Origin of the sequence: Planococcus massiliensis (assembly GCF_000821325.1) — a bacterium.
In the GTDB taxonomy this organism is placed as follows: domain Bacteria; phylum Bacillota; class Bacilli; order Bacillales_A; family Planococcaceae; genus Planococcus; species Planococcus ruber.
Genome location: NZ_CCXS01000001.1, coordinates 705,525 through 763,195, shown reverse-complemented (window position 1 = coordinate 763,195; position 57,671 = coordinate 705,525). Strand labels below are relative to the sequence as shown.

The 57,671-nt window shown below is 46.3% G+C and carries 51 protein-coding genes (2 of these 51 cut by a window edge); 18 read left to right on the top strand and 33 right to left on the bottom strand.

What is annotated here, in order from left to right; genetic code table 11:
* Positions 1–814: the 5' portion of an ABC transporter permease subunit gene (locus BN1080_RS17155; protein ID WP_407674774.1), read on the bottom strand. Its footprint begins 50 nt before the window's first position; 814 of the gene's 864 nt are visible here — the first part of the coding sequence; it begins with the start codon at positions 812–814; its stop codon lies beyond the left edge, outside the window.
* Positions 815–952: 138 nt separating this feature from the next.
* Between BN1080_RS17155 and BN1080_RS03825 the strand changes: the two genes are divergently transcribed.
* From BN1080_RS03825 to BN1080_RS03815, 3 genes are all read left to right on the top strand, one after another.
* Positions 953–1,303 (top strand): YojF family protein, encoded by a 351-nt coding sequence (locus BN1080_RS03825; protein WP_052650626.1) that lies wholly within the window; start codon positions 953–955, stop codon positions 1,301–1,303.
* A 13-nt stretch (positions 1,304–1,316) separates the two neighbouring features.
* Positions 1,317–2,006, top strand: a complete 690-nt coding sequence (gene bshB2 / locus BN1080_RS03820) for a bacillithiol biosynthesis deacetylase BshB2 (RefSeq protein ID WP_052650625.1) — start codon at positions 1,317–1,319, stop codon at positions 2,004–2,006.
* 157 nt (positions 2,007–2,163) lie between these two features.
* Positions 2,164–3,528 (top strand): YjiH family protein, encoded by a 1,365-nt coding sequence (locus BN1080_RS03815; RefSeq protein WP_052650624.1) that lies wholly within the window; start codon positions 2,164–2,166, stop codon positions 3,526–3,528.
* Between the two features lie 49 nt (positions 3,529–3,577).
* Here BN1080_RS03815 and BN1080_RS03810 read toward each other — a convergent pair whose 3' ends face one another.
* Positions 3,578–4,522, bottom strand: a complete 945-nt coding sequence (locus tag BN1080_RS03810) for an L-threonine 3-dehydrogenase (protein ID WP_052650623.1) — start codon at positions 4,520–4,522, stop codon at positions 3,578–3,580.
* Between the two features lie 403 nt (positions 4,523–4,925).
* On the opposite strand from BN1080_RS03810, the gene BN1080_RS03805 reads away from it, so the two are divergent.
* The 4 genes from BN1080_RS03805 (at position 4,926) to BN1080_RS03790 (ending at position 8,568) form a co-directional block, all read left to right on the top strand.
* Positions 4,926–5,762: an amino acid ABC transporter substrate-binding protein gene (locus tag BN1080_RS03805; RefSeq protein ID WP_052650622.1), complete on the top strand. Its 837-nt coding sequence runs from the start codon at positions 4,926–4,928 to the stop codon at positions 5,760–5,762.
* Positions 5,749–6,450: an amino acid ABC transporter permease gene (locus BN1080_RS03800; protein WP_052654379.1), complete on the top strand. Its 702-nt coding sequence runs from the start codon at positions 5,749–5,751 to the stop codon at positions 6,448–6,450. The genes BN1080_RS03805 and BN1080_RS03800 overlap by 14 nt, the downstream gene beginning before the upstream one ends.
* Positions 6,451–6,502: 52 nt before the next feature.
* Complete coding sequence (locus BN1080_RS03795) at positions 6,503–7,252, top strand: amino acid ABC transporter ATP-binding protein (protein ID WP_052650621.1); 750 nt, start codon at positions 6,503–6,505, stop codon at positions 7,250–7,252.
* A gap of 122 nt (positions 7,253–7,374) precedes the next feature.
* Entirely contained in the window at positions 7,375–8,568 is a 1,194-nt protein-coding gene (locus BN1080_RS03790) for a M20 metallopeptidase family protein (protein WP_052650620.1), read from the top strand.
* Between the two features lie 137 nt (positions 8,569–8,705).
* Here BN1080_RS03790 and BN1080_RS03785 read toward each other — a convergent pair whose 3' ends face one another.
* The 9 genes from BN1080_RS03785 to BN1080_RS03745 form a co-directional block, all read right to left on the bottom strand.
* A complete protein-coding gene (locus tag BN1080_RS03785; protein ID WP_052650619.1) occupies positions 8,706–9,896 on the bottom strand; it encodes a glycine C-acetyltransferase in 1,191 nt (396 codons plus the stop codon).
* A 114-nt stretch (positions 9,897–10,010) separates the two neighbouring features.
* The gene (locus tag BN1080_RS03780; RefSeq protein WP_052650618.1) at positions 10,011–12,158 is read right to left on the bottom strand and encodes an immune inhibitor A domain-containing protein; all 2,148 of its coding nucleotides are present in this window, start codon (positions 12,156–12,158) and stop codon (positions 10,011–10,013) included.
* A gap of 222 nt (positions 12,159–12,380) precedes the next feature.
* Positions 12,381–13,514 carry a bifunctional cystathionine gamma-lyase/homocysteine desulfhydrase gene (locus BN1080_RS03775; protein ID WP_052650617.1) on the bottom strand — a complete coding sequence of 378 codons (1,134 nt, stop codon included), beginning with the start codon at positions 13,512–13,514 and terminating at the stop codon, positions 12,381–12,383.
* A complete protein-coding gene (locus BN1080_RS03770; protein WP_052650616.1) occupies positions 13,511–14,446 on the bottom strand; it encodes a PLP-dependent cysteine synthase family protein in 936 nt (311 codons plus the stop codon). Before BN1080_RS03770 ends, BN1080_RS03775 begins: the two co-directional genes overlap by 4 nt.
* An 11-nt stretch (positions 14,447–14,457) precedes the next feature.
* A complete protein-coding gene (locus tag BN1080_RS03765; protein WP_052650615.1) occupies positions 14,458–14,931 on the bottom strand; it encodes an S-ribosylhomocysteine lyase in 474 nt (157 codons plus the stop codon).
* Positions 14,932–14,986: 55 nt separating this feature from the next.
* Positions 14,987–15,637: a class I SAM-dependent DNA methyltransferase gene (locus BN1080_RS03760; protein WP_052650614.1), complete on the bottom strand. Its 651-nt coding sequence runs from the start codon at positions 15,635–15,637 to the stop codon at positions 14,987–14,989.
* 101 nt (positions 15,638–15,738) lie between these two features.
* Positions 15,739–16,380 (bottom strand): YczE/YyaS/YitT family protein, encoded by a 642-nt coding sequence (locus tag BN1080_RS03755; RefSeq protein ID WP_052650613.1) that lies wholly within the window; start codon positions 16,378–16,380, stop codon positions 15,739–15,741.
* 64 nt (positions 16,381–16,444) lie between these two features.
* A complete protein-coding gene (gene ybaK / locus BN1080_RS03750; RefSeq protein ID WP_052650612.1) occupies positions 16,445–16,945 on the bottom strand; it encodes a Cys-tRNA(Pro) deacylase in 501 nt (166 codons plus the stop codon).
* A gap of 53 nt (positions 16,946–16,998) precedes the next feature.
* Entirely contained in the window at positions 16,999–19,158 is a 2,160-nt protein-coding gene (locus BN1080_RS03745; RefSeq protein WP_052650611.1) for a DNA topoisomerase III, read from the bottom strand.
* Between the two features lie 255 nt (positions 19,159–19,413).
* On the opposite strand from BN1080_RS03745, the gene BN1080_RS03740 reads away from it, so the two are divergent.
* On the top strand, positions 19,414–20,409 hold the full coding sequence (locus BN1080_RS03740) for a nuclease-related domain-containing protein (protein WP_052650610.1): 996 nt from the start codon (positions 19,414–19,416) through the stop codon (positions 20,407–20,409).
* A 118-nt stretch (positions 20,410–20,527) separates the two neighbouring features.
* Here the strand turns inward: BN1080_RS03740 and BN1080_RS03735 are convergent, their stop codons facing one another.
* Positions 20,528–21,091, bottom strand: a complete 564-nt coding sequence (locus BN1080_RS03735) for an NADPH-dependent FMN reductase (RefSeq protein WP_052650609.1) — start codon at positions 21,089–21,091, stop codon at positions 20,528–20,530.
* 106 nt (positions 21,092–21,197) lie between these two features.
* Positions 21,198–23,060 (bottom strand): cation:proton antiporter, encoded by a 1,863-nt coding sequence (locus BN1080_RS03730; protein WP_234398922.1) that lies wholly within the window; start codon positions 23,058–23,060, stop codon positions 21,198–21,200.
* 146 nt (positions 23,061–23,206) lie between these two features.
* Between BN1080_RS03730 and BN1080_RS03725 the strand changes: the two genes are divergently transcribed.
* Together BN1080_RS03725 and BN1080_RS03720 are read left to right on the top strand one after the other, a co-directional pair.
* Complete coding sequence (locus tag BN1080_RS03725; RefSeq protein ID WP_052650608.1) at positions 23,207–23,389, top strand: SE1832 family protein; 183 nt, start codon at positions 23,207–23,209, stop codon at positions 23,387–23,389.
* A 232-nt stretch (positions 23,390–23,621) separates the two neighbouring features.
* Positions 23,622–25,187 carry an ABC-F family ATP-binding cassette domain-containing protein gene (locus tag BN1080_RS03720; protein ID WP_052650607.1) on the top strand — a complete coding sequence of 522 codons (1,566 nt, stop codon included), beginning with the start codon at positions 23,622–23,624 and terminating at the stop codon, positions 25,185–25,187.
* A gap of 79 nt (positions 25,188–25,266) precedes the next feature.
* Here the strand turns inward: BN1080_RS03720 and BN1080_RS03715 are convergent, their stop codons facing one another.
* The 4 genes from BN1080_RS03715 to BN1080_RS03700 all read right to left on the bottom strand — a co-directional run bounded on the left by BN1080_RS03715 (position 25,267) and on the right by BN1080_RS03700 (position 30,095).
* A complete protein-coding gene (locus BN1080_RS03715) occupies positions 25,267–26,727 on the bottom strand; it encodes a phospholipase D family protein (protein WP_052650606.1) in 1,461 nt (486 codons plus the stop codon).
* Positions 26,728–26,839: 112 nt separating this feature from the next.
* Positions 26,840–27,376, bottom strand: coding sequence for an RNA polymerase sigma factor (locus BN1080_RS03710; protein WP_052650605.1), 537 nt, complete (start codon positions 27,374–27,376; stop codon positions 26,840–26,842).
* Between the two features lie 238 nt (positions 27,377–27,614).
* The gene (locus BN1080_RS03705; RefSeq protein ID WP_052650604.1) at positions 27,615–28,673 is read right to left on the bottom strand and encodes a YkvI family membrane protein; all 1,059 of its coding nucleotides are present in this window, start codon (positions 28,671–28,673) and stop codon (positions 27,615–27,617) included.
* Between the two features lie 177 nt (positions 28,674–28,850).
* On the bottom strand, positions 28,851–30,095 hold the full coding sequence (locus BN1080_RS03700) for a CNNM domain-containing protein (protein ID WP_052650603.1): 1,245 nt from the start codon (positions 30,093–30,095) through the stop codon (positions 28,851–28,853).
* 146 nt (positions 30,096–30,241) lie between these two features.
* On the opposite strand from BN1080_RS03700, the gene BN1080_RS03695 reads away from it, so the two are divergent.
* The 4 genes from BN1080_RS03695 (at position 30,242) to BN1080_RS03680 (ending at position 34,458) form a co-directional block, all read left to right on the top strand.
* Complete coding sequence (locus BN1080_RS03695) at positions 30,242–31,615, top strand: dipeptidase (RefSeq protein WP_052650602.1); 1,374 nt, start codon at positions 30,242–30,244, stop codon at positions 31,613–31,615.
* Between the two features lie 135 nt (positions 31,616–31,750).
* Positions 31,751–32,317 carry a glycerol-3-phosphate acyltransferase gene (locus BN1080_RS03690; RefSeq protein ID WP_052650601.1) on the top strand — a complete coding sequence of 189 codons (567 nt, stop codon included), beginning with the start codon at positions 31,751–31,753 and terminating at the stop codon, positions 32,315–32,317.
* Positions 32,318–32,454: 137 nt separating this feature from the next.
* On the top strand, positions 32,455–33,312 hold the full coding sequence (locus tag BN1080_RS03685) for a DegV family protein (RefSeq protein WP_052650600.1): 858 nt from the start codon (positions 32,455–32,457) through the stop codon (positions 33,310–33,312).
* A 126-nt stretch (positions 33,313–33,438) separates the two neighbouring features.
* On the top strand, positions 33,439–34,458 hold the full coding sequence (locus tag BN1080_RS03680) for a DUF2804 domain-containing protein (protein ID WP_052654375.1): 1,020 nt from the start codon (positions 33,439–33,441) through the stop codon (positions 34,456–34,458).
* Positions 34,459–34,526: 68 nt separating this feature from the next.
* Here the strand turns inward: BN1080_RS03680 and BN1080_RS03675 are convergent, their stop codons facing one another.
* Positions 34,527–35,240 (bottom strand): glycerophosphodiester phosphodiesterase, encoded by a 714-nt coding sequence (locus BN1080_RS03675; RefSeq protein WP_052650599.1) that lies wholly within the window; start codon positions 35,238–35,240, stop codon positions 34,527–34,529.
* Positions 35,241–35,265: 25 nt separating this feature from the next.
* Positions 35,266–36,120, bottom strand: a complete 855-nt coding sequence (kynA, locus tag BN1080_RS03670) for a tryptophan 2,3-dioxygenase (RefSeq protein WP_052650598.1) — start codon at positions 36,118–36,120, stop codon at positions 35,266–35,268.
* Positions 36,121–36,250: 130 nt separating this feature from the next.
* On the opposite strand from kynA, the gene BN1080_RS03665 reads away from it, so the two are divergent.
* Positions 36,251–36,757, top strand: coding sequence for a YusW family protein (locus BN1080_RS03665; RefSeq protein ID WP_052650597.1), 507 nt, complete (start codon positions 36,251–36,253; stop codon positions 36,755–36,757).
* A gap of 76 nt (positions 36,758–36,833) precedes the next feature.
* On the opposite strand, the gene BN1080_RS03660 is transcribed toward BN1080_RS03665, so the two are convergent.
* Positions 36,834–37,679, bottom strand: a complete 846-nt coding sequence (locus tag BN1080_RS03660) for a GNAT family N-acetyltransferase (protein ID WP_052650596.1) — start codon at positions 37,677–37,679, stop codon at positions 36,834–36,836.
* A gap of 195 nt (positions 37,680–37,874) precedes the next feature.
* Here BN1080_RS03660 and BN1080_RS03655 point away from each other — a divergent pair, with 195 nt between their 5' ends.
* A complete protein-coding gene (locus BN1080_RS03655; protein WP_052650595.1) occupies positions 37,875–38,924 on the top strand; it encodes an acyltransferase family protein in 1,050 nt (349 codons plus the stop codon).
* A gap of 39 nt (positions 38,925–38,963) precedes the next feature.
* Here BN1080_RS03655 and BN1080_RS03650 read toward each other — a convergent pair whose 3' ends face one another.
* The 5 genes from BN1080_RS03650 to BN1080_RS03630 all read right to left on the bottom strand — a co-directional run bounded on the left by BN1080_RS03650 (position 38,964) and on the right by BN1080_RS03630 (position 45,259).
* The gene (locus tag BN1080_RS03650; protein WP_110925564.1) at positions 38,964–40,787 is read right to left on the bottom strand and encodes an ABC transporter ATP-binding protein; all 1,824 of its coding nucleotides are present in this window, start codon (positions 40,785–40,787) and stop codon (positions 38,964–38,966) included.
* A complete protein-coding gene (locus BN1080_RS03645) occupies positions 40,780–42,507 on the bottom strand; it encodes an ABC transporter ATP-binding protein (RefSeq protein ID WP_052650593.1) in 1,728 nt (575 codons plus the stop codon). Before BN1080_RS03645 ends, BN1080_RS03650 begins: the two co-directional genes overlap by 8 nt.
* A 147-nt stretch (positions 42,508–42,654) precedes the next feature.
* Positions 42,655–43,560 (bottom strand): DMT family transporter, encoded by a 906-nt coding sequence (locus BN1080_RS03640; protein WP_052650592.1) that lies wholly within the window; start codon positions 43,558–43,560, stop codon positions 42,655–42,657.
* 89 nt (positions 43,561–43,649) lie between these two features.
* A complete protein-coding gene (locus BN1080_RS03635; protein WP_052650591.1) occupies positions 43,650–44,711 on the bottom strand; it encodes a copper resistance D family protein in 1,062 nt (353 codons plus the stop codon).
* Positions 44,708–45,259, bottom strand: a complete 552-nt coding sequence (locus BN1080_RS03630) for a copper resistance CopC family protein (protein ID WP_052650590.1) — start codon at positions 45,257–45,259, stop codon at positions 44,708–44,710. The genes BN1080_RS03635 and BN1080_RS03630 overlap by 4 nt, the downstream gene beginning before the upstream one ends.
* A gap of 175 nt (positions 45,260–45,434) precedes the next feature.
* On the opposite strand from BN1080_RS03630, the gene BN1080_RS03625 reads away from it, so the two are divergent.
* Positions 45,435–47,441 (top strand): EAL domain-containing protein, encoded by a 2,007-nt coding sequence (locus tag BN1080_RS03625; RefSeq protein ID WP_052650589.1) that lies wholly within the window; start codon positions 45,435–45,437, stop codon positions 47,439–47,441.
* Positions 47,442–47,767: 326 nt separating this feature from the next.
* Here BN1080_RS03625 and BN1080_RS03620 read toward each other — a convergent pair whose 3' ends face one another.
* The 5 genes from BN1080_RS03620 to BN1080_RS03600 form a co-directional block, all read right to left on the bottom strand.
* Entirely contained in the window at positions 47,768–48,235 is a 468-nt protein-coding gene (locus tag BN1080_RS03620; RefSeq protein ID WP_052650588.1) for a threonine/serine exporter family protein, read from the bottom strand.
* 12 nt (positions 48,236–48,247) lie between these two features.
* Positions 48,248–49,030 (bottom strand): threonine/serine exporter family protein, encoded by a 783-nt coding sequence (locus BN1080_RS03615; RefSeq protein ID WP_052650587.1) that lies wholly within the window; start codon positions 49,028–49,030, stop codon positions 48,248–48,250.
* A gap of 80 nt (positions 49,031–49,110) precedes the next feature.
* Complete coding sequence (locus tag BN1080_RS03610) at positions 49,111–50,250, bottom strand: zinc-dependent alcohol dehydrogenase (RefSeq protein WP_052650586.1); 1,140 nt, start codon at positions 50,248–50,250, stop codon at positions 49,111–49,113.
* Between the two features lie 99 nt (positions 50,251–50,349).
* Positions 50,350–52,497 carry a beta-propeller domain-containing protein gene (locus BN1080_RS03605; RefSeq protein ID WP_052650585.1) on the bottom strand — a complete coding sequence of 716 codons (2,148 nt, stop codon included), beginning with the start codon at positions 52,495–52,497 and terminating at the stop codon, positions 50,350–50,352.
* Positions 52,498–52,562: 65 nt separating this feature from the next.
* A complete protein-coding gene (locus tag BN1080_RS03600; protein ID WP_052650584.1) occupies positions 52,563–53,747 on the bottom strand; it encodes an alanyl-tRNA editing protein in 1,185 nt (394 codons plus the stop codon).
* Between the two features lie 124 nt (positions 53,748–53,871).
* On the opposite strand from BN1080_RS03600, the gene BN1080_RS03595 reads away from it, so the two are divergent.
* On the top strand, positions 53,872–54,783 hold the full coding sequence (locus tag BN1080_RS03595) for a diacylglycerol/lipid kinase family protein (protein ID WP_052650583.1): 912 nt from the start codon (positions 53,872–53,874) through the stop codon (positions 54,781–54,783).
* Between the two features lie 34 nt (positions 54,784–54,817).
* Here BN1080_RS03595 and BN1080_RS03590 read toward each other — a convergent pair whose 3' ends face one another.
* The 3 genes in view from BN1080_RS03590 to BN1080_RS03580 are tightly spaced (at most 22 nt apart) and all read right to left on the bottom strand, a layout consistent with a single transcriptional unit that may run on beyond the window.
* Positions 54,818–56,011: an acyl-CoA dehydrogenase family protein gene (locus tag BN1080_RS03590; protein ID WP_052650582.1), complete on the bottom strand. Its 1,194-nt coding sequence runs from the start codon at positions 56,009–56,011 to the stop codon at positions 54,818–54,820.
* Positions 56,012–56,033: 22 nt separating this feature from the next.
* On the bottom strand, positions 56,034–57,200 hold the full coding sequence (locus BN1080_RS03585) for a saccharopine dehydrogenase family protein (protein WP_052650581.1): 1,167 nt from the start codon (positions 57,198–57,200) through the stop codon (positions 56,034–56,036).
* 20 nt (positions 57,201–57,220) lie between these two features.
* Positions 57,221–57,671: the 3' portion of an aldehyde dehydrogenase family protein gene (locus BN1080_RS03580; RefSeq protein WP_052650580.1), read on the bottom strand. Its footprint extends 1,031 nt past the window's final position; 451 of the gene's 1,482 nt are visible here — the last part of the coding sequence; the start codon falls outside the window, past its right edge; the stop codon is at positions 57,221–57,223.

Sequence of the window (57,671 nt, the reverse complement as noted above, 5' to 3'; positions counted from 1 at the left end):
CGCTGTAGAGAAGAAACATCGGCAAGAAAAAGCTGAAAATCGCCACGAGGAACACTTCAGGCGACATATTGTCGCGCATGAACAGCATAATACCCGGCATATTGAACATCAATTCTAAGACAAACAGATTCGACAACATAAACCAAATCGTTTTCTTGGATTGGAAAAATACCGAAATGATCGCATTCCGGAACATATGGATCCATACGATGAAAACTTTCGAAAAACCGAGCGACCGTGCAAGTTCAACATACATTTGCCGTTCTTCTTCCTGGAAAGTCAGCATGCACAGCCGGTAAAGCTGGATCATCGGCAATATCGCCAAACAGAGAACCGGAAGCCAATAGATCCGGTCGCCGCCTACTACCGCAATCTTAGAGATTAAGACATCCGTTTTTAAATAGATGAAAATGATGCCGAGCTGAGCTGCCATGATGATGAGCAGATCCGGAAGCGACTCCAGAAAGTACAAAAAGAGCTTTACCCGCTCTCGGGCCTTTTCCGATAACAGCATTGTCAGCACAGTAAATGCGAGAGCAAAAGCTGCCGCTGCCGCAAATGCTAAAAACAAAATTTGCAAAGAATAAAATATGTATTCGGCAATCGTTGGAAATAAGAACATTTCCCGTCCCGTCCGCAGATTCATCACAGAAAACTCCTGCAGCGGCCAAATTTCTTTCAGTACGCCTTGAAGCGACGAAAGATACTCGCTCAATCTCAGTTCGCCTTCCATCAATCCCCCGATAAGTACGGGGAAACCGCTGATTAAAACGATTCCAAGCAGCGAAAACACAAATCTCCATATAGTTCCCAATTCAGCCATCCCTTTTGTTCGAAAATTCTTTCATTCATTATGATAGCATTATTTCGGTTTCCGTAAAGCATCCTAATCGCATTCTTGCCCCTAATTCCCTATACTAAAAGAATACGGAATGTCTGAGGAGTGAAAGAAATGGAATTAGTTGAAGTAAAAAAATTGCAAGTCCACTTGGATGCCTTCGCTAATAGAGATGTCTATTTGCATCTGGAAACGACGAATGGCTCTTATGCGACTCATTTTAATGAAGGGTTTTTCAATGCCGGAGCTTTTATCCGCAATGTCGTCATTAACTACGAACTTGGCAAAGTGGTCGGTGACAGCCCGCACCGAGTCGGATTGAAGCTGCCGCATGGCTGGGTTTACGCCCAAGGCATTACGCACTATGAATTAGACGAGCACGGCCGATTATTGCTGGCTGGCCACGACGGATCAGGAAAATTGGCGGTAGCGCTTGAAATCAGCGAAACACCGTTCAGCTATTAAGGAGGCAGACGAAATGACAATTCCACAAGAACGCCACGTATTGGTGGTTTTCCCTCACCCGGATGATGAAGCCTTCGGCGTTTCCGGGACCATCTCGACCCATATTAAACGCGGCACCCCGGTTACTTATGCTTGCCTGACGCTTGGCGAAATGGGCCGCAATTTAGGCAATCCGCCTTTCGCTACCCGCGAATCGCTGCCGGAAATCCGCAAAAAAGAACTGCAGGCTTCGGCTGACGCGATGGGGTTGACCGATTTACGGATGATGGGGCTTCGGGATAAGACCGTTGAATTTGAAGACGACGAAAAAATGGTCGGCATGATGACCGACTTGATCAACGAACTGAATCCTTCCTTGATCATCACGTTCTATCCGAACCTTTCTGTGCATCCGGACCATGAAGCGACGGCACGTGCGGTTGTGCGTGCCGTACGGCGGATGGAAGACCGTCCGAAACTCCATTGTGTCGCTTTTGCCAATAACACATTGGAAGTTCTCGGCGCTCCGGACGTCCTGCATGATGTATCAGCTGTCCGCGACCAAAAGATGGGCGCGATGAAAGCCCATATTTCGCAGACGGTATGGATGCTTGAAGAAATGGAAAACAAATTGGCGCAAGGCGATCAGGAAACTGAAAACTGGCTCACGAAAGAACGTTTCTATAATTACCGCTGGGACCAGGATTTCGAAGAAACGTTTTAACAAAAATACCCTTATTTTCTTTTTGAAAATAAGGGTATTTTTCTGTGCTGTTTTCAGATAATATAAACATTGATTATACAGCGGTTTCATTGGGGATATTGTTGTATAATTAGTATTAATGTTGTGTTTTCATGCACAGAGAAAAGGGGATTTATTTGTGAAAAAGTTTTCGGCTTCAACTTGGATTTTGTTCCTGCTTCCTTCCTTGTTGGGAATTTTGCTCTTCTTAGTGCCAATTCCAACAAAAGATGGAGACGAAACGGTCTGGATGGTCACCATTGCCGTGTTGGCAAACCTGATGGCTGGTGCCATTGAATCCGTTGTCCCTTGGATTATGATGGGGATTTTGATCATTGCAGCTGTTGGTTCAGTAACAGCGATTGCAAAAAAAGTGAATGAGCATCACTCGGTATCATTTTTCGAAAAATTATTCAATGTAAATTTATTTTGGACAATTGTCCGCATTCTTGGTGCAGTTTTTGCTGTCATGGTCTTGTTCCAAATCGGACCTGAAGCTGTCTGGAGTGAAAATACCGGCGGAATGCTCTTATCCGGTGACGGACTTCTGTCTTTCTTATTTACGATTTTCCTCTTTGCCGGTTTGTTCTTGCCGCTCCTGATGAATTTTGGCCTTCTGGAATTCTTTGGAACCATGATGGTGAAAATTATGCGGCCTCTTTTCCGCCTTCCTGGCCGCTCTTCTATTGATGCATTGGCATCTTGGGTTGGAGATGGAACGATCGGGGTCTTACTGACAAATAATCAGTATATCCAAAACAAATATACGCAGCGTGAAGCAGCAATTATCGGAACGACTTTTTCCGTTGTTTCCATCACGTTCGCTATCGTTGTCATCCAGCAGGTCGGATTAGGCCAATATTTCTTGCCATATTACGGTACAGTTATTTTGGCAGGCATTGTTCTTGCGCTCATCATGCCGCGCATCTATCCGCTTGCCCAAAAGTCGACCAACTTCATGAATGGCGATCCGCAGGAATCTCAATCAGAAGAAGTTCCTGAAGGATACAGCGTTGCTTCTCACGGCGTTGAAAATGCCTTAACGAAAGCATCTGAAAACAAATCCATCAAAGAATTTTTCAAAGATGGCTTTAAAAACGTCTTGGATATGTGGATTGGCGTAGCACCGGTCGTTATGGCATTCGGTACTGTAGCGTTGATCTTAGCAGAGTATACGCCTGTCTTCTCTGTGCTCGGAACACCTTTCGTCCCTTACTTGAACTTGCTCGGCATTCCTGAAGCGGCTGAAGCGGCTCAACTGATGGTCGTCGGTTTTGCAGACATGTTCCTGCCTTCCCTTCTGGCTGAAGGCATTGAATCGGATATGACCCGTTTTGTCGTTGCGACGATGTCCGTGACTCAATTGATCTACATGTCTGAAGTCGGCGGTTTGCTCCTTGGATCGAAAATCCCGGTCAATATCTTCGACTTGGTCGTCATTTTCTTGCTTCGCACGATCATCGCATTGCCGATCGTTGCAGGAATTGCCCATCTATTGTTTTAGAATAAAGAAAATGCCCTTCGCAGCTGCGAAGGGCATTTTCTTTATTCGATTAAGCGTGCATGAATTTTTTTTTCAACTTTTCCAGCATGTCTGCCGTCATGGCATCCAGATCGTACTGGGCTTTAAAGCCCCACTCTTTTTGCGCAACTGAGGCATCAATGCTGTCCGGCCAGCTGTCTGCAATCGCTTGGCGAACCGGGTCGACACGATAAGTCATGTTGAAATCCGGAATGTGCTTTTGGATCGAAGCGGCAATCTGTTCCGGGTCAAAACTCATGGCCGTCACATTGAAAGCATTGCGGTGCTCTAATCTCGAAGCGTCTGCTTCCATCAAATCGACGATTGCTTGAAGCGCATCCGGCATATACATCATGTCCATATACGTTCCTTTTGCAATAAACGATTCGTAGCTCTTCTGCTCGACTGCCTTATAATAGATGTCCACGGCATAGTCGGTCGTGCCGCCGCCTGGAGGAGCTACATAGGAAATCAATCCAGGGAAACGGACGCCGCGTGTATCAAGCCCGAACTTCTGGAAATAATAATCGCATAGAAGCTCTCCTGAAACTTTATTGACCCCGTACATCGTGGTCGGACGCTGCAATGTATCTTGCGGCGTATTTTTTTTCGGCGTTGATGGACCGAATGCACCGATGGAGCTTGGCGTGAAGAATTGCATATCCAATTCGCGCGCCGCTTCCAGCGCATTCACCAGGCCGCCCATATTCAAGTTCCAGGCAAGCAGCGGCTTTTCTTCAGCCGTCGCTGACAGCAAAGCCGCCATGTGCATGATGGTATCCGCCTCAAAGTCTTTTGCCAAATCGTGCATCTTTTGTCCGTCTGTGACATCCAATACGTTAAAAGGGCCGCTCTCATCATTCGTTGCGCGGATATCTGTCGCCAAAACATTGTCTGCTCCGTAAATTGTGCGCAGTTTTGTGGTCAACTCTGAACCAATCTGCCCAAGGGCTCCCGTGATCATTATTCGTTTCATTTTATGTGCTCCTCTCAAATAAAACATTTGTCCTCTGTATAAATACATTAAATTCAATATAAACATTGATTAATTAAGCTTTTCTATCTAGCCATTATAATTTGTTCTCTTTAAAAATACAATGAATTTCACTGGATTTGTGCCGAAATAGGCTAAACAGTTCACTTGTATCTCCTGATTGGCCGATGCTATAATGAGAAAGTTGTTCCAGCCTATTTAAGGCCTGAGCAGAACTTATTAATCGCTTTTTTTTAAGTTTTAAACCAAGTATTCCACTGTGTTTTATTGCGTTAGTTTCCCTCTTCTGGAAGAGGGGTATATTATGCGAAACAGACGGGAATGCCTTTTGTGTGGAATTTGGAAAGGCCGTTAATAAACAGATAAGAATGGAGGCATTTATTTCATGAAAAAATTTAGTTTTGCACTACTATTATTGATTGCCGCACTTGTATTGGCAGCTTGCGGCGGGGGCTCTCCAGAAGAAGACCCGACGACAGACGATGCAGCAGGCTCTGGCGGTTCGAGCAGCTCAGAAGGCGATTTGCTGGCTGAAGTCCAAGAAGAAGGCAAATTGATCGTTGGGACGGAAGGCACATACCCTCCTTTCACGTTCCATGACGACTCCGGCGAATTGACCGGATTTGATGTTGAAATTGCACGCGAAGTCGGAAAGCGCTTAGGCGTTGAAGTCGAATTCCTGGAAACTCAATGGGATGCAATTTTTGCAGGACTTGATGCAAGCCGCTTCGATATGGTAGCGAACCAAGTCGGCATTAACGAAGAGCGCCAGGCAAGCTACGATTTCTCAGATCCTTACATCACTTCTACTGCTGTATTGGTTGTTGCGAAAGGCAATGACGAAATCAAAAGCTTTGAGGATTTGGAAGGAAAACTTTCCGCTCAATCTTTGACAAGCAACTACGCAGAAACTGCGCGTTCTTATGGAGCTGAAATCGAAGGCGTTGAAGGATTCAACCAAGCCATCGAACTATTGAATTCGGGCCGCGTCGAAGCGACGGTAAACGATAATTTGACTGTACTTGATTTTCTGAAACAACGCCCGGATGCGAACATCGAAATTGTTGATGAAGCAGACGATGCAGCGAAAAGTGCCTTATTGTTCCGCAAAGACAGCGGTGCAATTGTAGAAGAAGCAAATAAAGCCCTTGCCGAAATGATTGAAGACGGCACGTATGATGAAATTTCCGAAAGATGGTTCGGCGAAAATGTACTTGAATAGTATTTTTTCTGATCCTGTCCGGATGGAGCGGCTAGTCGACATCTCCCAGACGTCCTGGCTGCCCCTTTTGGAAGGGCTGATCCAGTTTACTGTCCCTTTGTCGATTATTTCTTTTATCATCGGTCTGATATTAGCAGTTTTGACAGCGTTGGCACGTATTTCTACGATCAAAATTCTGCAAGTGATTGCCCGGGTCTACGTATCCATCATCCGCGGCACTCCTTTGCTCGTTCAATTATTCATCTTATTCTATGGCCTCCCGTCGCTCGGGGTGACGATTGATCCGTTCCCGGCTGCGGTCATCGGCTTTTCCTTGAATGTCGGCGCATACGCATCCGAAGTCATCCGCGCATCCATCCTTTCGATTCCGAAAGGCCAATGGGAAGCTGCCGATACAATCGGCATGACATATGTCCAGTCGCTTCGCCGCATTATTTTGCCGCAAGCGGCCCGCGTTTCGGTTCCGCCGCTGTCCAATACGTTCATTAGTCTCGTGAAAGATACTTCGCTGGCATCACTCATTCTCGTAACGGAAATGTTCCGCATTGCCCAGCAAATCGCTGCGACCAACTATGAATTCCTATTACTATACGGCCAAGCCGCCCTGATCTATTGGGTCGTCTGTTTCCTTCTATCTGTCGGACAAGGCCGTCTGGAAAACCGGTTTGACTTCTACGTTTCACGATGATGAATGGTTATGGAGCGAATAATAAAGCACTGGCTGCAGTGAGGAGCGAACTATGATAACGATAAAGAATTTGCATAAGAAGTTTGGCGACCTGGAAGTCTTAAAAGGCATTGACTTGGAAGTGAAAAAAGGCCAGGCCTTTGTGGTCATCGGCCCTTCCGGATCCGGTAAAACGACTTTCCTGCGCTGTTTGAATATTTTAGAAACCCCTTCTGCCGGCGTTATTTCCATCGATGAACAATCGGTCGATTTTGCAAAGCCGGTTCCGAAGAAAAAAGTGAACGCTTTCCGGAAACAATCTGCGATGGTGTTCCAGCACTATAATCTATTCCCTCATATGACGGCGCTTGAAAACGTCATGGAAGGCCCTGTAACGGTACAAGGGCAGGACAAAGCCGCTGCCCGCAAAAAAGCGGAGCAATTGCTTGCGAAAGTCGGCCTCGGGGATAAAGTGAACGAATACCCGTTTCAGTTATCCGGCGGACAGCAGCAGCGTGTCGGCATCGCCCGCGCGCTTGCACTTGAACCAAAAGTGATGCTGTTTGATGAACCGACTTCAGCGCTGGATCCTGAACTTGTGGGCGAAGTGCTGCAAGTTATGAAAGATTTAGCGTCAGAAGGCATGACGATGGTCGTGGTCACCCACGAAATGCGTTTTGCCAAAGGCGTGGCTGATGAAGTCCTCTTCATGGACGGCGGACACATCATTGAACGCGGCAAACCTGAGGATATTTTCGGACATCCAAAAGAAGCCCGTACCCAGCAATTCCTGAACTTGATCCAAAAAACAGATGTTATTTAAACCCGCAGCCGTTATTGGCAGCGGGTTTCTTTTTGTATTATTATTCTATTTTCTTGTTTTTTATTCTCTCTAATGGTTTTATTGTATACTGAAACTATCAGATTTGAAGGAGAGTCGAAAGAATGAAACCATTGATAGAGGAAAAGATTGAGTCACTTTATGCAGAAATGGTGGAAACACGCCGCTATCTGCACATGCATCCAGAGCTTTCCCACCAGGAAGTCCATACGCCGGAATTTATCGCACAGCAATTAGAAAATATAGGGATTGAAGTTCGCCGGAACGTTGGCGGCCGCGGTGTAGTCGGTACCATCCATGGACGCCTGCCCGGCAAAACGATCGCTTTTCGTGCTGATTTCGATGCGTTGCCGATCACTGACCAAAAAGAAGTCGCTTATAAATCGACTGTGCCTGGCGTGATGCACGCCTGCGGCCATGACGGCCATACCGCAGCTTTGCTCGCTTTTGCGAAAGCGATGGTTTCAATCAAAGACCAATTGCCTGGCACGATTGTGCTGATCCATCAATTCGGTGAAGAAGTGGCGCCGGGCGGAGCGCAAGCAATGATTGCAGACGGCTGCCTGGAGGGAGTCGATGCGATTTACGGCGCCCATCTTCAAAGCAAGATGGAAAGCGGCAACGTTTTTGTGCGCGATGGCTTTTTACAGGCTTCTGAAGATACCTTGAAAATCGTTGTTCGCGGCTATGGAACCCACGGTGCAGAACCGCATACCGGTGTAGACCCGATTCTTGCAGCCAGCCACATTATGATTGCTCTGCAATCGATCGTCAGCCGGAATGCCGATCCGCTGAAAGAATTGGTGGTGTCAATCGGAAAATTCCATGCAGGCGATGCCGATAACGCCATTCCAAGCGAAGCGGTGCTTGAAGGGACAATTCGTGTATTCGATCCCGAACTGCGGAAGTTGGCAACCGAGCGGGTCCAAGCGATTGCTGAAAATGTGGCGCGGGCAATGGGTGCCGAAGCGGAAGTGACGATTGAAGCCGGCTATATTTCCTTATGGAATCATCCGGAGGCGGTTGAAGTGGTACGCCGAGCTGCTACCCAAGCCATTGGCGAAGAACGGGTGGTCGAAACGGAACCCATCATGCCAGTGGAAGATTTCGCTTATTTCACGCAAGAACGTCCAGGTGCTTACTTTTTCGTCGGAGCGAAAATGGCCGATGAACGTTTAAGCTACCCGCATCATCATGAAAAATTCGATTTCGATGAGCGTGCGATGCTTGTTGCGGCAAAAATGTTTGCGGCCCTTTATTTTGAGGAGCAAAATATGAGGACGGAAAGTATTTCTTGATTCAAAGGGAGTAAATGGCTTGCTTGGGAAAGTATTTCGCTTGGCACGGAAAGTATTTGAGCCTTCAAGGAAAGTAAATCCTTAATCTGGAAAATAAAACACGCCCAGCTGCTATTGGCTGAGCGTGTTTTCGTGTGTTATTGGATAACGCCAAGTTCTTTTCCGACGCGCGCGTATACTTCGATCGCTTCGTCGAGCATTTCTTTTGTATGGGCCGCTGTCGGCATGTTGCGGACGCGTCCTGTGCCTTTAGGAACCGTTGGGAAGACGATAGATTTCGCATAGACGCCTTCTTCAAACAAGCGCTTCGAGAACTGTTGTGTAAGCTTCTCGTCGCCGATGATGCAAGGTGTGATCGGCGTTTCCGAATCTCCGATATTGAAGCCAAGCTCTTTCAAGCCTTTTTTCAAGTAATCGCCGTTGTCCCATAGTTTGTCGTGCAGTTCGGTCGAATCGATGATCATCTGCAAGGCCGAAATGATCGCCGCTACGTCCCCCGGTGTTACCGCGGTCGAGAACAAGAACGGGCGTGAACGGACTCTCAGCCAGTCGATCAGGTTTTTCTTGCCGGCTACATAGCCGCCGACTACGCCGACTGCTTTAGACAAGGTGCCCATTTGCATGTCGATCTCTTTTTCAAGGCCGAAATGCTTCACGGTCCCTTTCCCTTTGCCGGTAACGCCCGAACCGTGCGCATCGTCAACGTATGTAATCAAATCAAATTCTTTTGCGATTTCCACAATCTCTGGAAGCTTCGCGATATCGCCGTCCATGGAGAATACGCCGTCTGTAATGACCATGACTTTATTGTACAAGCCGGACTCGGTCGCTTCTTTCGCTTTCGCCCGAAGGTCTTCCATATCCGAATGTTTGAAGGCGATGATTTTCGCTTTTGACAAGCGGCAGCCATCAATGATGGACGCGTGGTTCAGCTGATCGGAAAGAATGGCATCATTCTTGTCCATCACGGCAGAAATCGCTGCCATGTTGCAGTTGAATCCGGATTGGTAGGAAATGGCCGCCTCTGTTCCCTTGAACTCCGCAAGCTTTTCTTCCAATTTCACATGGATGTCCAATGTTCCGTTGATTGTGCGGACTGCACCAGCACCGACGCCGTATTTATCGATCGCATCTTTCGCCACTTGCTTCAAATCTTCGTTTGTCGCAAGCCCCAAATAGTTGTTTGAAGATAAGTTGATCAAATCTTTGCCGCGGACTTTGATGATTGCCCCGTTCGGCCCTTCCACTGGATCGATTTCATTATATAAGCCCTGCTCTTTTAATTCGCCAAGGTTTTGATCTAAAAATGCATCTAGTTTTTTTGACAATGTCCTCTTCCTTTCGCAAACGTTTTCACTTTCCATCTTACCATAACGGCAATCTTCTCCAAACTGAAAAGAAAACCGGCCAAAAGAAAAAGCGGACCGAGGTCCGCTTCCCGCTTATTTATTGCCATTGCCTTTTCCGTTGTTATTGCCCTTGCCTTTGTTCTTGTTGTCTTTTTTATCTTTTCCTTTTTGGTCTTTATACAGGACTTCGTAGCTGAATTCCTGCGCTTCTTTTTGGCCTTCTGCTGCTGCATAAGACGTAATCATTTTCACATTGCCTTCACGAAGCACTTGCTTCAGATCCAATGCCTGCTGGTTTGTCACGTTGTAAGGATTCACGTGGAATACGCGCTCTTTGCCGTTTTTCTTCGTTTGGATGAACGTCGTTGTGAAATTCACGTAGTCGCCTTTCAACTGTCCCAGCGACTGGAATGCGTCTGTTGAAGAACCGTCATTCGAGAAATTGCCAAGTTTCACATCTTTGATGTACCAGCCCGGGTTGTTTGAGCCCCAGTCTGTCAAATTGCGGAATGAAACCAATACGTCTTTGCCGGCATAAGCGGACAAGTCAAATGTTTCTGTCGCCCAATCGCCGTTCGTTCCTGTGAATCCTGGAACATTTTCTTTAATAGTCGGGTAGCCTTCTTCCACAACATCGCTGCGTGTATTTTGGTTTTCAAGCGATTTCCATGTTTCGCCGTTATCTGTTGAAACTTGGACCATGCCGAAGTCCCATTGTTCTTCAATATCGTAGTAGTGGTCAAATGTTAATGTCGGATTTGCCGTCGGAACCGTTGCACCAAAAATCAATGCCTGGTCTGCCTCGTCTCCGTTATTCGGATGCAGCACTTGTTTGCCGGACCCTTTAGGATCCGCAACTGTGCTCCATTGCAGCGGCAGGAAGTCGACGCCGTCAAATTTCAAGCCGCGTACATCTTTGCCGAAGTTAAATTCTTTAAAGTCGCCGCCCCATGCCGGAACGCCTTCTTTTTCATACGTTTTTGCGCTTTCAAAGTCGATTGTTTTGCCGCGCACTTTTCCATCCGTGCCAACTGGCAGGTTGCGGAGGTCAATGCTGTCGATGTTGTAGTCACTGTCGACTGCTGAGCTATCAAGCGTCAATGCCGTCATGAAATCCTGGTAGACTTCCAGGAAAGTTTTATTCGTGCCGTAGTCTTTCAGCACTTGGTCTACACTGGACATGCCCTGTTTTTCGCCGTTGACTGCCAATTCACGGATGAATTCCTGGCCAAATTTGTCATACATATAAAGGGTGAATAAATACACTTGTCCGTAATCCGCAATGGTTTCCGGACCGGTTTCAGCTGTGCCGTGTTCGTCCCAGCTCACGAGTGAGTTTTCCGGGTGGTCCAAGTAGAAGTTGATCGATCCTGCATCGTGGCCATAACCGCCAAGATACTCAGAGAAAGTAGACATCCCTTCGTTTAACCACGTTTCCTCTGATGGGTCGTTGTCCGCATGGATCAAATGCTGCAATTCGTGGATTGTCGTTCCGAAGAACGTCGTCTCAAGACGCGTTTCCCATGAGTTCGTATCGATGGTAATGATGTTGCGGTCTGTATAGTTTTCAAGCGTCTGCCAGAAGAAGCCGGCTACAAAGAATGGGTACGACGGGTTGTTCCAGCCTTCATCCTTTACGTTGTCGACAAGCATGATGACTTTGTCCGATCCTTCGTAATAATCATCCGGCAATCCGACCATTCCTGGAACCGTCGCATTTGAACCGTCGAGCTGATCCGGCATTCCGAAGAATCCAGTCGCTTTCGGATAAATATTGCTGTCGAATTCATCTTTCAATTTATCAACTTGCGCCTGCGTTACCACATCAGCGGGTTTCGGGTTGTCCGGACCGTAAGCCAGGTCATTGGCTACCCAGATTTCCACATTTTCGCCGACACTGCGCAAAGTAAAGTCTTTAAAAGACAAGTTGCGGTCAAGGAATTTCTTCGTTCCTCCATCATATGTAAATGGCCCATCAGCTGTTGCTTTAGCGCCGGAAGCTGCTACTTCACCCGCCTGTGCTTTGATTTTTTTGTCCGCTTGCTTCATGAATGCTTCGTCTTGCGCCATCTCATTCAACGTCTGGTCGATGTCGACACGGTCTCCGTAGCGCTCGCTGTTCCATTCCGCTTTTGTCGTTGATGTTGTTGCCGCTTCTGTTGGTGCAGCTGCTGCCGGCACCATTAGCGACAATGCCAGAGCACTTGCTGAAAGAATGGAAACCCATTTGCTTTTAACCATGTTCTTTTTACCCCTCTCGAATTGTCAGAATTTTATAGCTGAATAAAATAATAGCATGCAGACTATTCAGACGAATGAGGTAAATGATTTATTTCGGATTTCGGAATTTTAGGCATTTTTTTCTATGTTTTTTTCATCATTTTTAAAAATTCTTCCGTTTCGGGATTTCCCTAGTTCTTTAGAAATAAAAAAAACCGCCAAATGGCGGTTTTTTATCATCATTTAGTTCAATGCATTTTCAAGATCTTCGATCAAGTCTTCCACGTCTTCAATTCCTACTGAAATCCGCACGAGACCTTCTAGAATGCCAAGCTCTCCGCGGCGTTCAACTGGAATCGAAGCATGCGTCATTTGCGCAGGAACCGAAATCAAACTTTCAACGGCGCCTAAACTTTCAGCAAGTGTAAAGTAACGCAATTTCGCCAATAATTCATCAGCTTTTTCTTTGCTTCCGACATCAAATGAAATCATGGCACCGAAACCGGCTGCCTGTTTTTTCATCAATTCATGTCCGGTGTGATTCAGCAATCCCGGGTAGATGACGGCGTTGACCGCTTCGTGCTGGTCCAGGAATTCAGCGATTTTTTGAGCGTTCGATACCGCTTCTTCCATGCGGATTCCTAACGTCTTCAATCCGCGCATCAGCAGCCAAGAATCTTGCGGCCCAAGGATGGCGCCGACGGAATTTTGGACGAAATGCAAGTCAGTCGCTAATTGCTCCGAGTTGACGACGACAAGTCCGGCCACGACGTCACTGTGTCCGCCGATGTATTTTGTCGCACTATGCAAGACAATATCTGCACCCAATTTCAATGGGTTCTGCAAATAAGGCGTCATGAATGTATTGTCGACAATTGTTAAGAGGTTCTTCGATTTTGCATAAGCCGAAACCGCTTCGATGTCCGTTACTTTCAATAAAGGATTCGTCGGTGTTTCGATGAAAATCGCTTTCGTATTTTCTTTTACAGCAGCTTCAACCGCTTCTAAATCGCCTGTATCCACGAAAGTAAATTCAAGGCCGAAGCGGTTCAAGACTTTATTGACGACGCGGTATGTTCCGCCGTATACATCATCCGTCAAGATGATGTGGTCGCCTGCTGAAAAGAGCATCATCACGGAAGAAATCGCTGCCATCCCGGAGCCGAATGCAAATCCGGCATGCCCGTATTCCACGTCTGCAATCAATTCTTCGAGGGCATGGCGCGTCGGGTTTCCTGTCCGGGAATATTCATAGCCTTTGAATTTCCCAACAGCTTCCTGTTTGTATGTGCTTACTTGGTAAATCGGTGTAGAAACGGCACCTGTTGCTTCGTCTCCAAAAATCCCGCCGTGGATTAATCTTGTTTTTGGTTTCATGAATGATCCTCCTCAAATGTTCTTCCGTAAATATTCTGGCTCATATAACGTTCGCTTGAATCCGCAAAAATCGTGACAATGTGGCTTCCTGGTTTTGCTGTCTCCGCTTCTCTCATCGCAGCAACAAAGGCTGCACCGGAAGAGCTTCCGACCAATAAACCTTCTTTTCTCGCCAATTCGCCGACAGCGGCAAATGCTTCTTTATCCAGGATGGTGTGGATAGACTCGAAATGGGACGCGTCCATATAGGCAGGCAAAAACTCCATGCCGATGCCTTCCGTTAAATGAGGGCCGGATTCCCCGCCATTGATGATGGAGCCTTCCGGTTCCACAATTACCGTCTTGATGGTTTCCCGTTTTAACTTTAAAAATCGTGAGGTCCCGGCAAAGGTCCCGCCGGATCCAGCACCTGCTACAAATACGTCGATTTTGCCGTCGAGCGCTTCCCACAATTCAGGGCCAAGTGTCCGGACATACGTTTCCGGATTTGCCGGGTTCGAAAATTGGGAGGGAGAAAACGCATCCAGCTCTTTCGCTAATTCATTTGCTTTTGCAATTGCGCCCTTCATCCCGAGTTCCGTTGGCGTATTGATCACTTCAGCTCCAAGTGCACGCATCAACGCCTGCTTTTCTTGGCTGAATTTCTCAGGTACAACGAATTTCACTTGATAGCCTTTGCCGATCGCAGCAATTGCTAAGCCGATGCCTGTATTGCCGGCTGTCGGTTCGATCATTGTTCCGCCGGGCTTCAAAACGCCCCGCTGCTCTGCGTCTTCTATCAATGAAACGCCCAGGCGGTCTTTTACGCTGCCGCCCGGGTTAAAGAATTCGAGTTTGGCAAAAATCCGGCAGCCATTCGGAATGTCGATATTCGTCAATTCCAGTACCGGGGTGTTCCCGATCAATTGCTGAATGCTCGTTGCAACGTTCATGTCCATTCCCCTTAAACAGTTTCTTCGGCGAACACTTGGCGCCATTCGTCTTTTTTAGCCAGCATTTCACGCGCTAATTCTTTCGCACCTTCCAAGCTATGGCTAGCAGCCCATCCGCATTGGACTTCGTTGCACGCAGGCACTTCGTCAGCTGCAATCACGTCCGTCAACGTGTTTTCCAAAATGCGCAGAATGTCTTCGTAATCATCGTGGTTGATGACTGACAGGTAAAAGCCGGTCTGGCAGCCCATTGGCCCGATGTCGATGATTTGGTCTGAGTGGTTGCGGCTATGTTCTGCCATCATGTGCTCAAGCGAATGGAGGCCTGGCATATCCATGTGCTCTTTGTTCGGCTGTTTGAAACGGATATCGTATTTTTTGATGGTATCGCCATTTGCCCCTGTTTTTTCACCAGCTAAGCGTACATAAGGCGCTACTACTTTTGTATGGTCTAAGTTAAAGCTTTCAACGTTCATTTTTTTCAAGTGAATCGTCTCCTTTTCTTTTTTGTTCAGTCTCCAACGGCCAACTCCTCGGAGCTTAACGGCCGTTTCCGCTTTTCTTTGTCGCATCAATCAACCAGACGTAATTATTGAGCTGCGTAAATTCAACTTCAAATCCTGCTGCTTCGATCAATTCTTTCATCACCGGCAACGTCGTGTAATATTCGCGATTTAAATCTTCTACTAGATTAGCATACCCACGCGACTCTTCAAATTCAATCATTTGCTGTTTTGCTTCCTGCGATTTAAAAACGGTGTCTGCAAATACTACTTTTCCGCCTGCCGGAAGCTTTTCAGCATAAAGCTTAAATGCCTCCGTTTTCTCCGCATCCGTCAAGTGATGGAATGCATACGTACTCGTGAAGCTTTTCACTTCGACCGGCTGTTCAAACTCTAAAAAATCGCCGTCGATGATTTTCAGTGATGGGAATTTCGCTGCTGTCGCTTCGCGCATCGCCTGATTCGGCTCAATGCCCACTACTTCCAGTCCGCGATCCACCATCTTTTGCGTCAAATTGCCCGTGCCGACCCCAAACTCGATAACCGGGCTGATTGCCTGGTCTGCGACTGCTTGCAGAATCTCATTATATTTAACGAAGACATCTTCGTATTCTTTGTCTTTTCCATTTACAGAATCATCATACGTGTGAACCCATTCATCAAAAATTTCTACGAACTCTCGTCCCATTTTTAATTCTCCTTTAGTCGGTTTTTCTATAAAACCAATAGACTTACTAGGTTTTATTTATACCATAAAAAGAGCCCGGATTCAACTCTCTGAACCGGGCGCTAGATCTTCAAAACGGGCGGAACATCGCTTTTTCTCCCAATGATTTTCGTAAGCATTTTTTCGAATAAAGGCAAGGCGGCTTGAACGATTTTGCCGGTTAACAGGGCCACAGCAATTGTCCCGATCCCCACCGGACCGCCGAGCAGCCAGCCCGCTACTGCGGCAAATACTTCGATGATGGTCTTTGCCCAGCTGATGCTGATGCCCGTTTTTTCGTTGATGACGAGCATGAGCCCATCACGCGGCCCTGCACCGATTTTTGGCGCCACATAAATTCCGACGCCGTAGCCGGAGATGATGATTCCGGCAATCAAGATCAGCACTTGGCCAGTCCACGTTGCAATATCCGGAATCAGGAAATTGAAGATATCGATAAAAACGCCCACCAGCAGCATGTTCAAGAACGCGCCGATTTGCGGCAGCTTTTTCGTGAAAAGCATCGTGAACAAAATAATGGCAAGCCCCATGATGACGACCCAGCTGCCAATCGTCAAACCGAAGTTCAGGTGCAGCCCTACGTGCAGCACATCCCATGGGCTGATGCCCAGTTTGTCCGCTTTTAGGACCAGCGTAAAACCGAAAGACATGATGATCAAGCCGACAATGAAAAACAGCCAGCGGTAAAAAAGCGAACGCCTCATTTTTATCCTTCTTTCTGTTATGTATTATGAAAAATCCATCCACTCAAGTGAATGGACGGATTTTTCAATCAGCCTTAGTGGTAATTGCGGCGAATTGGGCGTTTGTCGCTTTCGCCAGCTCAGTCGGCTGAAGCTTTAGCTGCATGCCGATTTTTCCAGCCGATACGATCATTTTATCCCGATGTTCGGCGGATGCTGAAATAAAAGTGGGAAACAATTTTTTCATGCCGAGCGGCGAGCAGCCTCCGCGGATGTAGCCGGTCAAGCTTTGGAGATCTTTGACCGCAATCATTTCAATCCTTTTCTCGCCTGCCGCTTTGGCCGCCGCTTTTAAATCCAGCTCCTCGTCCACGGGAATGATGAATACATAATGCTGTTTGGAGCTGCCGACGGTCACCAAGGTTTTATGGACCAATTCTGCATCCTGGCCAATCTTGGCAGCAACGGAGACGCCGTCGTTTAACCCATCGCCGGGTTCGTATTGAAGAATGTCATAGGAAATGTTTTCTTTATCCAATATTCGGGCTGCATTGGTTTTTGCAATTTTCTTCGCCACTCGCACCATCTCTGCCTTTCCCTGTCCATTTTCAACAGCATATCATCAAATTCAACCGATTTCTAATCGTTTTGGTTCAATAATTTTTTCAAGGCTTCGGCCATCGCTGTGTTGGCCGGCGGCTCTTCCTGCTGTTTCAGGAATTTGTTGACGTCTTTTTTATTTGCTTTCGATTGGTTATTGTTGCGCCGTTTCTCGAATGCCGACAATTTTTCGCGGTGGCCGCATTTGCAGACGAAAATTTTGCCATCGCCTTCGCCTTGCATTTCCAGCTTTTTGTGGCAGTTCGGGCAGCGCGCATTTGTCAACACTGCCACTTGTTTCTTATAGCCGCATTCGCGGTCCTGGCAGACGTTCATCTTGCCGCGTTTGCCATTGACTTCAAGAAGCGGTTTGCCGCAGTCCGGGCACATTTTGCCGGTGACGTTGTCGTGTTTGAATTTTTTGTCGCTCTTCTTGATATCCGATACAGATTTCTGCGCAAACGCGATCATCTCTTTCATGAACTGCTCTTTTTTCAATTGCCCTTTGGCAATTTTATTGAGCTGCTGTTCCCAATCGGCCGTCAGTTTCGGAGATTTGAGATCTTCCGGCACCAGCTCCAGCAATTGCCGCCCTTTTGACGTAATCGTCAAATCCTTGCCTTTTTTCTCGATCAAGAACGTGTTGAACAATTTGTCGATGATGTCGGCACGCGTCGCCACCGTTCCAAGCCCGCCTGTTTCGCCAAGCGTCTGGATCAATTCCTTCGATTCGCCCGCCATGAACTGCGCCGGATTTTCCATGGCGCCAAGAAGCGTTCCTTCATTAAAGAACGCAGGTGGCTTCGTTTTGCCGTCGGTTAAGGCGATGCCTTTAATGGTTAGCTTCTGTCCTTTTTCAAATGGCGGCAATGTCGAATCGCTGTCGTCTTCATCGTCTTTGTAGATGCGTTTCCATCCTTCATTGCGGATCGTGTTGCCTTTTGTCTGGAACGTTTCGCCGCCCGCATTGATTTTCACCGTCGTCTGGTCGTATTCATAACCCGGATAGAAAACAGCCAGGAAACGCTTGACGATCATATCATATAATTTATGTTCTTTATCCGAAAGATTATGGAGCTGCGGCGTTTCCTCCGTCGGGATGATCGCATGGTGATCGGAAACTTTCGCATCGTCGATGACGCCTTTTTGTGCAGCTATCGGCGTTTTTAGAATCGTTGTGGCAAGCGCCCGGTACGGCCCGACCTGCACCGCTTTGATGCGATCTTTCAACGTATTCTTCATATCGGACGTCAAATGCTTCGAATCCGTCCGCGGATACGTGACGATTTTGAAGCGCTCGTACAATCCCTGCAGCGTATTCAGCGTTTCTTTCGCTGACCAGCTGTAGCGTTTGTAGGCTTCTTTCTGAAGCTCCGTCAAGTCGAATAAAGGCGGTGCCGGCTGTTTCTTCGGCGTCACCTTCACGTCGGTAACCGTTCCTTCTTGCGTGTTTTGCAGTTTATGGAACAGCTTGTCGATTTTTTCTTTATCGAACGACTGCGTCGAATTGCCGTCTGTCCAAGTGAAAGCGGCATTATCCGTAATCGCCTGCATGCCATAATACGGCTTCGGCTGAAAATTGCGGATCTGCTTTTCACGTTCGGCAATCATTGCAAGCGTCGGTGTCTGTACACGGCCTGTCGACAATTGCGCATTGTATTTCACGGTCAACGCGCGCGTCGCATTGATGCCGACGACCCAGTCTGCTTCCGAACGGGCAACTGCTGCCTGATACAGATTTTCGTAAGCTTTGCCGTCTTTCAAATTATTGAAGCCGTCTTTGATGGCTTTATCTGTTACGGACGAAATCCACAAGCGCTTGATCGGCTTGCGTGTTTTCGTTTTCTCCAAGATCCAGCGCGCGACAAGCTCTCCTTCACGTCCGGCATCCGTTGCGATGATGACTTCCTTGACATCACCTCTCGACAGCTGCGCTTTGACGGCGTTGTATTGTTTCATCGATTGCTTGATCGGCACGAGCTTAAACGGATTCGGAATGATCGGCAGGTTCTCCATCTTCCATTCCTTAAAGTCGTTGTCATATTGCTCCGGCTGCGCCTGCGTGACCAAATGGCCAAGCGCCCACGTCACAATGTATTGTTTGCCTTCCAAATACCCGTTGCCTTTTTGCGAACATCCAAGAACGCGTGCAATATCGCGCGCCACGGATGGCTTTTCTGCTAGTACTACTGATTTCATTGATTGTCACCCTCATTTCTATATGCATTGATTATAACATCTTCCGGATTTGCTGGCTTTTCGTGGGGGTTGGGTGTGGTGCAGAAAGTATTTCAAGCTTCAAGGAAAGTATTTATCGGATATGAGATAGTATCTGAACCCAGAAGGATAGTATTTCAAACAGCAAGGAAAGTAAATAAATAAATTCTTAAACCAGCTTGCTCTCCAACAGTTGGTGGTATATATTCAGATTAATAACATAAAGGAGATGATCGATTGATTTTAAAGAACCGCAAAGAACCTCCTGATATTTTCCAGCTGCAAAGTTTAGTGAAAAGAATCCCGGTCACCCACAGCCAATTCCCCCATTGGACTGAACAGCTCCGGCGCATCACTGCCGGATTCCACGGCGAGCAGCGAGTAGATTCCCTCTGGCACGAAATCGAATTGCCTTCCCCCTATTTTTTCATCCATGATTTATTTATCCAACAACCAAATTCTTCCTTCCAAATGGACACTGTGCTGGTCACAAGCCGGTTCATTCTGATTCTAGAGATCAAAAGCATTTCCGGATTGCTCAATTTCGATCCACAAACCCGCCAATTTTCCCGAACCAATAAAGACGGCAGCATCGACGGCATGCGAAATCCTGATGATCAGCTGCGGCGCCATGAAAAATGGATGAAGCGGTTTTTAGCTGATCGGCAATTCGAGCTTCCTGTGCTCGGTGCAATCGTCTTCACTTACCCGTCTTCGGTTATCCAATCGAAAGCCGGCAAGCGGATTATAATCCAATCTTCCGGATTGCCTTATTTAATGGAGCAATTACTTTCCAATCACCCATATGAACTTCTTTCCGATTCTGCAACTTCTACACTCTCACAAAATTTGCTTAATTTGCATTCTGCTAAAGAATTGGTGTTGCCTACTTTGCCAGACGCCGTCTTAACCGGTGTGCTCTGTCCACATTGCGTAGCTCAGCGATTAGCTTATGTCCGGAAAAGCTGGAGATGCAATGTCTGTTCTTATAAAAACGCTAAAAGCCATTTGGATGCGTTAGCAGAATACCGGCATTTAGTCTCTCGCACCATCACCAATAGAGAATTTCGCCACTTTATGCATCTCCCTTCCATAACTACCGCTTCAAAACTGTTGAAATCTTCAAAGATGCGTTCTACAGGCAGCTATAAAGACCGCGTTTATTTTATTCCCGAACAAATTGCCCTTTTGGAAAGTATTTCTCCCGGGACAGATAGTATTCGGAAGACATGAGATAGTATTCACCTTCGCAAGGAAAGTATTTCGGCGGTCAAGGAAAGCAAATCCAATTTATGGAATAAATTATTGAATACCGTAAAAAAAAACCTCCCACGGGAGGTTTTTCTGCTGATTACGGATTGTCGATCGTTTCTTTTGAAAGGTTCTTGCTCATTTCTGCATATTCCACGAAAACCCGTGCCAGTTCACGCAAGCGGTCGTGGACGTCTTCATTGATGATGGTGTTGGTTTCATCAAAATGGCTCGTGTGCGTGTAGACGTAGTTGGGTGTCACGAGGCAGCGGAAATAATCGAGAATCGGCTTCAGCTGATTTTCAATGACTAGGTGATGCTGATAAGTTCCGCCGTTCGCTACGATGGAAACCGGCTTGTAGCGCATCGTCCGCGGATGCAGCATGTCGAATGTGTTTTTCAAGACACCCGGAATCGACCCTTGGAAAATCGGCGTCGCAATAATGTAGCCGTCCGCATTTTCGAAACGGTGAACGATTTCCTGCATGTCTTTATTGTATTCGCCAAGCGGCCGGCCATCGACAAATTGATGCTCATATTCAGCCAGGTTCAATATCACCAATTCCATTTCCGGATTGAAATCTTGAATATACGTTTTCACCTGTTCCAAAATAGCGCCTGTTTTTCTCCCGATAATCGTACCGTCCACTAATAAAATCTTCATTCGAAAAGTCCTCCTTGAATGCCTATCTGTCGAGCAGCTTTGTTCCTTTTATCATAGCAAAGACGGGTTCGATATACGCATCGATAAATCTTGCGGACATTGAATTTCATTCTTTAGACTGAGTTTCGCTTTTCAATCGGTTCGTTTCCAATTTTTCTTGAATGCGATTTTCCTGATGGGCCGGCGGTGAAAAGCTGACAATCGTATCGCCGATTTTCGGCTCCATTTTGCTTTCATTTGTAAAAAACTCAATTTTCCCTTGCACGCGCTTAACAAAGAGAGGAATCGTCCCTTCCACTGACTTTTCCTTGAAGTCCGCATACGTGTACTGCTCCGTCAATTGCGTTTTGCGCATCGCGTAGCCTTCGTCAATTTTCGCTTCTAGCGCATGGAAGTTCCATTCCGAACCGAACAAAGTGCGGCCGCTGAGCGATGAATGAAAATCATCCGGATTGCCGATGTGGATTGCCGTCTGATACAAATTCACGCGTCCCAATTCCGGCACGAAATTATTTACTACCAGCGAGTTATAGGAATCGGTATCCGTTGCGACGATCATGGTTTCATAAGGCGTCAAATCGAGTTCATATTCTGTGTGTTCGGATAAGATTTCACCGGCAAAATTCGGAATGCCCAATTGGCGGGCAAGCTGCAGGCTGCCCCATGCCGGATCCATGATCAAGACATTTTTATCGAATGCCTGAAGAATTTCTCCGAGCCTCGTATTAAAGCGGCTGCTGCCGATGATCAAAATGCCCGGTTCTTCAGAGGAAGCAAGGCCCAGTTTCTTGCCAAGCCAGCTGATGCTGAACCCATGCGCCACTACAGTTGAAAATACCAAGGCAAAAGTCAGCGCCGTCAAAAGTTCTGCGTCTTCAAATCCCGCTTCAAGCAAGGTGCTGGCAAAATAGCCGGATACCGTCAAAGCGACGATTCCGCGCGGCGCAATCCAGCCGATCAAGGTTTTTTCCTGAGTCGTCAAGTCGGTTCCGATAGTGGATAGCCAAATGGATAATGGTCGGACTACAAACAGCATGGCCAAAACAAATGCGATGATCTGCCAATTCAAAATCTTGATGAGCACTTCCAAACTCAAAGAAGCAGTCAACATGACAAAAATGCTCGAAATCAATAAAACCGAGATATTTTCTTTAAAATGGCGCATCTCATTAATTGAGGAAATGTTCATATTCGCCATCATGATCCCCATCGCGGTAACAGCGAGTAGCCCGGTTTCATGCATCACCATGTCTGACACAGCAAATACTAAGAGCACAACGGCGAAGACCATCGGCGATTTCAAGAATTCAGGCACTTGCCCCTTCTCGAACATCCGCCCCATGCCCCAGCCGGCAAGCACACCGAGCACCACCGCAAAAAGGGCGGCCAAGAAGAACAAGCCGAATGCCGCAGCCGATTCTTCGCCCATGGCAAACAATACAAATTGGAACGCGAACAAGGCAAGCAACGCCCCGAAAGGATCGACCACAATCCCTTCCCACTTCAAGATCGCGGCAGGGCGCGCTTTTAGCTTCGCCTGGCGCAGCAGCGGCAAAATCACGGTAGGCCCCGTGACGATAAACAAGCCGCCGATGACGAAAGAAACGGCGATGGACAAGCCGGCTAAGTAATGGGCTGCGAGCGATCCCGCAATCCAGGCGATAAATGCTCCCAAGGTCACAATCCGCAGCACCGGTTTGCTGAACGTTTTTATTTCTTTGAAGTTTAAATTCAAGCTCCCCTCGAATAAAATAATGGCGACAGCCAATGAAATAATCGGATTGAATAAGTCACCGAAACTTTCCGATGGCGATATGATGCCGAAAAACGGCCCTACGATTAAGCCGGCAATGGACATCATTACAATTGCAGGAAGCTGCAATCGCCATGCAATCCATTGTGACAATACGCCAAGGAAAAGAATCAGCATGAGATCGAACAATAAAGAATCGATAATAAGTACCTCCATGTCCACAGTTTTAGGATGATTTTTTCTCAAACTTATTTGACCATTATAGTAGGTCCCCCTTGCGTTGAAAAGCGAGAACCGAGCCGTCAGGGATTTAATAATATGGAATTTGTGCTATAATGGAAAAAAATCTAAGGGTGAATCGTATGAACAAACAAGAAATCGAGTTTGAGATTGCTGATTTGAAAAGCGATTATGTCCGCCACCAAGGGGATATTGAGAAATTAGAGACCACTGGCCACGCACGGATGGTGGAACAGGCAGAAGAACGATTGGAAAAAATGGAACAGCGACTTGCGGAATTAAACAAAAAACTCGCGGAACTCTAGCCCGCGAATTTTTTTTTGGCGTTTCGCCCCGATTTTCTGCACTTTTAAAGGCCGTTTCCGCTTTTCGATTGTCCAGCTCCTGCGGCCAGATTCTCGGGTCATAAGCCACTTCGGCTGTGCGGCTGGAAACACGCCGCTTCGCCAAATCGTCTTATGCCTTTCGAACCTAAACGGCCACTTCCGCTTTTCGATGGCGCCTATACTTTTCTTAACTAATGGAGGAATACAATAAATGAGTTTATTAACAGTAGAGAATTTAAGCCACACATTCGGTGACCGCACGCTTTTCAATGACGTGTCGTTCCGGTTGGTAGAAGGCGAACATGTCGGCCTTGTCGGCGCAAACGGCGTCGGGAAATCCACATTGATGAACATTTTAACCGGGAAGATCATGTATGATTCCGGCCGCGTTGAATGGCAGCCGAAAACGCATTACGGCTATTTGGACCAGCACACGCAGTTGACGCCAGGGCGCACCATCCGTGAAACGTTGCAGGATGCGTTCCTGCCGCTTTATAAAAAAGAAGAAGAACTCAATAATATCGCCATGCAAATGGGCGACGCCGATCCGGATCGCCTGGAAGAATTATTGGAAGAAATGGCTGAAGTCCAGGATGCATTGGATGCTGGCGATTTCTACACGCTTGATGTAAAAATCGAGGAGATTGCGCGCGGACTCGGCCTCGATGCAATCGGGCTTGAACGGCCGGTTGAAGCTCTGTCAGGCGGCCAGCGAACAAAACTATTGCTTGCAAAACTGTTGCTTGAAAAGCCGAAGGTTCTTTTGCTCGATGAGCCGACCAACTATTTGGATGAAGAGCATATCCAGTGGCTCGTCAACTATTTGAAAAATTACCCGCATGCATTTCTGTTGATTTCGCATGATACGGAGTTCATGAGCAGTGTCACAGGCGTCATTTTCCATTTGGAATTCTCGCGCCTGTCCCGCTATACCGCATCTTACGAAAAATTCGTCGAGCTTGCCGAACTCGCGAAAAAGCAGCATTTGGATGCTTACGAACGCCAAGCCGAAATGATCAAGAAAACCGAAACATTTATCGCGAAAAACAAAGCGCGGGCGTCTACGACCGGCCGGGCGAAATCCCGCCAAAAGCAATTGGACCGCATGGACCGCATTGAAAAGCCGGAAATTGCAGCAAAACCGCAATTCTCGTTCAAAGAAACCCGCAGCCCGAGCCGCTACGTGGTCGAAGCGGAAGCTCTCACGATCGGCTACGATAAGCCGCTTCTTCCGCCTCTTACGTTCATGATCGAACGCGGAGAAAAAATCGCCCTTGTCGGCATGAACGGCGTCGGGAAATCGACGCTATTGAAAACCATGCTCGGCAAGATCAAACCGCTTGACGGCAATGTGCTGCGCGGCGAATATTTGACGCCTAGCTATTTCGAGCAGGAAGTCAAAGCGCCTACCCATACACCGCTTGATGAAATTTGGGCGGCGTACCCAAGTTTGGATCAAGGTCAAGTGCGTGGAGCTCTTGCGCGCACGGGATTGAAAAACGAGCACATTTCCCGCTCCATGACGCAATTAAGCGGCGGCGAGCAAGCTAAAGTCCGTTTATGCAAGTTGATGATGGAAGAAAGCAACTGGCTGATTTTCGATGAACCGACAAATCACTTGGACATTGATGCGAAAGCGGAATTGAAACGTGCGATGCAAGCTTATAAAGGCACGATCGTTCTCGTCAGCCACGAACCTGAATTCTACGAAGGGCTCGCCACGAAAGTCTGGAACGTCGAAGAATGGGTCAATGCCGGAAAGCAGTCGACTTTGTAATAAAGGTGCTCGCATCTTAAAAATCATTTCTCTTTAATATTAAAAAGGCTTTTCGCATCTATTTGCGAAAAGCCTTTTTTTAATAGGTCGTCAGTTTGAACAGCTTCTGGAATCCGTAGATGCCGCGCTGCAGGAATGAAAACGTGTCTTGGTACTCTTCGGTATCCAAGGTGTAAAGTGCATCTTCATTTTCCCAAAGACGATCAAAGTAATTGTTCATATTGTCCGTCAGCTCACTGTTATTCGGCGCAACGATGCGGATGTTGTTTTCCAGATTGTAATTGTCCAAGGCCCGCTCTGTATAATTGGCGGCACCGCCGGAAATGATCGTTTCATCTTTCGTTTCAATCATGATGGTTTTGGTATGGAACTGGCCAATTACGGTATTGTACCAGCGGACCTGGATTTGATCGTCCGATTCTTCAAGCATTTCATTGACCACAGGACGGTTTGGCAGCCCGGTTTTTTCATTTCCAAAAGCGTTCTGGTTTGGGTCCAAAATCAGTTGGACTTCCACTCCCCGGTCCGCTGCTTCTGTCAGCGCTTCTACAATATCGCTTTCCGCTACATAAAACATCGCTAAGCGAATGCGGTCGCCTTTTTTCGCTTTATCAAAATCTTGAAGCAGCGCTTCTAAAATCTTCCCTTCCGTTACATACTGAACTTGGTATTGTCCTTGCTGCTCTTCCACGTCCGCCCGGGGAAGTTCAGGGCCGCCTGACATTTTCGATGCGGCTTCTTCCGATTCCAAAATGTCATTCACAATAGGTCCGCTGACCTTAAATGCCATATTCCCATGGAAGCCGCTGGCATTATGGGGATTGGCCGAACTGATTAACGCTTCCTGCTCCGTCGCGATCGCCTTCCGGTGATTGGCTTTGATGTTCATCATTTTCAAGTAGGAAGCCAATTTTAGATCCGGCGCATCGCTCGACATGCCGTTCGGCAGCCAGCCTTTTCCATCCGTTTCAAACCATTGGAAAAATGCGCGGTAGAATCCCGAATACAATGGCGTCGAGTCACGCAGCTTGTCGAGATCGGTGACGATCACCTCTACACCGGCATCTTCCAATGCATCGAGCAGCTCGCTGTCATAGGATCCATAGCCTTGATTAAGCGGGTCCGTAATAAAATAAATCGGCATGTCGGGAAAGGCTTCTTTTTTCTTTAGAAGCTGCTCGGTCAACTGATCGGCGACTTCCGGGAATCTCACTTTTTGATCGTTATAATTATCAAATAGGAAAAAGTCCAAAACGATGAATTCTTCTGCACGGTCGATTATTCTGTTGATTTCGTCAAAAATCCTCAATTCGTGCTCCATTCCGCTTCCTTCTTTATCTTGGGCATACGAAAGATCATAAAACATCTCCACTTGTTCCACTTCATGCAATTCGCTTGTGTAGGAAACGCCTGGAGGAAGCGGTTTATAGGTATGCCAAACAATGATAGCTATGTATATCAGCGCGAGAACGCCTGCAGTGGCGTAGACAATTCTTCTGCGCTTGCTCCAATTTCTTGCTCTTTTCTTCAATCGATTCATCTCCTCTGCCTTTATTATAGCAATAACAACAGAAAAGGAATTTATTAATTAACTGTAAAAAAAAGCCAATCGAAAAGTCGATTGGCTTCAAAATTCTTTTGTTTACTCGTATTTAAGCTGTTTGGACATATTCCCGTGTACGTGCATCTTCCAAAAGCATATCTTTTAAGCGTTGTTTGCCTCGGAACAAACGCGATTTTACCGTTCCGATCGACACTTTCATCGCTTCTGCAATTTCAATCAATGACAACTGATGCACATAGAAATAGACAATTGTCGTCCGGTAAATGGCGTCAAGCTCTGAAATCTTGCTGCGGATCATGACCGATACATCCTGCTGCTCCAATAGTTCAGGTGCTCCTGCTTCATCTGTCGGAATTAAATCCAATAGCGAGACATCAAGCCCTTCCGGCTGCTGCTGGATGTGTTTGCTGCGGCGGACGTTTTTGCGGTAGCGATCACGGAAAGTGTTCATGCAAATCGTTGTCAGCCAAGCTTTTACATGATCGACTTCCTGAATGGATGATTCATAGCGCACGACCTTCAACCAAACCTCTTGCATTAAATCTTCTGCCTCCGCTTTGTTGCGCGTCAGTTTCAAACACAAATGATAAATGTAGCGGTTGTACTCTATATATAAACTTTCCATGATGATTGCCTCCATCCGATTTTTTCGCTTAGCAGCCCGGTGAAGGCCGCTCCCGTTTCTTGTTACCCTTATTGTGCCTGAAACGAAGCTTTCACTCTATCGCCTTCACTTTCATTTCACTTACAAAAGTGTAATATTTCCAAATAAAAACCAGAAGGTGTTATCAACTATACGAACATCCCTCAGAAAACAGCAAAAAGCATTGCCGAAGCAATGCTTTTGTTCTTTCATCTTTTATTCATTTCTTTGCCGGCCTTCCGACCTTTCGAATATCCGCCAAAATCAAAGCGCCCACCAGCAGCAGGCCAATGTAGCCGATCGCCGGATAGAGCCAGTTGACCAATTGGGTGAACCCGACAAAGCTTAGCCCAAAAGCAATTATGCCTGCCACAATCACAAAAATTCTAAATTTATTTGTGCCAATTGGGGTAAACCGGGCTGAGAACGAAAGCAACAAACTGACTGCCGTGTTATAAATCATACAAAAAATAACGATGGCCATGACAATGCCGAGTATCGGTGAAATATTATCCGCGATTCTCAGCATCGGCAATTCAGCTGTCCCCACGATGTCAACTTTTGAAAAAATGGCAAAATAGCTGAGTAAAATCAACGCGCCAAAAATAATTCCGCCAATCAAACCTCCGCGTGCTGCAACCTTTTCATTCTTTTCGGCGCCTCCAAGAACCAGTGCCATCGCAGTCGTTAACGCGATAGCTAACGAAACATAATTAATAGCTGAGATAAACCAATTAGGGCCAGCTGATAATTGCTCGTTAGCAATTGGATCCAACTCAGCAAAGCTCGTATCCAATGTGAACAAACTGTAGATGGCTATTCCGACCACCATAACAATCAAAAGAGGCGTAATGCTTCCGATAATCGTAATCACTTTTTTAACATTGAGCATAATCGTTAATATGACGAGCGAAATCATCGTAATCCTGCCGACTACTGGCGAAAGTCCGAATTGCTGAGAAAAAATTGAACCGGCACCGGCTATCATTACGACCAAAATGCCGAATAATGTAATGATTAACGTATAATCGATAATTCGCCCAATTACTTTCCCGCCAATCCGGAAGACTGCTTCTTCATGAGATTTTGTTTGCAGCCTGCTGCCAAGCCCTGTCAGTATTTTCCCTAAATAGCCGAACAGGAGGGTGGATAATATGACACCTGCCAACCCCCAATAGCCGAAGCTTGTGAAATACTGCAAAATTTCCTGGCCGGAAGCAAAACCCGCACCTACTATAATGCCAATAAATGCACTCGCAATCTTTAAACTTCTCTTCATAAATTGCTCCTTTCCAAATGCCTTATTTAATTGTTTTTTCTATGTAAAATTCCCTAGATATTCTTTTTTACCTTTTTAAGCACTCATATAAACTGGCTATTTTTAACATAATTAATGCACAAGAAGAGGCATTCCTTTTATTCAGCATAAAAAAAGCTCCGTCCGGAGACAGAGCTTTTAAGCAAATGCTTCTTCTTCATTTTGTTTTGTAATCGTCAACCGCATTATCCGGTTGCGGTCCATTTCGTTGATCCTTACATGAAGGTTTTCATAAGAGAATTCTTCGCCTTCATCCGGTACATGTCCAAGCTGCTGCATGACAAATCCCGCAATTGTATCATGATCATCCGGAACATCCACTTCAAACATTTCGTTTACATCTTCAATTTCTAAACGGCCATGGCAAACCAGCTGCGTATCGGTCATTTCAAAAATAAGCTCGTCGTCTTCAATATCGGTCTCATCTTCGATGTCCTGGCCGATCATTTCTTCAATGATATCTTCATGCGTTACAATGCCTAAAGTCCCGCCGTACTCATCCAAGATGACCGCCATGTGCTTTTTCTTCGACATCATCATCTTAAACACTTTTTCGACGCTCACCGATTGGACAACGAATAAGGGATTGTCATCCATCAACTCTTGCAATGTCAGATTGGGATCCATCGACCATTCGATCAATTTCTTCGAATAGAACAAACCGACAACATTATCCATACTTTCTTCATAGACCGGATAACGGGTATATGATGATTCCAAGATTAAATCTCGGACTTCTTCATACGTCGAATCGATTGAAATCCCGACCGTATCGGTACGGTGAGTAGACATGACATCCGAAACATCTTTATTTGGGAAATCAAGGATGCCTTTAATCCGTTCCGATTCGTCTTCTTCAAAGGTCCCTTCTGTAGAGGCAATGTCCACCATTGAACGCAATTCTTCTTTTGTTAATGTCGCTTCTTTGACAGTGCCTTTTGAGATGACACGGATAAAAATATTTGTGAACTGGGAAATCAGCCAAGTCAATGGTCTTAAAATGGCTACTAATATTGAAATGACCGGAGCCACAATATAAGCCATTTTATCCGCGAACGTGGCTGCAATTGTTTTCGGCAACACTTCTCCAAAAAGGATCAGCACCACGGTCAAAACAGCAGTCGCTACCCCTACTTCCCATCCGCGAGTGATCGCAATAGTTGTAACTAAAGTTGGCAGCATAATATTCGCGATATTATTACCGATTAAAATAGTAGTAATCATCCGGTCCGGCTTCGCTATCAATTTTTGCAGTCTTTGCGATCTTATATCGCCCTGCTCAGCGCGAAGATGGACCTTCATCCTATTTACAGCTGTTAAAGCCGTTTCGCTTCCCGATAAGAAAAACGACATCATTAAAAAGAATCCTAATGCAATAAACAAATTTGGTTCCTCCAGTGTATTAAACACAGATTTTACGAGTTCTTTCCGTATCCATAATTATACCATAGCGATTTTCCAAATGTCGAAAACCATATCTCGTATGTTATAATTTCCCCATAATAAAAATAGAAGAATTGAGGGATAATATGAACGCACAAGCAATCGACCAATATTTTAAAGACCATCGCGAACAACATTTAGAAGAATTGAAAACATTTTTGCGCATTCCTTCCATTTCTTCGCTGTCTGAGCATAAATCAGATATTCGAAAAGGCGCCGAATGGCTAAAAGAGGCCATGCTGAAAGCAGGACTTGAAAATGCAGAAGTTTTTGAAACTGAAGGGCATCCGGTTGTTTATGCTGACTGGCTCCATGCAGAAGGCAAACCGACCGTGCTAGTTTATGGCCATTACGATGTCCAGCCTGTCGACCCGCTTAATCTGTGGGAATCTGCTCCATTCGATCCGCAAGTCCGTGACAACAAACTTTTTGCTCGCGGTGCGAGCGATGATAAAGGACAGACTTTTATGCACGTAAAAGCTGTTGAAGCGCTATTGCAATTGAACGGCGAGCTTCCGGTCAACATTAAATTCATTGTTGAAGGCGAAGAGGAAGTCGGCAGCCCGAACTTGCCGCAATACGTCGAGCAAAACAAAGAGCAGCTGAAAGCAGATGTCATCGTCATTTCAGATACCGGCATGCAAGGGCCGGGACGCCCTGCGGTATGCTATGGCCTTCGCGGCCTCGCCGGCATCCAAATTGATGTAAAAGGGCCAAAAGGCGATTTGCATTCCGGCTTATACGGCGGCGCTGTTCAAAATCCGCTGCATGCGGTAGTGGAAATTCTGGAATCGTTCCGCGATAAAGAAGGCGTGATTCAAGTGGAAGGATTCTATGAAGATGTACTTCCCGTATCCGACGAAGAACGCGCTGAATTTGCGTCGCTTGAATTTGATTTGGAAAATGAGAAAAAAGAGCTTGGCATCACAGAAGATTTCGGCGAAAAAGGCTATTCGTTCATCGAGCGCACTTGGATCCGTCCAACGTTGGAAATCAACGGCATCACTGGCGGGTTTTCTGGCGAAGGCATCAAGACCGTCTTGCCTGCAGAAGCCAGTGCAAAAATCACTTGCCGCTTAGTTCCTAACCAAGACCCGGATGACATCGTCGCTAAATTGCGCGCCCATATCGAAGCCCACAAACCAGCGGGCGTCACCGTTGAAATCACTGATTTTGATAAAGGGAAGCCTTTCTTGACGCCATACGACCATCCAGCGATCCAAGCGGCCGGCCGCTCGTATGAAAAAGTCTACAATGTGCCGACTGCCTTTACACGAATGGGCGGTTCCGTACCCATTGTGGCAGTTTTCGATGAAGTTCTCGGCCTCCCCGTCGTATTGATGGGCTTTGGCCTCTCTTCAGAAAACTTCCATGCACCAAACGAGCATTTCCATCTGGAGAATTTCGATAAAGGCCTTCGCGTCATCAGCGATTACCTTTTCGAAGCTGCAAATTTATAAGATGCTTGGCCCCTGCTTTATTTCCTAAAGCAGGGGCTTTTTTTGCCTTCATATTAATTAGAATCCATTACTTCCTTCCTTCTAGAGCACAAGCTGTATAAAATAGAAGAAAAGACGGCATTCGGGAGGAAACTCATGATTTTGTATTGGATAACAGCGTACCTTATTGGAAATTTTTTAACAGCCTGGTGGATAGGCAAATGGAAAGGCGTCGATCTTCGGCAGCAGCGCAGCGGGAATTTGGGTGCGCGGAATGCAGGTGCCGTCATAGGAAAAACGGCTTTTTTTCTGACATTTCTCGGCGACGCGTTAAAGGCCGCTGCGGTCATTTGGCTTGGCCGTTATGTGGAATACGATGAATGGGCCGTTGCAGTCGGCGGTCTATTGGTCATTTGCGGCCACTTATTTCCCTTCTGGCTGAAAGGAAAAGGCGGAAAAGGAATTGCTTCCTTTATTGGAGCCACGCTCTATTTGACGCCCGAACTTTTCGCGGCTATGTTTATCGTTTTTTTCATCTTTTTACCGTTTGTGAAAAGCGCTACGTTAACCATGCTATTTGCTATGGCCGCCTATCTCATCGGGATTTTTCTCAGCGGTGAAATACCTTCCTGCTGGCCAATGGCTGCAGCAATGTTGCTCATTTTGGCGAAGCATCGGAACGACATTGCCGAATCATTCCACCAACGCTTTTCAAAAGCTTAAAAGTTATTCTGTAAAGAGTTATTTTCTTTCATTCGTTTAACCATTTACCTTCTTTCCCTGTTTTCTCTATCAGGAAAATATTATTCGTGCTATAGTTTAATTATTCAAAATTCTTAAATGATAGGATGATTAAACCTATGAAAAAACCAATTGCGTGGATTCTGGATACGACAGGCTATGTAACCGACGAATTCCAATCCCATCCGGATGTGTATGTCGTCCCATTGAATATCCACTTTGATGCTGAAGAATACATTGATGACGGAGTCGACCTTTCTAATACCCAACTGTATGAAAAAATCAAGAGCGCCAAAGAATTCCCTAAAACTTCACAGCCATCTGCCGGGAAATTTGCAGAGCTTTATGAAAAATTAAAGGATCAGTATGAATGCGCAATCGCTGTTCATGCATCTGCTAAAATGAGCGGCACGATCGCCTCTTCAACTGCTGGAGCTGAAATGACCGGATTTAAGGTTTATGCAGTGGATTCCCTTGCGCTCTCCTACGGACTGAGCGGATTGATTGAACGCGGAATGCTTCTTGCACAGCAAGGAAAAACGGCTGAAGAAATCGCGCATCGCCTGGAGCAGGAAACCCATGATTTCCGCAATTACATTTTAATCGGCAACCTTTCCCAGCTTTATAAAGGGGGACGGATGAGCGGCGCCCAATATTATTTGGGCAGCCTGCTCAAAGTAAAGCCGATTGTCCAGATTACTGCTGAAGGCGAACTGCAGCCGATTGATAAAGTGCGGTCGCATAAAAAAGCCATCCAATATTTAATCGACCTTGCAAACCAGGACCATCAGGAATACGGGATTGAGCGTTTCCAAATCATGCATGCCAATGTACACGGAGAAGCTGAAAGCTTAAAGCAGGAAGTGCTGAAAATCGCGCCGCAAGCCGAAATATTGATCGGAGACTTAAGTTCTTCTTTAGCGGTCCATGCCGGTGAAGGCACGATTGCTTTAATGTGGAGAAAACCTGCTATTTAATTGCTGTTCCACCTGTACACAAGCCATTTCCTTATTTGAAAATTTGCTTTTTTAGGCTAGTCATATCGGCTATTTGACAACTCGTCTGATACAATAGGAAGTAGAATGATGAGTGAGGTGGATTTAATGCAACATGTTGAACGGGAACTTACGGAAAATGTAATGCTTTGTGACGCAAAAGGCCAATTAAATCCCGGAGCGATTGGATATGCGCGCCAGCCGCTTGTCATCAGCAACTTGCGCGGCAATTTTATGCGAAAGAAAAAATGGAATTATTGGTGTGTTTTCGGAGACGAGATCATGTTTTCGGCAACCATCAGCCACTTGGACTACGCAACTGTCTGCTTTGTCTATTTTTTGAATTACGAAACCCAGCGCTTCTTCGAAAAAACGGTGGTGGTGCCGTTTACCCGCCAACTTAGATTGCCGAATGAAGTGCTGGATACGAGCCATTTCCGCCATGAGGAGATGGATATTAACTTTGAATACAAAGAAAGCCAGACCCGTCTCAACGTCCATGTCAAAGACTTTGACGGAGAGCCGCTTCAAGCATCGCTTGCCATTCAGCATCCTGAATCATATGAATCGTTGAACGTCGTCATTCCGTGGAATCGCCAGACCTTTCAATTCACTGGCAAACACCATTCTCTCCCGACTTCGGGCGAAGTAAAGATCGGCAGCCAGCGTTTTGAATTTGAACCGGATGAAAGCTTCGCTGTCCTCGATTACGGCCGCGGTGTTTGGCCGCGTGAATCTTCGTGGAATTGGGGAATGGCTTCCCAACGTTCGCTTGGAAAATCAATCGCATTGAATTTTGGCGGCAAATGGACAGATGGAACCGGTATGACGGAAAATGCCTTTTTCGTCAACGGCAAAATGACCAAAATCCACGAGGATGTCATTTTCCATTACAATAAAGAGAACTACAAGGAACCCTGGCTGATCCATACCAAATTCTCGGACGATGTCAAACTGACTTTTACGCCATTTTTCGAACGGGTTTCAAAGACGGATGTCCGAGTGGTTAAATCCGAAGTCCATCAGCTTTTCGGCTATTACAATGGCTACGTCCGCTATCCTGAAGGCAAAAAAGTCAAAATCCTTCAAATGCTTGGAGCCGTTGAAGAGCATTATGCGAAATGGTGAAATTCTGTACTTGAAAAAGCACTAATTCTTTCTTTATAAATCAAAAGAGGCGCCCAAGGGCGCCTCTTTTATTTAAGTTCAGCGAGTATGCGTTCCGGATAATCAGTGAAAATTCCATGGACGCCTATTTTCCGGAGCTCTGCTGCATACTCCAGGCTGTTTACTGTATAGACATAGACAATCGCGCCTTTACGCAAAGCGTCAGTAGCCATTCTCCGAAATGCGGAAGGCAAAGACAAATGGATGCGTGTGGTGCCGATAACGCGCGCATAATCATAAGCATCCACGAAAATCTGAGAGGTTAAAATGGCTGCTTCTACATCGGTATCCCGGCATACTTTTTGGATGTCTTCGTGATTGAACGAAGAGATGACAATGCGGTCGCCCATTCCATATTTCTCAGCACTGTCGATTACTTTGCCGACCAAGGAATCATACGGGAAGATATCCGACTTAATCTCAATATTAAGGCGATGCTGCGTATGTTCAAAAACTTCCAGTGCTTCATCAAGAGTCGGAATCCGTTCGCCTTCCCATTTCTCTGAAAACCAAGATCCGCAATCATATTTCTTCAGTTCCGACAAGGTCATGTCTTTTACATAGCCTTTTCCATTTGTCGTGCGATTGATTTTTTCATCGTGGATAACGACGACCTCGCCGTCTTTCGTCAAGTGTACATCAAGTTCCACTCCATCAATCGGCAATTCGGCCGCTGCTTTAAAAGCAGCCAATGTATTTTCGGGATGCGTCCCTGAACAGCCTCTATGTGCATAAATCTTCATCTTCTCTCTCCCCTTGCTTAATCACTTAAATATCTGAACGCAATTCCCAAAGTTCCGGGAAAAAGTATTGGTCCAGCACTTTTTTCAAATAATGGACGCCCGAAGATCCACCTGTCCCCTGTTTAAAGCCGATAATGCGTTCTACCGTTTTCATATGGCGGAACCGCCATTGTTGAAGGGAATCTTCAATATCCACAAGTTTTTCTGCCAGCTGATAGAGCTCCCAATGTGTGTCTACGTCCCGGTAAACCGTCTTCCATGCTGCTTTAACGCTTTCGTTAGGTTCGTAGACCATGGTGATATCCCGGTTCAAAACCGCTTCATCGATTTTAAAACCGCTTCTCGCTAACTTTTGGATGGCAGCATCGTATAATCCGGGCTTTTGAAAAGCCTCATTCAACGTCTCAGAAAGAGCTGCATCTTTTTCATAGATTTTCAGTACGTGTTTTGTTTTATACCCCAACGCAAATTCAATTAACCGATATTGATAAGATTGAAATCCGCTGGCATTGCCTAAATCGCCCCGGAATTCCATATATTCAGCAGGCGTCATCGTAGCCAATACATCCCAAGCCTGGATAATCTGAGTTTGGATTTTGGAAACACGGGCCATTTGCTTGAACGCAGGCTGCAGATCATCTTCATCGATATTTCGGATGGCCGCCTGCAACTCATGCAAAATGAGTTTCATCCATAATTCAGATACTTGATGAATGATGATGAAGAGCGATTCATCGTGATGCCCGCTTACTCCGTCTTGTGCATCCAATAATTTATCCAAATGCAAATACTCACCATAGGTCATGCTTTCCTTAAAATCTGTGCGAATGTTCTTTTCAGCTGCAGCTGCTATATTTTGGCCATTTGTATACTTGTCCATTCTAAAACTCCGTTCTGGCTCTTCTTCCACTAAGCTCGGCATTGATCTTAACTATTCTAAAATAACGATTAAAAAGCTGGAAATCGGGAATACTTACTACTAACGAATGATAATCGAAAGGATGACTTCTATGATTTCAACCAAAAAACCTTTATTGACAGCCCTCATGCTTTCTTCTGCTATGGTTTTGGCAGCATGCGGCGATTCAGATGAAGTAACTGAACCCGTAGCGCCTGAGCAGGAGACGCAGGAATCTGAAAATACAAGCGATGCGAGCCCAAGCGGCGGCGTTGAAGAAGAGAATATCGGCGGCGGAACATTCGGCTTCACTGAATTCAGCGTTGACGCCGATTATCCTGAACTCGATGATGCCATTGATATCAGTTATGAAGAAGATCGGGATAAAGTCGAAGCCGAATACGCCAACCGTTTCTCTGAACAGAATTTATCCGGGAATGATGCAATGGATGAACTTGAACCTGCCTTCCAGCAACTTGAAATTACAAAGGACTCCACGGATGAAGAAGCAATCCAGCAAGTCGTAGAAGCATTCGGCTTGGAAGACGGCTATACTTCAATGGAAGTTGAAGTCCGTTTTGAAGATGGTACTGAAAAAGAATTCAAAGCCCAAAATTAACGAATATGCCCAGCCGCTTCCAACCCGCCTGCATTAGCAGGCGGGTTTTGAAATGCCTGAAATTTATTCTTCTCTCTTACGCTTTTTGTTTTGTCCAATAGGCAATGGTCTGGACAGGTTCAAATTGTGCTTTTTGATAAACGTGCAAGGCATCATTGGCCGTCTCAACGTCCAGCATAATCTGCTCCATCCCTTGGACATGGGCCATGTAGCGGCTCCATAACAGAAAGGCTTTGCCGTACCCTTTTCTTTGCTGGGACGGATCTACCGCAAAAGCTGTCAGCCATAAAGCGCCTTCTTCCTGGACAAGCGTAGCTGTAGCAACCAATTCTCCGTCTTTTTTCATCACCCAGATTTCTCTGCCTTCTTCGGCTTGATTAAAAGCGATGACCGGCAAAATCCCTTCATCGAAAGCTGATACGAGCAGCGGTTCCAATTCTTCTATTGGGCCTTCAAATGGCAGAATGGCAAGCCCCTCCGGCAAAGCCATTTCTTTTAAAGCATCCGCAGCCATCTGAATTTCTTTGAAATCAGGCTCATACCCCAAACTCTGCAGAAATTTCTCTGCGTCCGGATTTTCAATAAAAGCTGCATGCTGAGCATCTGCCTGCCGCTGCGCATGCCCATGATGGATACCGTCAGCAAGTGCAGAACCGATCGACATCCGCCGGTATTCAGGATGTACGAGCACAGACCATTCATAATGATGGAGATTGACTATATCCACAGAAGTCGCAAAACCGATAAGTCGCCCATCTTCTGTATAAGCTAAAACAGCAAAACCTCGAACATTTGGCTGACTCCAGGAAGCTTCTTGGAGAACTCCCCTGTAATCCTCTTCAAATTCTCTCAGCAATTGCTTCATGTCTTGGATTGTATAGGAATCCAATGGAAATGATTCAATTGATAGCGAAATATTCATTTCCCACCATCCTTTCTTTAATTGCCCGCTATTTTTTTACAAAATTTAACATAACGTATTATGATGACATTCTTTAGCTTATGGTATCACATGATCACAGAATTTAACGAACTTTTACCGTTGTGTAACAACGGTTTAAATCGCCGCCTCTTCGGCTATACTATTCTGGTTAGCAAAATTCCGGAGGTAGTCAAAATGGCTAAAGCACGTTTAACTTGGGTAGATGCAGCGAAAGGCTTTTTAATGATCCTCGTTGTGGTCGGACACTATTCCGGTCCGACAATGACCGATTTTCCATTCATTAAATACATCTATTGGTTTCATATGCCCGCATTTTTTATTCTAAGTGGGTTATTTTTTAAACCTATCACCGAAAACTATAAATTAAAACCTGCCATCCATAAAAGATTGATGCAATTGATGGTTCCTTACTTGTTCTTTTTGCTTCTTCTCACATCTATTAAATATGGAATGGCTATTGGAGAAGGCACCTTTACCGCGGCTTTCTTAAAGCAAGACCTGATTGAACTGATTGTCGGGGGCCGTTTCCTACGCGGAGAGCACGGCGTCTTCTGGTTTATCACCGTGATGTTCGCTACTCACTTGCTGTTTCTCTGGATCACGCGGCTGAAGCGCCGGTTCCAATTCCTGATTCTCGCAGCGTGCTACGCCGCTGCTGAAATTGAAGGCGCCTTTGCGATGGGCCTAGCAAACGAACCTGATATCGCCTCTATGCAAATTCCGATGATTTGGAACCTGGATGTCGTCTTGATGGCGGTCGTTTACTTTGCCATCGGCTATTATTTCAAGAAATTCTGGATGAATATCCCTCTGTACGCACTAGCTGCAGCAGCCGCAATTGCTTTTGCTGCATTCCGTGCAGATGAAATGGGCTGGATCGATTACCATTTGAGCATGAAATTTCTCCACTATGACCATGCTGTACTGGACTTAGTCATTCCTTTGGCTTTTACTGTTGTCGTCGTCGGCTTCTTTCAAAAAGTCACGCCGATCTTTCGGATGCCTTGGTTTGAAAAAATTGAAGCCCATTCGATTTCAATTATGTACCTGCACATTTTCATCGGCTTTATGGTAGAAGATTTCTTGCCGTACAACGTCTTTACTTATTCTCTCTTTGGATTGATGGTTCCAATCACCTTGTCCATTCTGATCCCTAAAACCATTCCGCTTGGAGAAATCCTGATCGGCCGGTTCAAACCGCGATCCGCTGTCCAAAGCCATTAAAAAAAGCGATTCCATGTCCTATGGAATCGCTTTTTCGTTCTATAATTTCGCATCTGCGAGCATGTTTGCATAAATTCCGCCTTGTTCAAGAAGCTGCTGCTGAGTCCCTGACTCCACCAGCTGCCCCATTTCCATGACGAACACGACATCGGCTTTTCGGACCGTATTCAAACGGTGGGCAATGACAAAGCTCGTTCTGCCGACCATCAAGCGTTCAAGCGCTTCCTGGATTTTCAATTCAGTGACAGTATCGATGCTGCTGGTCGCTTCGTCCAAGAGAAGAATCACCGGGTCTGCGATCAATGCCCGGGCGATCGACAGCAATTGCTTTTGCCCTTGGCTGATCATCGAGCCGTCGCCTTTGAGAATCGTTTCATAGCCATCTGGAAGTTTTTCGATAAACTCATGGGCATTGGCTTTTTCGGCCGCTTCCCTCACTTCTTCTTCGGTCGCGCCCAGCCGGCCGTATCGAATATTGTCATACACACTGGCTTCGAATAAAAAAGGATCCTGAAGGACAAAAGCGATTTGCTTACGCAACGTTTCTCTCGGCATCGATCCGATTGGAGTGCCGTCCAAACGGATCTCACCTTCGTTGGCGTCATAGAATCTGGCCAATAATTGCATGATGGTTGTTTTTCCGGCACCGGTAGCGCCGACTAAAGCAGCTGTCTGGCCAATTCCGACATGAAAGCTGACATCGCGGATTGTCCAATCCTCTTCGGCGCCTTCGTATTTAAAGGAGACCTTATCGAACTCTACATACCCTTGCAATTCTTTTTCCGCATTTACTGCTTGGTCGTCTTTCTCTTCCGTTTCTTCCATGATGGCAAAAACGCGTTCTGCCCCGGCAATCGCCGATAATACCGTGTTGAACTGGTTGGCCAGGTCATTTAGCGGGCGCGTAAATTGCCGCGCATACTCTGTAAAGATCACAATCACCCCAATCGACACGCTGCCGTTGAGGGCCAATATTCCGCCAACTCCGGCAACGATGGCAAAACTTCCGTTGTTCAGAAAGTTCATCACCTTTGGAATAAAACCGGAGTAGGTCCAGGCCCAAAAGCCGGTTTGGCGCAGCCGCTCGCTTTTTTCCAAAAATTCTTCCATCACTCGAGGTTCCTGAGAAAAAGCTTTGACGATTTTTTGCCCCGAAATGGTCTCTTCGATCATGCCGTTCAATTCGCCGATGGCGTGCTGCTGCTCTTTATAAAGGCGTCCGGTGCGTTTCGTAATCCATTGCATTGAAACATACATCAACGGAATAATGATGAGCGTCAGTACCGTAAGCAACGGACTGAGCCAGAGCATGACCACCGCGGTTCCCGTCAAAGTCAGCAAACTTGAAAATACTTGGATAAACGAACTATTTAAGGTAGAAGAGACATTTTCGATGTCATTCGTCATCCGGCTCATCAATTCGCCGTGCTGCCGCTTATCGAAAAAGGACACCGGCAAACGCTGAAGATGTTCGAATAATCCGGTCCGCATCCGGTAAATGACTTGCTGGGCTATGCCGACCATCCAGTAATTCTGCAAATACAAGGACACGGAATGGCCGATATACACCACAACCAGCCAGGCAATGATGATGCCCATCCCGTCAAAAGATTCCGGCACAATATATTGGTCAATGATATGGCCGATCAGAAACGGCCCTAAAAGAGCCAGTGCCGAACTGACAAAAACCAAAGCCAATACAGCAATCAATAAGAGGCGGTGTTCGTCTACAAGTTTCCAGATCCGCAAAAGCGTTGATTTCCAATTATTTGCCCGTTCCGTCTTTTTAGCATCTTTCTTTTTCAAGTCTTCTTTTCGGATGACCGGTTCATATCCAAAAGGGCGCCGGATCGCATCAAACATATTCATCCACCTCTTCTTCCTGTTGTGACAAGGCTATCTGTCTGTATAAAGCGGATGCTTCCAACAGTTCGTTATGGGTTCCGTAAGCGGAAACCTCGCCTTCTTCCAGCAGCAGAATCCGGTCCGCTTTCATGGCTGTCCGGATTTTTTGGGTAACGACAAGCATTGTCGCGCGTTCCCGGTCGAGTTCTTCCCATAAAGCCGCTTCCGTTTTCACATCCAAGGCGCTTGTACTGTCATCTAAAATCAGGATGGACGGTTCCCGCACGAGCGCACGGGCAATCGATAGCCGCTGCTTTTGGCCGCCGGATAAATTGACGCCTTTTTGTCCGACCCTTGTATCGTAAGCTTTCGGGAAATGTTCGACCGTATCATGAATTTGCGCTTTCATGGCCGCATCCTCGAGTTCATCCTGCACGGCTTTGTCTTTCCCCCAAGAAAGGTTATCTGAAATCGTTCCCGTAAACAGGATCGACTGCTGCGGCACAATGCCGATGCTTTTGCGCAGCGCCGGCAATGACCACTCTTGGACGTCTATGCCATGTATCCGCACGCTGCCTTCAGTTGCGTCGTAAAAACGCGGAATAAGCTGCAGCAGCGAGGATTTCCCTGAACCGGTAGCACCCATAATCGCCAGTTTCTCGTTCGGTTTTATTTCAAACGAAATGTCTTTCAAAACTTGAGCGGAAGTTCCCGGATAAGAGAAGGAAACATTTTCAAAGACGACTGATCCGTTTTCGACAGCCGCCTGTTTCCCTTGTCCATCCTTCTCCAAGACATTTTCAGCCAAAAGAATCTCTTCAATCCGTTCAGATGAAGCCTTTGAACGGGCAAAAGCCATGATGATGAACGAAAACATGGAGAAGGCCCCGGTCATGCGCATTGCATAGTTGACAATCGCCACCAGTTCGCCTATTTGGGCGCCGTTTGCCTGAATGTGAGAAGCGCCGAACCATAAAACAGCGAGCAGCGAGAGGTTCATGCCAAACAGCAAAATCGGCAAAATCGTTTCCATGATCCGGAATGCTTTGACGGTATCTATTTTTAAGGAATCGGCCACTTCGGAAAAGCGATTCGCTTCATACTTGCCGCGAAGATAGGCTTTGATCAACCGGACAGCCTGCAGATTCTCTTGGATCATCCGGTTCAGGCGATCCAGCCGCTGTTGGACAAAGCTGAAATAGCGGACGCCTTTTAGTACCATGAAATACAAAAAAGCCAACAAGAAAGGAAACACCAGAACCAGATAAATCGCGAGCTTCGCATTGACCACCAGCGCCATAATCATGCTGCCGACAACAAGAAGCGGTGCACGCAGCATGATGCGCAATCCCATAAACAAAATCTGTTGGACGAGCGTCACATCACTGGTCAATCGGGTAATAAGCCCTGAAGCCGGAAACTTATTGAACGTCGCCAGTGAAAAGGATTGGATCTTGCCGTATACGGCCTTGCGAAGATCGAATGAAAAACTTTGGGAGACGTGCGCAGCATAGTAAGAATTCACGATGCCCGACACCAGAGCAATAAATGAAAGGGCCATCAGGACAATTCCGTATTGGACAATCCGGTCCTGATCCCCTTCCAAAATTCCATCATCAATGATTTTGGCGATGACGAGCGGCTGCATCAACTCAACCGTTAGTTCAAGCAACATAAGAAATAACGCAAAAATTATGGGGATTTTATAGGGTTTAGCATAGGCAAATACAGTCTTCATCGGTGTGGCCCCCTAAACATTTCGAAACACGAATCTTTTGTTGACTATTATGCCACAGTTTTTTGACAACAGGTAGCAAAAGTCATTAGAAAGTAAAAAAGAGAATGCATTTTTGCATCCCCTTCTTTTCCAAGTTTATGTATGTTTTTAAACTTCTTTTGTTTTCTTCTCACCGGCGAGTGACAGCCAGGTGACGAAAACAAGCATGATGAGCGCTCCTGTAAGTTGGAGCGGCGCCAGCAGCTGATTGAACCAAAGGATTGAAATCACCATAGCGGTCAACGGTTCAAATGAAGAAAGAATACTCGTTTCAACAGCTGTGATATAGCGCATGCTGCTTAAAAACAGGACAAAAGCAAGCGTTCCGATGACGATGATGGTGCAGATAGCGAGAACCAGTTCGCCTTGCGACAGCTTCGGCCATTCATCCGACAGAAAAATCGGATCTGCTAAGCCGAGGAACACCCCGCCAAACAGCATCGACCAGCCAACGACGAGCAGTACGCCCCATTCCTGCATCAGCCTCCCGGGGTATAAAGTGTAAAAAGCAAAAGCCAGTCCAACGAGAATCCCCCAGAACAGCGCTTCTCCGCTAATAATCAATTGTGTCGGCTGGCCATTCGTCAGCAGCAAAAACAGTCCGGTCAATGTTCCGATCATCCCGACTACTTGATAACCCGGCGGCCATTTTCGCTGGCGCAGCGAAATGAATAAGATGATGTAAATCGGCGCTAGAAATTGCAGCAAGGTCGCAACTACCGCATCGCTCGCTTCGATGGCTGCAACAAAACTAAATTGCACACCAAGCATGCCGAATAAGGCAAAGATGATCAACGGCAAAATCCAGATCTTCCCTCTGAAGATGGCTGTAACCTTCACCTTTTTCAATTTCAAAAAAAGCAAGAGGAGCAATCCTGCAACGGCCAGCCGAATGGTCAGTAAGAACGGAACTGAAATGCCGAACTCTGCCATTGTCCACTCCATTAAAGGGCCTGTTGCGCCCCATAGCATCGCCCCTGATAAAATCATAGCGATCCCTTTCAAACGTTCCATCCCCTCACTCCTTTTCATATGAAAAACCAATCCCGGGAGATTGGTTCCAGTTTTCATTGACTAAACACCAGTGTCGATGCACTGTTTTTTCAATAAGATATATTTAACATTAAACCGATATAAGAAGCAATGATAAATCCGCTTCCGCATAAAATCGACAGCCAGGGCGAAAGCGTGCGTTTATAGCCAATAACCATCATAGCGAGGAGCAATAGCCCAAGCACGATCAGCAATATGCCATTGACCGATAAATCCCAGCTTCCATCGATCGGAATATAAATTGGGCCTTTCAGCATTTCCAAAAATGGAGCCGGCCCTTCCGACCTGAACGTATTGTTGATGTTATGCGGCGGCGCTTGCTTGCTCATAAAGGCTGTGAACAGGAATACGAAGAGAAGTAAGCCGCTTTCCACACGGAGCCAGGCCCGTTCGTATAATTTCCGCTTATTCAAAAAGCCATTGATCGCTGCTGCGGCAAGCAGCGGCACGATGCTCAAATGCTTCAGCAGCAGGAGCTGGCCATAAGGCAGTGCCCACGAGCGGACATATTGCGACGGCTCGACGAAAAACAGCATGATCGCAATGCCGCTTGCAAACAAGACGGCGACACAAGCGATTGCAAACGGCGTAAACCAGGAAAGAAAATTTCGCCATTCCGTTTTGCTTTCCGCAAACCAGGAAACGTGCAGCAAAATCCCTGTCCAAACAGCCATAGCAAGAAAATGGATGGTATGGCTCACAAACCCGCCCCATAGATTCACTGTCGAAACATGGCTGAAATAGCCGACCGCTAATAGGAGAATACCTAAAAAATACACGGTGATGTGTTTTGAAACGTTGAACCAAATAGCTGCCGCTAAAAGGACACAGAATAGGCCTGTCACGATCCAACCATGGCCTGTCCGGTAATCCGTAAGCACCGAAAAGAAAGCAGCCGGCCAACTTTGGCCATCCGCAAGAAAATTCGTCAATTCGATAACCGGCGCCAAAGAAAACACAGCAATAGCTCCTACGCTCAACAGTTCAAGAACTTTCGATTCACGGAGAACCGGCTTTTTCGCAGCCGGTACAAATGTTAAAACAATCGAGCCTGCCAAATACGAAAATGCGATGTATACGAAAACATCAGACAATGCCGTAAAAGCGATCATCGTTTATTCTTCATGAGCTTCATCATTCCCGCTGCGACTAAAATAATTGCCGCAACAATCAATACAGTAACCCAATTATTGCTGCTTTCATCTTCGCTTTGTGCGGTTTCGGCCGTTTCCGCCATTTCTTTTTCAGCCGTCTCTTCTTCCACGGCCGGCTCTTCTTCAGCCGCTTCTTCCGAAACTTCTTCTTCAGGCGCTTCAACATCGACTCCGAAAAGAATCTGCCCTTCAATCGGATGGCCGTCTTCCCCGATAATTTTCCAGTCAATAATATACTGGCCATTCGGCAATTCGCCTGTTACTTCACCAGTCATCAGATTATCGGAAACAGATATTTCACTTAACTCAACGGATGCTTCCGGACCCTTTAACGTCATGGAACTGCCTTCTTCGATTACGGTTCCAAATTCCAGTTCAATTTTTTCCGGCTGCACAGACAACACTTCTCCCTCAGCAGGATTCGAGGCAGTCAATGTGGTGTGGCCCAATGCCGTAAATGGCAAAATAAAAATGAATAAGATAGACATAATGACAATTTTTTTCATGAATACTTCACTTCTTTCAATTTTTTCATTTTTTCTTCCCCCATTCTCTCATGATTGCTACAATAAATATAGTTAATGTATAGTAAAATAATTGATACAAAAATTGGGAAAAGGATGACGATAGTCCTTTTCTTCTCTATAATGAAGGTAGACTTACGAGAAGGAGCGTCATGGCATGAGCGAATTGCAACAAATACTTTCCGACAACCTGGTTTTTAACCATATCCCTTTTCCCATCATCATCATGGATAAAGACGGACTTGTGGTATGGTGCAACCGTCATGCGGAACGTGTATTTCAATTAGAACCTGAAACGATAAAAGGGACATTATATCCATACATGAATCCCGAAAAAGCAGCTCTTTACAAGCAAACATGGGATAACATCATACATAGCAAAGAGCCGATCCGTTTTGAAGAGGTGGAAGTCGGCCTTGGGGATGGAACACGTACGTATACGACTATTGTGACCAAAGCATTCGCTTCTGGCAATGAGCGGTTTGTGATGTCCGTCTTTGAAGTAGACGAATCTACAGAAGAGATATCGGCCAGCCGCGAATTAAACAGTCTGCGCGATGGTTTGGACGCTTCATTCATGCTGCTGTACTTTGATGAAGAATTCTTGATTACCTATGCCAATCCATTATTTTTGAAACTAAGCAAATGGACGCCAAAACGCATTCTCGGCAAGCCAATTTGGCAAATGTTCGGCGAAGAAAGCGAAGATGTCAGCTTTGTTGAAAACTTAGTCAGCACATTAAGAAGCGGCAAAGTATGGAATGGCCAGGCGAAGAAGCTGAAAAAAGACGGCGAAGAATATTGGGTGGAGCTGACAGCGATTCCGATGGATTTAAAAGGGGACGATACGTACTACATCTTCCTGGAAAAAGACATCACGGAAGCTAAAAAAGCCCAGCACCATTTAGAAGAAATTGCCTTTATCGACCCAATTACCGGGCTTGAAAACCGCCACCGCCTTGAACAGGTCGTTAACGACCATATTAAAGAAGGCAAACATTTTTCATTCGTTTTCTTTGATATTGACCGCTTTTATACACTGCGCGACGTTTCCGATACAGATACTGAAAACGAATTGTTAAGCGAATTCACGAAACGCCTGCGCATGTATTTTTCTGATTCGATCATTACACGGGCCGGGCTGCATGAATTTGCGTTGATCACGCCGCTCAGCAATTGGTTTATCGAAGGGTTCCTGCATTATCTGCAGCAGCATCCGATCTATATCCAAGGGACGGCGATTCCATTGACCGTGAGCGGTGCCATCACGCGCTATCCGGAAGATCAGCAATCCTTCGTCCACTTGATTAAAGCTTCACATGTCACCATCAAAAAAGTAAAAGAACGCGGCGGCAGTGCGATTTCAGCTTTGACTTCAGATGACCATGAACGGCTGAACCGCAAATCCATGATTGAAAAACGCCTGATCCATGCATTGGATCGCCATAATCTGCATTTAATGTATCAGCCGCAAGTCAATTTGAGCACGGGAATCGTCGAGCGCGTCGAAGCTTTGGTGCGCTGGGAAGATTCGGAAGTCGGCATCGTCACTCCGGAAGAACTGATTCCGATTGCTGAGGAAAATGGCATGATCCACGAAATCGGCATGTTCGTCCTTGAAACAGTTTGCGCGCAGATAAAAGACTGGAATTCCCGCGGCATCCACATGAACGTCAGCATCAACTCATCAATCCGTGAATTCCGCGATAAAGATATGGCGAAGTCCCTCTTGGAACAAATCCAGTTGAATAGCTGCGACCCAAGCGCTTTGACCATCGAAATCACCGAGAAATTCGCTTTGGAAGCAGAAGCAGAACGCTCCATCATCAAACAGATGAAGCAATTAAACCAGGCAGGCATTTCGTTCGCGCTTGATGATTTTGGAACGGGCTATGCATCATTCCGTTATATGCTGATGCTGCCGATTTCAAGCTTGAAAATCGATCGGGCCATTATTCAATCCATCACGAAACAAGAAAAAATGCAGAAAATGATCAAAGGCATGATTCAATTCGGCAAGAGTTTGGACTTCCAGGTCGTAGCCGAAGGCGTCGAAACCAATGAACAGCTGGAACTTTTGCGTGCGATGAACTGCGACATGATCCAAGGCTTCATCACCGGGCATCCAATGGAAGCAAAAGAATTGGAGAAATGGTTGAATTAGTATAGAAAAGCGGAGGTGGCCGGTTAGCCTCGAAAGTCATAAGACGAACCGGCGAAGCGGCGTTCTTTGCCGCACAGCCGGGACGGCTTATGATCCGAGAGGCTGGCCACCGCAGCTGGACAATAAGAAAAGCGGAGTCGCCTTGGTAGCCGCGACAAGCGCTGGAAGTCTTATCGAAAATGGCGGTCTTTGCCATTGCAGATAAGACTGAAGCGACCTCGAGCGGCTAGGCGGCGGAGCTGGACAGTGAAAAGCGGAGCCGCCTTGAAAGCCGCGACCTTTCCGCTTCAACACCTAAAAACTAAAAAATCGGCATGTCCCAAACTTCAGTTTTGGGTCATGCCGATTTTTCTTTGGATGCGTTTTGCCTGCCGCTTGAAAAAGAGCTGCATCAATACTTCTGCAAACACCAGTCCCATGGCGACTGCACCGGAAATCATCAAGGCTTCCGAAGCATACGTGATGGCCTCCAAATAATTATTCTCCACAATATTGCGCATAGCGTTATAGGCTTTGCTTCCCGGAACCAACGGAATGATGCCCGCCACACTAAAGATAATCATTGGCATCTTGAACTTTTTAGCCAATAAATGGGCCACCAGCGCCACGCCGAATGCCCCAGCGAAAGAAGCCTGGGTGGGATCATCCAAAACCAATACGTAACTCCGGTAAATCAGCCAGCCGGTCATTCCGACCAATCCACAGCTGAACAATGTTCTGCGAGGAGTATTGAAAATGACGCCAAATGAGCCGGCAGCCAAAAAACTAAGAAATGCTTCTAATGGCCAATTCATCCAATCCCCCCTTTAAAATGACAGTACCAATGCAATCCCTGCGCCAATCGCAAAAGCCGTTAAAAAAGCTTCCGCTCCTTTTGACAGGCCAGAAACGAAATGGCCAGCCATCAAATCGCGTACGGCATTTGTGATCAATAGCCCGGGCACCAACGGCATGATCGAACCGATAATGATGGTGTCGAGATCGGTTCCATAACCTGAATGCACCGCAAGCAGCGCAAGAATTCCGATGGCCAATGCACCGATAAATTCCGCAAAGAACTTGACGCGCGTTTGGATCAAAATCGTTTCCACAATGATGAAACCTGTTCCGCCAAATACGAAAGCAAACGGCAAATCGCTCCAGCTGCCGCCAAGCAAAATCAGGAAACAGCCGCTTGCCATTGCAGCCGCCAAAATTTGCAGCCCTATATGAAACTTATAATTTGTCTGATCGATGATTTGCAATTCCTCGTAGGCTTTTTGCAAAGTGTATTCTCCGGCTACCAAACGGCGCGATACCGCATTGACCAATGCCACGCGCTCTAAATCGGTTTGCCGGTCGTTAATGCGAACAAAACGGGTAGCCATTTCCTCCGTCGGCGAAAACATAATGCCTGTCGGCGTAACAAAACAATGCGAATGCGTCATTTTTTGCGAAACCGCCATCCGGATCATCGTGTCTTCCACCCGATAGGTTTCGGCACCATTTTCCATCAAAATCTTCCCAGCCAATAAAAAACAATCCAGGGCAAGCTCGCGCCTTGTCTCTCCAATTTCAGCCACATGCTTTCCCTCCTTACTTTTCACCATTCATCATAACGCATCCATGCAAAAATATAAACGCCTCTTGATGCAGAGGCGTTTATACTTTGTATTCCCATTATTCACATTTAAGGTTTCAAAATAACTTTTGTACAGTCGTCTGTATGGTCGTTGAAAATCTGATAAGCTTCGCTGGCTTTCTCAAGCGGCATAATATGGGAAATGATTTCTCGAGGATCAAATTCCCCTTTCTCGATTTTCTCATAAAGCATTGGCATCAAGTGGACAACAGGTGCTTGCCCCATTTTCATCGTAACATTTCGTTCGAAAATATTGCCAAGCGGGAACATATTGTAATTTAAGCCGTAAACACCAGTCAATTGAATCGTACCGAATTTGCTTACTGCATCTTTTGCAATATCAATGGCGCTTAATGTACCGCCTTGCAGTTTTAATTTCTGCTGCACAGCTTCTGCCGCTGATTTCTTGCCGTCCATGCCGACGCAGTCAATAACGACATGTGCGCCGCCGCTAGTGATTTCGTGGATATAGGCTCCCATATTATCATGCTGGGAGAAATCGAAAACTTCAACGTTGTTCATTTCTTTCGCCTTTTGCATGCGGTATGGAATTTCATCCACTGCAATCACGCGTTTTGCGCCTTTCATCCATGCAAATTTCTGAGTCATTAAACCAATTGGCCCGCAGCCTAATACTACGACTGTATCTCCTGGCTTCACACCAGAATGCTCAACACTCCACCAGGCAGTCGGAAGAACGTCCGACAGGAATAGGACCGACTCATCTTCTAATTCTGATGATTCCGGAATGACGAATGGCAGGAAGTTTCCATAAGGAACGCGCAAGTACTCAGCTTGTCCGCCTTGATAGTTCCCGTAACGTTCAGTAAAGCCGAAATAGCCGCCTGTATCAAAATGCGGATTTCCGTTTGAATTATCGCACTGGCTTTCCATATCGTGGGTACAATAATGGCATTGTCCGCAACTTACGTTAAATGGCAAAACAATTCGGTCGCCTTTTTTCACTTTCGTGACTTCCGGCCCGACTTCTTCGACAATCCCCATCGGTTCATGCCCTATCACATAGTCTTTTCTTGCCGGCAATGCCCCTTGATACATGTGCAAATCCGAACCGCAAATTGCTGTAGAAGTGATTTTCACGATAATATCGTCTTTCTTCAGTAATTCGGGATCCTTCACATTCTTGACTCTCATGTCTTTGACGCCTTGAAACGTTACTGCCTTCATCCATATCCCTCCATTATTCAGAATACTTCACTTGTTCCCTGTTTCAAGTAAATAAAAACGTCAAAAAAGTACGGAGAAGGATTTTCTTCCCCGCACTGATTATTTATAGCTTAAAGTTTGGATCAAGTTGAAATCCGCCAAGCCATAACTGCTTATCTCACTATTAGCGACGGTGTACAAACGGTCCTCAATATAGAGAATGCGTTGAACGCTCTTCTCCCAGTCTTCATATTGCATAGAGGCTTCTTTCATCAAATCCGCCGCTTTTTCAATTCCATCAGGCGTTATTTCAAAGAGCATCGCACCCGAGCCCTGGAATAGGATCGAGTCATTTTCGCCTTCTGCATATTCAGCAACCGGGAATCCGTAAAGATTGGATTCTTTATGGGTAAAGAGGGCCTTATGATCGTATTGCAGCGGGGAATACGTTCCCGGACCGCCAATGATTTCCGCATCTTTTTCCAGCGGATTGCTGAAATCGCTGACATCAAACAGAGAAATCTTCATGCCGCCGGTCACCACCCGCGGCTCTCCTCCTTTGACCGGCTCGAGTTTGGTGTCATAGCCAAATCCGATCAAATGGTTTTCATCCAAAGGGTGAAGATAGTTTGAAAAGCCAGGGATTTTTAATTCCCCTAACACTTTAGGCGATGATGGAGCTGAGACGTCGATGACGAATAAAGGATCGGTTTCTTTAAATGTGACCATGTATGCTTTATCGCCCATGAACCGGGCTGAATAGATTCGCTCTCCCTGTGCCAAATCTTCTACAGACCCTATTTGCTTCATGCCGCCATCCAAAACAAACAGATGGTTTTTGGAAGGCGCTGCTTCGTCCCAAGTAAACCCTTCCGTCGTAACCACCCGGAAATAGCCGTTGTATTCATCCATTGAAAATTGGTTCAGCAGCGTTCCTGCGACTTCATTGGAGGCGACAAACTTTACGCCATCTCCTTCCAAATGGAATTTAAAGATTTCCGTATTGGCAGATTGCGGCTGCCAGACAGACATGTCCAAGTCATTGTCTTCTTCCGCTTCGTCAATTGGCATATACACGGAAGCTGTAATGTACAGATTTTCAGCATTCATATACATCTGTTCACTTCCGCCCAGGTAGCCGTCAGTTGAAATGGAATTTTCAGTCGGGTTCGTTAAATCGATCGCCGTGATGACACTGTAGCGGCCTTCCATGGTTCCTGGGAGGATCGATAAATTATCATACGGCATCGGCTGCAAATCTTCGTTTTTTTGTGAATCGTAATGATGGGGCCGCAATTCAGGATCTTTTTGGCTTTCCATCATCCAGTAATCAGGATATACATTCGTAACGAAATACAGCATCTTTTCCGTCAGCCGCGCACCGTTTAAATCCCCTTCCGTCCCGAATTCACGGATCAGCTGTGGAGAGGAGGGATTTTGAATATCGTATAAATAAACCGAAGTCAGGCCGACATGCCGCTGATAATCATTGATTTTGCCTTCGGTCGGCAAAACGGAATATTGGCTTCCCAGAACGACCAGCGTGTTTCCAGACAAAAACAATTGCTGCGGATACATATCTTGTTTAAATAGAAGCTTGGCGGCTACATTCATTTCGGCCGGATTTCTGACATCCGATATTACCACTGAAGAATCACTGATGGAATAAATGAAAGAACCGTCTGTTTTCACAAGATCTGCTTCATCTACCCCTTCCACTTGGTTATTCGTAGAAGAAAAATCTCCGCCTTCACCGCCGGCAGCATCCGCCGAGCTCGATTCTTCGGAAGCCATGGAGTCAGCAGAACCGCTGACCGCCATACTCCCATCACTTTGCTGCTGCAAGTCTAGCAACCGGGCAAAATAAGCTTTCAACTCATCTGCATTTGAAAGTGTCTCCAATTCCTCTTGGACAACAAAAGAAACTTCTGAGAGGGCCAGGCTCTTTAATAAGCTTCCTTTAACCGCAGCTTTTTTAATATGGAGCTTGTATTCACCTGGGGCCAGCAAAGGAATTTCAATCGTCTTGCCGTTTTTAAGGAGCGTCATTTCCGCATCGACCGGTTCTCCGCTCGCATTGATTAAATACAAATCACCTTTTTCAATCGCATCCGGCTTCAGCGGCGAAGAAAAATTCGCCTTCCATCCTTGGTCAGCTAAGGCAATGGAAGAAGCACTGACTGTGACTTTATCCATCATAAACGCCACAGTCAGTCCAATCATCGCAAGTGCCGCTGCTGCGATCAGCCACAAACTCCTTTTCTTCATCTTAATCCCGCCCTTTCATCCGCCTTTATCCATTAGACAGAAGTGTGGAAAAAAAGTTACAGAATTTATTGTGTAATTTTCAGGGCCTTCCGGAAGGTCTCCAGGAAAACTTCTGGAGATGCTGCTGATTTGCCGCCGCCTTGCACAAATCCCGCGTTTCCGCCGCCTTTTCCATCCGTCAATGCCAATAATTCAGGCAGCATCGCTTTCATATTCCCTTCCGCATGCTCTCCTTTCGCGCCGACAAAACGGACATCTTCACCTTCCATTGAAATGAACAAGAGATAGGCGCCCGGATTCTGCGCAATGACCAGGCGAGCCAACTGCTGAACTTCTTTGATGGGACGTCCATGAAAAATTTGTTCAATAACTGTTCCGGCTTCAGAAGCCAAGCTTTCCGCTTCTTTTTCCAGCAGTTGCTGGTGCAGCTCTTTCATTTTTTTCTCGTTTGCCGCTTTTTCTTTTAATAAGTCTGAGGCAGCATTTCCTAATTCCTTGACCGGCGCATTTAATAGCTTCACCAATTCATCGGAGGTTTCCGCCAGTAGCTGAAAATAACTCATGGCGCGGTCTCCGCATAAAAAGTAAACCCTCGTTCCGCCTTTCGCTTTTTCATTGGCAATCAGTTTGATAAGGCCGATCTCAGCCGTATTTTTTGGATGGGTTCCCCCGCACGCATTCAAATCCACTCCCTCGATGGAGACTAAACGGATATCGCCTTCCACTGCGGGAGGTTTCCGAAGGTTCATTTCTTTCGCCTGCTCTTTTGCCACCCACTCCGTTTCGATTGGCAAGTGCCGCCGAATCACATCATTCGCTTTCTTTTCAACCGCTTTAATAGTCGACTCATCAATAGAAGGTGTATTCAAATCAATCGACACCCGCTCTTCTCCCAGATGAAAACTTGTCGTTTTCATTTGGTGGAAATCGTCAAAAACTGCGCTCAGCACATGCTGTCCCGCATGCTGCTGCATATGGTCATACCTTCTTTTCCAATCAATTTCAGCTTCGTACTGGCCGTATGGGATGAGGGCTTCTGTATAATGAAGAATTTCTCCGTCTTCAGTTTGGACGTCGGTTACTTGGATTTCTCCAATTTTGCCGATGTCGCCAGGCTGGCCGCCGCCTTCCGGATAAAAGCACGTCTGATCTAAAATAGCATAGAAACCGATGCCGTTTTGGCCATTCCCAATTACTTGGACAGTTGCCTTTTTTATTTCCGGATCCTGATAATACAATTTTTTTGTCATATGAATTCCTTCTTTCCATGGAGTTGAATGGCAATGCTTGAGTTTACGATTTGTTGCTTAGTGGAAAACATTCTGTAAGAAACGAAATTCAACTATTGCAGCAAGCCATTTAGGAGGAAATGAAATGCCGAGATTTGAACGTTCGGTTTTATTGTATAACGGAGCAGCAGGAGCGTCCATGAACCAGGAGATTTTGCCATTGGTCATCAGCCCGCTGGCGAAAGCATCAAAGCAGCTCACCTTGGTTCAAACAGAGACGAAAGAAGAATTTGAAGAAGCCTGCATAAGCTATGCGGATTCCGCTGATGTGCTGTTTGTGGCAGGCGGCGACGGCACTGTGCATTCCGCTGTCCAAGCCCTCTGCAACTTAGAAGATGCACCCATTTTAGGAATTTTGCCGGGAGGCACGTGCAATGATTTTGCACGGACTTTGGAAATTCCGATTTCACTCGATGAAGCTGCACAAGCGTTGGCAGACGGAGAAGTCAAGAACGTGGATATCGCTTTGGCCAACAACCATTCTTTCTTGAATTTCGCCGGCATCGGCTTGATCACGGACGCTTCATCGAATATTGATTCGAATTTAAAAGAACGTTACGGGAAGCTCAGCTATTTCATGAGTGCCCTGCAAATGATCCGACAAGCGGAAAGTTTTGCCGTTTCTTTGGAAATTGACGGCGTTCCCTATAATGAAAATGCTGTTCTTGTCTTAGTCATGAACGGCAAGTCGATCGGCACCCATATGTTTCCTTTAGCCGAGATTGATCCAACCGATGGACTGCTTGATGTCTTTGTTATTCAGACCTCTTCTATCGCGGCCATCCGTGAATGGTTCTCGCTTTCCCAACCGGATACGGTGACAGATGAACTGGAACATATCACCCATTTCAAAGGAAAGAACATCGTCCTTAAAACGGAAGCGGAAATGGATGTGGATACGGACGGAGAGATTTACCTGAAGACGCCTTTAGAAATTAAAATGCAGCCTCAAAATATAAAAATGCTTGTCCCGAAACCGCAGGAACAAGCATTTTAAAGAAGAATGCCGGCCCGCAAAGAGGCCGGTTTTTTTAGTCTTCGAATGGCCAAGCCGGCAGCATCCGGTTCAGTTTTCGGTCTTCGCGTTTTCCAAGCACATAATCCGCTTGCATCAAAGTATGGATTTCGCGCGTTCCTTCGTAAATGACTGGAGCTTTGGAATTCCGCAAGAAACGGGCCACCGGATATTCGTCCGAATAGCCATATGCGCCGTGGATCTGCACAGCGTCATCCGCTGCCTGGTTGGCGAAATCGCAAGCCTGCCATTTAGCGAGTGACGTTTCCCGCGTATTCCGGATTCCTTTGTTTTTCATTTCACCTGCTCGATAGACGAGTAATCGGCTCATCTGAAAACCGGCTTCCATTTTGGCAATCATTTGCTGGACCAATTGATGTTCGCCAATCGGTTTGCCGAATGTCGAACGTGTCTGGCAATACTTGACGCTTTCTTCAATGCAGGCCATCAATAAGCCGCAAGCGCCTGCAGCGACGGTAAAGCGTCCGTTGTCCAATGAAGCCATGGCAATTTTAAAGCCTTCCCCTTCTTCACCCAGACGGTTACTGGCGGGAATGCGCACGTCTTCAAAGAATAGTTCCCCTGTATTTCCGGAGCGGATCCCGTATTTCCCTTTAATCGCTTTGGAAGAAAATCCTTCCCTCGTACGCTCAACAATGAAGGCGCTGATCCCTTTATGCTTCAATGATTTATCGGTATAGGCAAAAACGATAAAATGGTCAGCCGCATCGCATAAAGAGATCCACGTTTTTTGGCCATTCAAAACGTATTCATCTCCTTCGCGTTTAGCCGTCGTCGAAAGCGCTGCAACGTCCGATCCGGCGCCCGGCTCCGTTAAACCGAATGCCCCGATTTTCTCGCCTTTTGCCTGAGGAACCAAAAATTGTTCTTTTTGTTCTTCAGTTCCCCACTGCAAAAGAGACATGGAATTCAAACCTGTATGAACCGAAACTGCTGTACGAAAAGCAGTATCCCCCCGTTCAAGTTCTTCACAAACGATCGCCAAGGAATTATAATCCATGCCGCTTCCGCCATATTTTTCCGGAATGCATACGCCCATCAGCCCCAGATCCGCAAGCCGCTTCCAGATTGCAGGATCAAAGGCGCCTCCTGCATCCCATTCAGCAATATGGGGCAAAATTTCATCATCGACAAACTTTCTAACGGTTTGCCTCAAAAGCATTTGTTCAGATGAAAAATCGAAATCCACAACAGCCCTCTCCTTTCATGCCTCAGCTTTGATAAGCTGAGCGATGAACCGTTTCTTTGATTTCCACTCCACGCTTTGCCATTTCTTGAATATATTCAGCTCCCGGAACGATCAATTCCGGCGGATAAGAACCTCTTCTGTCAATAATCCCTTCGCCGATCATCTGGGCAACGGCGGAAATCGTATAGGCAGTAGCCCGAGCCATTGCTGTGACGCCCGTTTCCTGGTCTCGCACCGTAATCATCGTATATTCATACGTTAACGCTTCATCATTTTTCAATCCTGAAACGAGCACCCGCAGGAGCACAGCATCCTGTTTATCGCCGAGCTCTGTGATTGGCGCCAACACTTCCCTTAGTACATCTCTCAGCTTGATTTCATTGCCGTTAATCGACACCGTTCTGTCTCGATCTGTAAATCCTAAATCGACCAGCAGCTGGAACTTTTCGGCATGCCCTTTATAGCGAAGCGTCTTGTACTCCAATGTGTCCACGTCTTCAAAAGTTTCCGTCAATGTCGAAGTTCCGCCGGAAGTATGGAAGGCTTCGAGCTCCCCAAAACCTTCAAATTCAATGTGCTCAATTTCCGACAAGGAATCCACTTCCAGCAGTTCGCCTCGGCGAATCACGTGGGAAGGATCGGTATAATGGTCGAATACGCCATCCAGTGAAAAAACATGGTTATATTCCAGCGGCGGTTCGGGATTTACCGGAATTCCGCCGACATACAATTTAATGTCTTGGACCCGATCAAGTTTGCTCGCTCCGTATCCCGTCAGGATATTGATCATGCCCGGAGCTACCCCTAAATCCGGAATCAGCGTCACGCCTTTCTTCTCCGCTTCTTCGTGCATACCCAATACGGCGTCTGTTGCCCCTCCGATATGCCCGCCTAAATCAACGGAGTGCACGCCGCATTCAATCGCCAATCGTGCAACTTTTTCGTTAAATGTATAAAATAGCGCATTGATGACTACATCCGCTTTCGAAATGACTGCTTTCAAAGCCTCGTCATCATTGGCATCTAGATAAACGGCTTCAATCTTTGCGCTGCCTAAATGTTCAACGAACAAATCAGCCTGCGCCACATTTAAATCTGCTAAAAACACTTTTTCCACTTTTTCATTGGCAATCAAATCCCCTGCTGCCTGTTTCCCCATTAATCCTGCACCCAATACTGCGACTTTCATCGTCATTCCCCTTTCCGGATTCAGATATCATTATCAATTTGTGCACGCTGCAATTTTCCACTGTAGTCGACATAGATGCTCTTCCATTCCGTAAACACGTCCAGGGCTGCAACTCCCGAATCCCGATGGCCGTTGCCTGTTCCTTTCGTGCCCCCGAACGGCAAGTGGATTTCAGCCCCGGTTGTCCCAGCGTTAATGTAGACAATGCCCGTATCCAGGTCACGCTGCGCTTTAAAGACCCGATTGACATCTGCCGTATAAATCGAACTGGACAGCCCATAAATAACCCCATTATTCACTTCAATCGCTTCATCAAATCCACCGACTTCGATGATCGAAACGACGGGTCCGAAAATTTCTTCCTGAGCGATGCGCATTTCAGGCGAGACATCTGTAAACAATGTCGGTGCGTAATAGTTCCCTTTATCATAAGCGCTGCCTTTAAGGATATCACCGCCAACAAGCAGCGTT

Coding starts and splice junctions, on each gene's coding strand:
- BN1080_RS03825 (WP_052650626.1), top strand. CDS start 953: ATGGAATTAGTTGAAGTAAAAAAATTGCAAGTCCACTTGGATGCCTTC.
- bshB2 (WP_052650625.1), top strand. CDS start 1,317: ATGACAATTCCACAAGAACGCCACGTATTGGTGGTTTTCCCTCACCCG.
- BN1080_RS03810 (WP_052650623.1), bottom strand. CDS start 4,522: ATGAAACGAATAATGATCACGGGAGCCCTTGGGCAGATTGGTTCAGAG.
- BN1080_RS03805 (WP_052650622.1), top strand. CDS start 4,926: ATGAAAAAATTTAGTTTTGCACTACTATTATTGATTGCCGCACTTGTA.
- BN1080_RS03800 (WP_052654379.1), top strand. CDS start 5,749: ATGTACTTGAATAGTATTTTTTCTGATCCTGTCCGGATGGAGCGGCTA.
- BN1080_RS03795 (WP_052650621.1), top strand. CDS start 6,503: ATGATAACGATAAAGAATTTGCATAAGAAGTTTGGCGACCTGGAAGTC.
- BN1080_RS03790 (WP_052650620.1), top strand. CDS start 7,375: ATGAAACCATTGATAGAGGAAAAGATTGAGTCACTTTATGCAGAAATG.
- BN1080_RS03780 (WP_052650618.1), bottom strand. CDS start 12,158: ATGGTTAAAAGCAAATGGGTTTCCATTCTTTCAGCAAGTGCTCTGGCA.
- BN1080_RS03775 (WP_052650617.1), bottom strand. CDS start 13,514: ATGAAACCAAAAACAAGATTAATCCACGGCGGGATTTTTGGAGACGAA.
- BN1080_RS03770 (WP_052650616.1), bottom strand. CDS start 14,446: ATGAACGTTGCAACGAGCATTCAGCAATTGATCGGGAACACCCCGGTA.
- BN1080_RS03760 (WP_052650614.1), bottom strand. CDS start 15,637: ATGGGACGAGAGTTCGTAGAAATTTTTGATGAATGGGTTCACACGTAT.
- BN1080_RS03755 (WP_052650613.1), bottom strand. CDS start 16,380: ATGAGGCGTTCGCTTTTTTACCGCTGGCTGTTTTTCATTGTCGGCTTG.
- ybaK (WP_052650612.1), bottom strand. CDS start 16,945: ATGGTGCGAGTGGCGAAGAAAATTGCAAAAACCAATGCAGCCCGAATA.
- BN1080_RS03745 (WP_052650611.1), bottom strand. CDS start 19,158: ATGAAATCAGTAGTACTAGCAGAAAAGCCATCCGTGGCGCGCGATATT.
- BN1080_RS03735 (WP_052650609.1), bottom strand. CDS start 21,091: ATGAAGATTTTATTAGTGGACGGTACGATTATCGGGAGAAAAACAGGC.
- BN1080_RS03730 (WP_234398922.1), bottom strand. CDS start 23,060: ATGGAGGTACTTATTATCGATTCTTTATTGTTCGATCTCATGCTGATT.
- BN1080_RS03725 (WP_052650608.1), top strand. CDS start 23,207: ATGAACAAACAAGAAATCGAGTTTGAGATTGCTGATTTGAAAAGCGAT.
- BN1080_RS03720 (WP_052650607.1), top strand. CDS start 23,622: ATGAGTTTATTAACAGTAGAGAATTTAAGCCACACATTCGGTGACCGC.
- BN1080_RS03715 (WP_052650606.1), bottom strand. CDS start 26,727: ATGAATCGATTGAAGAAAAGAGCAAGAAATTGGAGCAAGCGCAGAAGA.
- BN1080_RS03710 (WP_052650605.1), bottom strand. CDS start 27,376: ATGGAAAGTTTATATATAGAGTACAACCGCTACATTTATCATTTGTGT.
- BN1080_RS03705 (WP_052650604.1), bottom strand. CDS start 28,673: ATGAAGAGAAGTTTAAAGATTGCGAGTGCATTTATTGGCATTATAGTA.
- BN1080_RS03695 (WP_052650602.1), top strand. CDS start 30,242: ATGAACGCACAAGCAATCGACCAATATTTTAAAGACCATCGCGAACAA.
- BN1080_RS03690 (WP_052650601.1), top strand. CDS start 31,751: ATGATTTTGTATTGGATAACAGCGTACCTTATTGGAAATTTTTTAACA.
- BN1080_RS03685 (WP_052650600.1), top strand. CDS start 32,455: ATGAAAAAACCAATTGCGTGGATTCTGGATACGACAGGCTATGTAACC.
- BN1080_RS03680 (WP_052654375.1), top strand. CDS start 33,439: ATGCAACATGTTGAACGGGAACTTACGGAAAATGTAATGCTTTGTGAC.
- BN1080_RS03675 (WP_052650599.1), bottom strand. CDS start 35,240: ATGAAGATTTATGCACATAGAGGCTGTTCAGGGACGCATCCCGAAAAT.
- kynA (WP_052650598.1), bottom strand. CDS start 36,120: ATGGACAAGTATACAAATGGCCAAAATATAGCAGCTGCAGCTGAAAAG.
- BN1080_RS03665 (WP_052650597.1), top strand. CDS start 36,251: ATGATTTCAACCAAAAAACCTTTATTGACAGCCCTCATGCTTTCTTCT.
- BN1080_RS03660 (WP_052650596.1), bottom strand. CDS start 37,679: ATGAATATTTCGCTATCAATTGAATCATTTCCATTGGATTCCTATACA.
- BN1080_RS03655 (WP_052650595.1), top strand. CDS start 37,875: ATGGCTAAAGCACGTTTAACTTGGGTAGATGCAGCGAAAGGCTTTTTA.
- BN1080_RS03650 (WP_110925564.1), bottom strand. CDS start 40,787: ATGTTTGATGCGATCCGGCGCCCTTTTGGATATGAACCGGTCATCCGA.
- BN1080_RS03645 (WP_052650593.1), bottom strand. CDS start 42,507: ATGAAGACTGTATTTGCCTATGCTAAACCCTATAAAATCCCCATAATT.
- BN1080_RS03640 (WP_052650592.1), bottom strand. CDS start 43,560: ATGGAACGTTTGAAAGGGATCGCTATGATTTTATCAGGGGCGATGCTA.
- BN1080_RS03635 (WP_052650591.1), bottom strand. CDS start 44,711: ATGATCGCTTTTACGGCATTGTCTGATGTTTTCGTATACATCGCATTT.
- BN1080_RS03630 (WP_052650590.1), bottom strand. CDS start 45,259: ATGAAAAAAATTGTCATTATGTCTATCTTATTCATTTTTATTTTGCCA.
- BN1080_RS03625 (WP_052650589.1), top strand. CDS start 45,435: ATGAGCGAATTGCAACAAATACTTTCCGACAACCTGGTTTTTAACCAT.
- BN1080_RS03620 (WP_052650588.1), bottom strand. CDS start 48,235: ATGAATTGGCCATTAGAAGCATTTCTTAGTTTTTTGGCTGCCGGCTCA.
- BN1080_RS03615 (WP_052650587.1), bottom strand. CDS start 49,030: ATGGTGAAAAGTAAGGAGGGAAAGCATGTGGCTGAAATTGGAGAGACA.
- BN1080_RS03610 (WP_052650586.1), bottom strand. CDS start 50,250: ATGAAGGCAGTAACGTTTCAAGGCGTCAAAGACATGAGAGTCAAGAAT.
- BN1080_RS03605 (WP_052650585.1), bottom strand. CDS start 52,497: ATGAAGAAAAGGAGTTTGTGGCTGATCGCAGCAGCGGCACTTGCGATG.
- BN1080_RS03600 (WP_052650584.1), bottom strand. CDS start 53,747: ATGACAAAAAAATTGTATTATCAGGATCCGGAAATAAAAAAGGCAACT.
- BN1080_RS03595 (WP_052650583.1), top strand. CDS start 53,872: ATGCCGAGATTTGAACGTTCGGTTTTATTGTATAACGGAGCAGCAGGA.
- BN1080_RS03585 (WP_052650581.1), bottom strand. CDS start 57,200: ATGAAAGTCGCAGTATTGGGTGCAGGATTAATGGGGAAACAGGCAGCA.